At 70.7% G+C, this 56,965-nt stretch carries 52 protein-coding genes and 1 pseudogene (2 of these 53 cut by a window edge); 16 read left to right on the top strand and 37 right to left on the bottom strand.

The window, feature by feature from the left end; genetic code table 11:
• The 3 genes from nirB to ACFYSH_RS22725 all read left to right on the top strand — a co-directional run.
• A protein-coding gene (gene nirB / locus ACFYSH_RS22735; RefSeq protein WP_388754753.1) for a nitrite reductase large subunit NirB crosses the window boundary here: on the top strand, positions 1–601 show its end. 1,985 nt of this gene lie to the left of the window's left edge; 601 of the gene's 2,586 nt are visible here — the last part of the coding sequence; its start codon lies off the left edge, out of view; it ends in the stop codon at positions 599–601.
• Entirely contained in the window at positions 601–960 is a 360-nt protein-coding gene (gene nirD / locus ACFYSH_RS22730; RefSeq protein ID WP_359472521.1) for a nitrite reductase small subunit NirD, read from the top strand. Before nirB ends, nirD begins: the two co-directional genes overlap by 1 nt.
• A gap of 116 nt (positions 961–1,076) precedes the next feature.
• Positions 1,077–2,240, top strand: a complete 1,164-nt coding sequence (locus ACFYSH_RS22725; RefSeq protein ID WP_388754749.1) for an alkaline phosphatase PhoX — start codon at positions 1,077–1,079, stop codon at positions 2,238–2,240.
• Positions 2,241–2,288: 48 nt separating this feature from the next.
• On the opposite strand, the gene ACFYSH_RS22720 is transcribed toward ACFYSH_RS22725, so the two are convergent.
• From ACFYSH_RS22720 to ACFYSH_RS22690, 7 genes are all read right to left on the bottom strand, one after another.
• Positions 2,289–2,705 carry a VOC family protein gene (locus tag ACFYSH_RS22720; protein WP_359472517.1) on the bottom strand — a complete coding sequence of 139 codons (417 nt, stop codon included), beginning with the start codon at positions 2,703–2,705 and terminating at the stop codon, positions 2,289–2,291.
• A 116-nt stretch (positions 2,706–2,821) separates the two neighbouring features.
• Positions 2,822–3,835: an ArsR/SmtB family transcription factor gene (locus ACFYSH_RS22715; protein ID WP_388754746.1), complete on the bottom strand. Its 1,014-nt coding sequence runs from the start codon at positions 3,833–3,835 to the stop codon at positions 2,822–2,824.
• Positions 3,836–4,398: 563 nt separating this feature from the next.
• On the bottom strand, positions 4,399–7,110 hold the full coding sequence (gene ppdK / locus ACFYSH_RS22710) for a pyruvate, phosphate dikinase (protein ID WP_359472513.1): 2,712 nt from the start codon (positions 7,108–7,110) through the stop codon (positions 4,399–4,401).
• A 573-nt stretch (positions 7,111–7,683) separates the two neighbouring features.
• Positions 7,684–8,832, bottom strand: coding sequence for a tRNA dihydrouridine synthase DusB (gene dusB / locus ACFYSH_RS22705; RefSeq protein ID WP_359472511.1), 1,149 nt, complete (start codon positions 8,830–8,832; stop codon positions 7,684–7,686).
• A 204-nt stretch (positions 8,833–9,036) separates the two neighbouring features.
• Complete coding sequence (locus ACFYSH_RS22700) at positions 9,037–9,240, bottom strand: DUF6243 family protein (protein WP_388754743.1); 204 nt, start codon at positions 9,238–9,240, stop codon at positions 9,037–9,039.
• A 184-nt stretch (positions 9,241–9,424) separates the two neighbouring features.
• On the bottom strand, positions 9,425–9,628 hold the full coding sequence (locus tag ACFYSH_RS22695; RefSeq protein ID WP_359472507.1) for a hypothetical protein: 204 nt from the start codon (positions 9,626–9,628) through the stop codon (positions 9,425–9,427).
• A gap of 92 nt (positions 9,629–9,720) precedes the next feature.
• Complete coding sequence (locus ACFYSH_RS22690; RefSeq protein ID WP_359472505.1) at positions 9,721–11,103, bottom strand: glycine--tRNA ligase; 1,383 nt, start codon at positions 11,101–11,103, stop codon at positions 9,721–9,723.
• A 220-nt stretch (positions 11,104–11,323) separates the two neighbouring features.
• On the opposite strand from ACFYSH_RS22690, the gene ACFYSH_RS22685 reads away from it, so the two are divergent.
• From ACFYSH_RS22685 to ACFYSH_RS22670, 4 genes are all read left to right on the top strand, one after another.
• Positions 11,324–12,310, top strand: coding sequence for a metal ABC transporter substrate-binding protein (locus ACFYSH_RS22685; RefSeq protein WP_359472503.1), 987 nt, complete (start codon positions 11,324–11,326; stop codon positions 12,308–12,310).
• 42 nt (positions 12,311–12,352) lie between these two features.
• The gene (locus ACFYSH_RS22680; protein WP_359472501.1) at positions 12,353–13,129 is read left to right on the top strand and encodes a metal ABC transporter ATP-binding protein; all 777 of its coding nucleotides are present in this window, start codon (positions 12,353–12,355) and stop codon (positions 13,127–13,129) included.
• Positions 13,129–14,028, top strand: coding sequence for a metal ABC transporter permease (locus ACFYSH_RS22675; RefSeq protein WP_359472598.1), 900 nt, complete (start codon positions 13,129–13,131; stop codon positions 14,026–14,028). Before ACFYSH_RS22680 ends, ACFYSH_RS22675 begins: the two co-directional genes overlap by 1 nt.
• A gap of 65 nt (positions 14,029–14,093) precedes the next feature.
• Positions 14,094–14,528, top strand: coding sequence for a transcriptional repressor (locus tag ACFYSH_RS22670; protein WP_359472499.1), 435 nt, complete (start codon positions 14,094–14,096; stop codon positions 14,526–14,528).
• 63 nt (positions 14,529–14,591) lie between these two features.
• Here the strand turns inward: ACFYSH_RS22670 and ACFYSH_RS22665 are convergent, their stop codons facing one another.
• The 4 genes from ACFYSH_RS22665 to leuA all read right to left on the bottom strand — a co-directional run bounded on the left by ACFYSH_RS22665 (position 14,592) and on the right by leuA (position 18,967).
• Positions 14,592–15,440, bottom strand: coding sequence for an isoprenyl transferase (locus ACFYSH_RS22665; protein WP_359472497.1), 849 nt, complete (start codon positions 15,438–15,440; stop codon positions 14,592–14,594).
• Between the two features lie 22 nt (positions 15,441–15,462).
• Positions 15,463–16,209 carry a DNA repair protein RecO gene (gene recO / locus ACFYSH_RS22660; RefSeq protein WP_014156371.1) on the bottom strand — a complete coding sequence of 249 codons (747 nt, stop codon included), beginning with the start codon at positions 16,207–16,209 and terminating at the stop codon, positions 15,463–15,465.
• A gap of 44 nt (positions 16,210–16,253) precedes the next feature.
• Positions 16,254–16,964 (bottom strand): TerB family tellurite resistance protein, encoded by a 711-nt coding sequence (locus ACFYSH_RS22655; RefSeq protein WP_359472494.1) that lies wholly within the window; start codon positions 16,962–16,964, stop codon positions 16,254–16,256.
• 218 nt (positions 16,965–17,182) lie between these two features.
• Entirely contained in the window at positions 17,183–18,967 is a 1,785-nt protein-coding gene (leuA, locus tag ACFYSH_RS22650) for a 2-isopropylmalate synthase (RefSeq protein WP_359472492.1), read from the bottom strand.
• A 292-nt stretch (positions 18,968–19,259) separates the two neighbouring features.
• Between leuA and ACFYSH_RS22645 the strand changes: the two genes are divergently transcribed.
• Together ACFYSH_RS22645 and ACFYSH_RS22640 are read left to right on the top strand one after the other, a co-directional pair.
• Positions 19,260–20,336, top strand: coding sequence for a M4 family metallopeptidase (locus ACFYSH_RS22645; protein WP_359472490.1), 1,077 nt, complete (start codon positions 19,260–19,262; stop codon positions 20,334–20,336).
• A gap of 54 nt (positions 20,337–20,390) precedes the next feature.
• Positions 20,391–20,657 carry a protealysin inhibitor emfourin gene (locus ACFYSH_RS22640; RefSeq protein WP_388754735.1) on the top strand — a complete coding sequence of 89 codons (267 nt, stop codon included), beginning with the start codon at positions 20,391–20,393 and terminating at the stop codon, positions 20,655–20,657.
• 61 nt (positions 20,658–20,718) lie between these two features.
• Here ACFYSH_RS22640 and era read toward each other — a convergent pair whose 3' ends face one another.
• From era to ACFYSH_RS22605, 7 genes are all read right to left on the bottom strand, one after another.
• Positions 20,719–21,693, bottom strand: coding sequence for a GTPase Era (gene era, locus ACFYSH_RS22635; protein WP_359472486.1), 975 nt, complete (start codon positions 21,691–21,693; stop codon positions 20,719–20,721).
• Between the two features lie 51 nt (positions 21,694–21,744).
• Positions 21,745–22,098, bottom strand: a complete 354-nt coding sequence (locus tag ACFYSH_RS22630) for a cytidine deaminase (RefSeq protein WP_359472484.1) — start codon at positions 22,096–22,098, stop codon at positions 21,745–21,747.
• Between the two features lie 79 nt (positions 22,099–22,177).
• On the bottom strand, positions 22,178–22,531 hold the full coding sequence (locus ACFYSH_RS22625) for an MmcQ/YjbR family DNA-binding protein (RefSeq protein ID WP_359472482.1): 354 nt from the start codon (positions 22,529–22,531) through the stop codon (positions 22,178–22,180).
• Complete coding sequence (locus ACFYSH_RS22620; protein WP_359472480.1) at positions 22,528–23,811, bottom strand: hemolysin family protein; 1,284 nt, start codon at positions 23,809–23,811, stop codon at positions 22,528–22,530. The genes ACFYSH_RS22625 and ACFYSH_RS22620 overlap by 4 nt, the downstream gene beginning before the upstream one ends.
• Positions 23,808–24,305 (bottom strand): rRNA maturation RNase YbeY, encoded by a 498-nt coding sequence (gene ybeY / locus ACFYSH_RS22615; RefSeq protein ID WP_277334053.1) that lies wholly within the window; start codon positions 24,303–24,305, stop codon positions 23,808–23,810. Before ybeY ends, ACFYSH_RS22620 begins: the two co-directional genes overlap by 4 nt.
• 12 nt (positions 24,306–24,317) lie before the next feature.
• Positions 24,318–25,340 carry a PhoH family protein gene (locus tag ACFYSH_RS22610; protein WP_359472477.1) on the bottom strand — a complete coding sequence of 341 codons (1,023 nt, stop codon included), beginning with the start codon at positions 25,338–25,340 and terminating at the stop codon, positions 24,318–24,320.
• A 127-nt stretch (positions 25,341–25,467) separates the two neighbouring features.
• Positions 25,468–26,574: a carbohydrate kinase family protein gene (locus ACFYSH_RS22605; RefSeq protein WP_388754729.1), complete on the bottom strand. Its 1,107-nt coding sequence runs from the start codon at positions 26,572–26,574 to the stop codon at positions 25,468–25,470.
• A gap of 345 nt (positions 26,575–26,919) precedes the next feature.
• On the opposite strand from ACFYSH_RS22605, the gene ACFYSH_RS22600 reads away from it, so the two are divergent.
• Positions 26,920–28,257 (top strand): MFS transporter, encoded by a 1,338-nt coding sequence (locus ACFYSH_RS22600; RefSeq protein ID WP_388754726.1) that lies wholly within the window; start codon positions 26,920–26,922, stop codon positions 28,255–28,257.
• Here the strand turns inward: ACFYSH_RS22600 and ACFYSH_RS22595 are convergent.
• The 7 genes from ACFYSH_RS22595 to hrcA all read right to left on the bottom strand — a co-directional run bounded on the left by ACFYSH_RS22595 (position 28,242) and on the right by hrcA (position 34,757).
• Complete coding sequence (locus tag ACFYSH_RS22595; RefSeq protein WP_388754723.1) at positions 28,242–29,234, bottom strand: adenosine deaminase; 993 nt, start codon at positions 29,232–29,234, stop codon at positions 28,242–28,244. The genes ACFYSH_RS22600 and ACFYSH_RS22595 overlap by 16 nt on opposite strands.
• A gap of 10 nt (positions 29,235–29,244) precedes the next feature.
• Positions 29,245–30,153, bottom strand: coding sequence for a ribonuclease Z (locus ACFYSH_RS22590; protein WP_359472469.1), 909 nt, complete (start codon positions 30,151–30,153; stop codon positions 29,245–29,247).
• 4 nt (positions 30,154–30,157) lie between these two features.
• Positions 30,158–30,517: a histidine triad nucleotide-binding protein gene (locus ACFYSH_RS22585; RefSeq protein WP_359472467.1), complete on the bottom strand. Its 360-nt coding sequence runs from the start codon at positions 30,515–30,517 to the stop codon at positions 30,158–30,160.
• A gap of 145 nt (positions 30,518–30,662) precedes the next feature.
• A complete protein-coding gene (locus tag ACFYSH_RS22580) occupies positions 30,663–31,409 on the bottom strand; it encodes a 16S rRNA (uracil(1498)-N(3))-methyltransferase (protein ID WP_359472465.1) in 747 nt (248 codons plus the stop codon).
• Complete coding sequence (locus tag ACFYSH_RS22575) at positions 31,406–32,479, bottom strand: nitronate monooxygenase (protein WP_388754718.1); 1,074 nt, start codon at positions 32,477–32,479, stop codon at positions 31,406–31,408. Before ACFYSH_RS22575 ends, ACFYSH_RS22580 begins: the two co-directional genes overlap by 4 nt.
• Before the next feature lie 121 nt (positions 32,480–32,600).
• Positions 32,601–33,740, bottom strand: a complete 1,140-nt coding sequence (dnaJ, locus tag ACFYSH_RS22570; RefSeq protein ID WP_359472461.1) for a molecular chaperone DnaJ — start codon at positions 33,738–33,740, stop codon at positions 32,601–32,603.
• A complete protein-coding gene (gene hrcA / locus ACFYSH_RS22565; RefSeq protein ID WP_359472459.1) occupies positions 33,741–34,757 on the bottom strand; it encodes a heat-inducible transcriptional repressor HrcA in 1,017 nt (338 codons plus the stop codon). It lies immediately after the preceding gene.
• Between the two features lie 164 nt (positions 34,758–34,921).
• Between hrcA and ACFYSH_RS22560 the strand changes: the two genes are divergently transcribed.
• From ACFYSH_RS22560 to ACFYSH_RS22550, 3 genes are all read left to right on the top strand, one after another.
• Positions 34,922–35,644, top strand: coding sequence for an MBL fold metallo-hydrolase (locus ACFYSH_RS22560; protein ID WP_388754714.1), 723 nt, complete (start codon positions 34,922–34,924; stop codon positions 35,642–35,644).
• A 25-nt stretch (positions 35,645–35,669) separates the two neighbouring features.
• Positions 35,670–36,488, top strand: coding sequence for a DUF3097 domain-containing protein (locus ACFYSH_RS22555; protein ID WP_388754711.1), 819 nt, complete (start codon positions 35,670–35,672; stop codon positions 36,486–36,488).
• Positions 36,489–36,606: 118 nt separating this feature from the next.
• Entirely contained in the window at positions 36,607–39,492 is a 2,886-nt protein-coding gene (locus tag ACFYSH_RS22550) for a hypothetical protein (protein WP_388754708.1), read from the top strand.
• Between the two features lie 110 nt (positions 39,493–39,602).
• Here the strand turns inward: ACFYSH_RS22550 and hemW are convergent, their stop codons facing one another.
• From hemW to lepA, 4 genes are all read right to left on the bottom strand, one after another.
• Positions 39,603–40,835, bottom strand: a complete 1,233-nt coding sequence (gene hemW / locus ACFYSH_RS22545; RefSeq protein WP_388754705.1) for a radical SAM family heme chaperone HemW — start codon at positions 40,833–40,835, stop codon at positions 39,603–39,605.
• A gap of 51 nt (positions 40,836–40,886) precedes the next feature.
• Positions 40,887–42,806: an ATP-binding SpoIIE family protein phosphatase gene (locus ACFYSH_RS22540; RefSeq protein WP_359472448.1), complete on the bottom strand. Its 1,920-nt coding sequence runs from the start codon at positions 42,804–42,806 to the stop codon at positions 40,887–40,889.
• A gap of 173 nt (positions 42,807–42,979) precedes the next feature.
• Positions 42,980–44,869, bottom strand: coding sequence for a long-chain fatty acid--CoA ligase (locus ACFYSH_RS22535; RefSeq protein WP_359472446.1), 1,890 nt, complete (start codon positions 44,867–44,869; stop codon positions 42,980–42,982).
• Positions 44,870–45,139: 270 nt separating this feature from the next.
• On the bottom strand, positions 45,140–47,014 hold the full coding sequence (gene lepA / locus ACFYSH_RS22530; RefSeq protein WP_359472443.1) for a translation elongation factor 4: 1,875 nt from the start codon (positions 47,012–47,014) through the stop codon (positions 45,140–45,142).
• Positions 47,015–47,229: 215 nt separating this feature from the next.
• On the opposite strand from lepA, the gene rpsT reads away from it, so the two are divergent.
• Positions 47,230–47,496 (top strand): 30S ribosomal protein S20, encoded by a 267-nt coding sequence (gene rpsT, locus ACFYSH_RS22525; protein WP_014156344.1) that lies wholly within the window; start codon positions 47,230–47,232, stop codon positions 47,494–47,496.
• A gap of 203 nt (positions 47,497–47,699) precedes the next feature.
• On the opposite strand, the gene holA is transcribed toward rpsT, so the two are convergent.
• The gene (holA, locus tag ACFYSH_RS22520) at positions 47,700–48,689 is read right to left on the bottom strand and encodes a DNA polymerase III subunit delta (RefSeq protein WP_359472595.1); all 990 of its coding nucleotides are present in this window, start codon (positions 48,687–48,689) and stop codon (positions 47,700–47,702) included.
• A 122-nt stretch (positions 48,690–48,811) separates the two neighbouring features.
• Here holA and ACFYSH_RS22515 point away from each other — a divergent pair, with 122 nt between their 5' ends.
• Positions 48,812–49,057: a hypothetical protein gene (locus ACFYSH_RS22515; protein WP_359472593.1), complete on the top strand. Its 246-nt coding sequence runs from the start codon at positions 48,812–48,814 to the stop codon at positions 49,055–49,057.
• Positions 49,058–49,119: 62 nt separating this feature from the next.
• On the opposite strand, the pseudogene ACFYSH_RS22510 reads toward ACFYSH_RS22515, so the two are convergent.
• Positions 49,120–49,266 (bottom strand): annotated as a pseudogene (locus tag ACFYSH_RS22510) (YceI family protein); the annotation flags it as partial.
• 142 nt (positions 49,267–49,408) lie between these two features.
• On the bottom strand, positions 49,409–50,233 hold the full coding sequence (locus ACFYSH_RS22505) for an arylamine N-acetyltransferase (RefSeq protein WP_359472441.1): 825 nt from the start codon (positions 50,231–50,233) through the stop codon (positions 49,409–49,411).
• 155 nt (positions 50,234–50,388) lie between these two features.
• Here ACFYSH_RS22505 and ACFYSH_RS22500 point away from each other — a divergent pair, with 155 nt between their 5' ends.
• On the top strand, positions 50,389–50,844 hold the full coding sequence (locus ACFYSH_RS22500) for a pyridoxamine 5'-phosphate oxidase family protein (RefSeq protein ID WP_388754700.1): 456 nt from the start codon (positions 50,389–50,391) through the stop codon (positions 50,842–50,844).
• Positions 50,845–50,909: 65 nt separating this feature from the next.
• On the opposite strand, the gene ACFYSH_RS22495 is transcribed toward ACFYSH_RS22500, so the two are convergent.
• The 5 genes from ACFYSH_RS22495 to leuS form a co-directional block, all read right to left on the bottom strand.
• A complete protein-coding gene (locus ACFYSH_RS22495) occupies positions 50,910–53,546 on the bottom strand; it encodes a ComEC/Rec2 family competence protein (RefSeq protein WP_388754698.1) in 2,637 nt (878 codons plus the stop codon).
• Positions 53,543–54,379, bottom strand: coding sequence for a helix-hairpin-helix domain-containing protein (locus ACFYSH_RS22490; RefSeq protein ID WP_388754695.1), 837 nt, complete (start codon positions 54,377–54,379; stop codon positions 53,543–53,545). The genes ACFYSH_RS22495 and ACFYSH_RS22490 overlap by 4 nt, the downstream gene beginning before the upstream one ends.
• Positions 54,380–54,944: 565 nt before the next feature.
• Positions 54,945–55,790, bottom strand: a complete 846-nt coding sequence (locus ACFYSH_RS22485; protein WP_388754692.1) for a DegV family protein — start codon at positions 55,788–55,790, stop codon at positions 54,945–54,947.
• 190 nt (positions 55,791–55,980) lie between these two features.
• Complete coding sequence (locus tag ACFYSH_RS22480; protein ID WP_359472225.1) at positions 55,981–56,673, bottom strand: hypothetical protein; 693 nt, start codon at positions 56,671–56,673, stop codon at positions 55,981–55,983.
• Between the two features lie 134 nt (positions 56,674–56,807).
• Positions 56,808–56,965 carry the 3' end of a leucine--tRNA ligase gene (gene leuS, locus ACFYSH_RS22475; RefSeq protein WP_359472222.1) on the bottom strand. It continues 2,716 nt past the right edge of the window, so 158 of the gene's 2,874 nt are visible here — the last part of the coding sequence; its start codon lies off the right edge, out of view; it ends in the stop codon at positions 56,808–56,810.

Below are 56,965 nucleotides of genomic sequence, written 5' to 3'. Positions count from 1 at the left end.
CTCGGTCAAGATGGCCATCGACCTGGAGCTGCGCTACCGGGGCCTGCGCTCCCCTCACAAGCTCAAGTCGGCGGTCTCGGGCTGCGCCCGCGAGTGCGCGGAGGCCCGCGGCAAGGACTTCGGAATCATCGCCACGGCGCAGGGCTGGAATCTCTACGTCGGCGGCAACGGCGGCGCCACCCCGCGTCACGCGGACCTGCTGGCCCAGGACCTGTCCGACGCCGAACTGGTCCGGCTGATCGACCGGTTCCTGATGTTCTACATCCGCACGGCGGACCGTCTGGAGCGCACCTCCACCTGGCTGGACCGGATCGAGGGCGGCCTGGACCACGTCCGGGACGTCGTCGTCCACGACTCGCTGGGCCTCTGCGACGAACTGGAGCGGCTGATGGCCGACCACGTCGCCGGCTACCGCGACGAGTGGGCCGAGACCATCAACGACCCGGAGCGGCTGCGGCGCTTCGTCACCTTCGTGAACGCCCCCGACGCACCCGACCCCTCGGTCAAGTTCGTCCCGGAGCGCGACCAGGTCAAGCCGGACCTGGACATCCTCGCGGGCCCGGTGCTCGCCATCCGTACTCTTGAAGGGACTTCCTCCTGATGACGACCCAGACGATGGAAACGGCGCAGGACATCCGGACGATCCAGCTCGCGGACGGGGACGGCTGGCTCACGGTCTGCGACCGCGAGCTGCTGACCCCGGGACGCGGTGTGGCGGCGCTCCTCCCGGACGGCCGGCAGGTCGCGCTGTTCGTGGACCGGTCGGGGCGCGCGTACGCGATCGACAACCGTGACCCGTTCACCGGTGCGTACGTCCTCTCCCGTGGCCTGGTGGGCTCCGCGGAAGGGCGGCCGTTCGTCGCGTCGCCGCTGCTCAAGCAGCGCTTCGACCTGGAGACGGGCGCCTGCCTTGACGACGACGACGTCACCGTTCCGGTCTTCGCGGTCCGCGCGGACTGACTCCGTACCGTTCACCGGGCGTTGACGCTCCGTCAACTACGCGCCTCTACTGTCCTGACGTTCGACCCGACGGACCGGCCGGTCCGGCGGGCCAGCACGTCACCCGTGGAGTGATCGTGGAACGTCGGACCTTCTTGCGCACAGCGGTGATCGGCAGCTCGGCGGCGGCTTTCGGCGGCACCCTGTGGCGGGGTGCCGCCTACGCGGACCCGGCCCAGCCCGCCGCCGGCCCCTACGGTGCGCTGCAGGCGGCCAACGGCAACGGCATCCTGCTGCCGAGCGGCTTCACGAGCAGGATCATCGCCCGCTCGGGGCAGACCGTCCCCGGCACCTCGTACACCTGGCACAGGGCGCCGGACGGCGGTGCCACGTTCACCGACGGCAGCGGCTGGATCTACGTCTCCAACGCGGAGGTGTCCGCGAGCAGCGGCGGCGGGGCGAGCGCGGTGCGTTTCGACTCCTCGGGAACCGTCACCTCCGCCTACCGGATCCTGTCCGGGACGAACACCAACTGCGCGGGCGGCCGCACCCCGTGGAACACCTGGCTCTCCTGCGAGGAGGTCACCCGCGGTTTCGTGTACGAGACGGACCCGTGGGGCGTGGACGCCGCCGTGCAGCGGCCGGCGATGGGCCGGTTCAAGCACGAGGCGGCGGCCGCGGACCCCGACCACGGCTACGTCTATCTGACCGAGGACGAGACGGACGGCCGCTTCTACCGCTTCCGCCCCACCGTCTGGGGCAATCTGTCGTCCGGCACGCTCCAGGTGCTGGTGGCGGGCACCGGCACCTCGGGCCCGGTGACCTGGACGACGGTCCCCGACCCGGACGGATCACCCGCCCAGACCCGCTACCAGGTCTCCGGCGCCAAGGTGTTCAACGGCGGCGAGGGCTGCTTCTACGCGGCGGGCACCTGCTGGTTCACCACCAAGGGCGACAACCGGGTGTGGGCGTACGACGCGAACGCCTCCTCCCTCTCGCTCGTCTACGACGACTCACTCGTCACGGGCGGCGCACCGCTGACCGGCGTCGACAACGTCACCCGCGCCGCCTCAGGTGACCTGTACGTCGCGGAGGACGGCGGCAACATGGAGATCTGCCTGATCACTCCGGACGACACCGTCGCGCCGTTCCTGCGGATCAACGGCCAGTCGGGGTCGGAGATCACCGGCCCGGCCTTCTCACCGGACGGCAGGCGGCTCTACTTCTCCTCGCAGCGCGGGACCAGCGGGAGCTCGTCCGGCGGTATCACCTACGAGGTCACGGGGCCGTTCCGCGGCTGACCCCGCCTCGCGGGGCAGCGGCGCCGACGCCGCTGCCCCGTACGGCCCTCAGGCCTGGCCACCGTTGTCCACGGCCTCGGGGGACATCCACACGACCTCCCAGATGTGGCCGTCCGGGTCCTGGAACGAACGGCCGTACATGAAGCCCTCGTCCATCGGGTCGTTGGCGGGCGACCCGCCGTTGGCGAGCGCCGCGTCGGCCATCTCGTCGACCTTCTCGCGGCTGTCCGCGCTGAGGGCGAGGAGGACCTCGGTCGTCCTCGACGCGTCGGCGATCTCCTTCTTGGTGAACTCCTTGAAACGCGGCTCGCTGATGAGCATCGAGAAGATGGTGTCGCTGATGACCAGACACGCCGTCGTCTCGTCGCTGAACTGCGGGTTGAAGCCGAAGCCGAGCTTCGAGAAGAAGTTCTTGGACGTCTCGAGGTCCTTGACCGGCAGGTTGACGAAGATCATCTGAGGCATGGTTCCCACTCTTCCGTCCAGCACCCCGGGGGTGCTCCGCGCGCTCCGTCCGAGCGCTTACGTGCGGTAGACGACGGCGGCACCCGAAACTCATCGCTCCTGCCGCGAGCAGTTCCTCAGGGCACGGCGATCGGGGCTCCGCCCCTGATCAGGGCGGCCCCCAGCGGGGTGAGGGTGTGCAGGACCGAGCTGCCGTGGCGAAGGGTACGGACCAGGCCGGCCTCGCGCAGCACACAGGCGTGCTGGCTCGCCGAGGCCAGGGAGACCCCGGTCCTGCGGGCCAGCTCGCTCGTCGTACAGCCGTTGCCTATGGCCCGCAGGACCGCGGAGCGGGTGTGCCCCACGAGCCGGCCGAGCCAGGGACCGGGCTCGGCGACGGCCGGGGCTTCGGGGTGGGTGACCGGGTAGACGAGGACCGGCGGGAGGCCCGGGTCGCGGTAGACCACGGGGGTCCCCCGGCAGAAGTACGACGGTTGCAGGAGCAGCCCGCGCCCGCCGAGGCGCAGGTCCCGGTCGACGGGGTAGTCCACCTCCAGCACCGGGGCGCGCCAGCGGATCATCGGTGGCAGGGTGGCCAGGAGCTCGTCCGTGCCGCCGTCCAGCAGGGCGCGGCCCCGGACGGCCCGGTCCGCCTCGACGCTCGCCCGGATGTGCGGCCAGTACGGCTCGACCGCGGCGCGGTGGTAGGCGCGCAGGGAGGAGATGAGCCGCCCCAGCGGCTCCGTACGCCCTTCGGCCAGCGCCTCCGACAGGGCATCGGGCGAGTGCCCGCCGGACGGCCCTCGCGTGAGGGCGGCGCTTCCCGCCAGCAGCCCGAGCTCCTCGCGGATACGGTCCACGGGTGTGTCCCGCAGCACCTCCATTCCGGCATCGAGCCCGAAGGGCTCGGCACCTCCCCCGGAAGGCGTCAGGAAGTCGGGGAAATAGCCGCGGGGCGGAACGACCGCGGACAGCAGACGTGTTTCACCATTCAACCGGGTGCGGGATTCCTTCCGCCATTTTCCGAACACCGTGGAACCCCTCCGGTCTCTCAACCGGTGAAAACTGAGAATGGTCTCCCACATCGCGTCCGGCCTCGTGGCCATCCGCACGCGCGAAAAGTCCACTCCGGACACCTGGATACGCAGCACCGATCCCCCACCTGTTGCACCCGCAATTGCCCCCGCAGAAGCGTATGCACAGCGTCACAGGAGGTCACCACGGGGTTTCGGCCACAGTTGAAATGTCTCGCCCGAATCCCCGCCAGCCGAAAGGCTGTACGACGTCGGGTGCGCATCCGGCGTCACCGAATGAGCGGGTGAGGGCCGTGGGGGGCTTTACCCGTTCGGCGGCGGTGAACGGCGGTGCGGCTCCGCACCCGGCAGGGGTAAGCGGGTGTGGCCCGGGGGTGGGGATCCCCGGGCCGCACCCGGACCGTACGGCCGTACTTTGCGCGGCGAACGGTGGAAAGGCGGACTACGCCGACTCCTTGGAAAGGCCTTTCCATTGACGAAGCGGCGGCACCCCCGCACAGGGTGCCGCCGCTTCCGGGAAATACGGCGCCGCCGTCGGACCGGTGAGGGTCCCTGTGATCCGTCGGCGGTAGCCGGAGTCGTGCCGGGTGCTCGGCCACCCGGGACCTCTCGTGCGGATCAGGCCGGGCTCGCGTGCCCCGGTGCCACGCCGACCTGGTCCGGACGAAAGGCCCCAGGACTCAGCGGCTGTCGCTGCTCCGCGGCCCGGCGGCGGCCCGGCCCGCTTCCAGCCGGGCCACCGGGATGCGGAACGGCGAGCAGGAGACGTAGTCCAGGCCCACCTCGTGGAAGAAGTGCACCGACTCGGGGTCCCCGCCGTGCTCTCCGCAGATACCGAGCTTGAGGTCCGGGCGGGTGGCCCGGCCCGCTTCGACGGCGCTGCGTACGAGTGCGCCGACGCCGTCCTTGTCGATCGTCTCGAACGGCGACACCCCGAAGATTCCCTTCTCCAGGTACGCGGTGAAGAACGAGGCCTCCACGTCGTCGCGGGAGAAGCCCCACACCGTCTGGGTGAGGTCGTTCGTGCCGAAGGAGAAGAACTGCGCGGCCTCGGCGATCTGACCAGCGGTCAGCGCGGCACGGGGCAGCTCGATCATCGTGCCGATGCTCAGCCTCAGCTGCGTACCGGTGGCCGCCTCGACCTCAGCGATGACGCCGTCGGCCTCCTCGCGGACGATCTCCAGCTCCTGGACCGTGCCGACGAGCGGGATCATGATCTCGGCGCGCGGGTCGCCCTTGGCGTTCTTGCGCTCCGCCGCCGCCTCCGCGATCGCGCGCACCTGCATCGCGAACAGCCCGGGGATGACCAGGCCGAGACGGACGCCTCGCAGACCCAGCATCGGGTTCTGCTCGTGCAGCTTGTGCACGGCCTGCAGGAGGCGCAGATCGTTCTCGTTCGCGTCCTTGCGGGACTCGGCGAGCGCGACCCGTACGGAGAGCTCGGTGATGTCGGGCAGGAACTCGTGCAGTGGCGGGTCGAGCAGCCGTACGGTGACCGGCAGCCCGTCCATCGACTCGAACAGCTCGGTGAAGTCGGCCTTCTGCAGCGGCAGGAGGGCGGCCAGCGCGGCTTCGCGCTCGTCGTCGGTGTCCGCGAGGATCAGCTTCTCGACCATCTCGCGGCGCTCACCGAGGAACATGTGCTCGGTGCGGCACAGGCCGATGCCCTGGGCGCCGAAGCGGCGGGCCCGCGAGGCGTCCTCGGCGTTGTCCGCGTTCGCCCGTACCCGGAGCCTGCGTACCCGGTCGGCGTACGCCATGATCCGGTGGACGGCGGCGACGAGTTCGTCGGCGTCGTCGGCGCCCGCGTGCATGCGGCCCTCGAAGTACTCGACGACCGGGGACGGCACGACGGGTACCTCGCCGAGGTACACCTTGCCCGTGGAGCCGTCGACGGAGACGAGGTCCCCCTCCTCCACGACGGTGCCGCCGACCGTGAGCCGGCGGCGCTTGGTGTCGACCTCGATCTCCTCCGCGCCGCAGACACAGGTCTTGCCCATGCCGCGGGCGACGACGGCGGCGTGTGAGGTCTTGCCGCCGCGCGAGGTCAGAATGCCTTCGGCGGCGATCATGCCGTCGAGGTCGTCGGGGTTGGTCTCCCGGCGGATGAGAATGACCTTCTCGCCGGACCGCGACCACTTGACGGCGGTGTACGAGTCGAAGACGGCCTTGCCGACGGCCGCGCCCGGCGAGGCGGCGATTCCACGGCCCAGCAGGACGGCGCTGGCCGCGTCGTCGAAGCGCGGGAACATCAGCTGCGCGAGCTGGGCGCCGTTGACCCGCTGGAGGGCCTCGGCCTCGTCGATGAGGCCCTGGTCGACGAGCTGGGTGGCGATCCGGAACGCGGCACCGGCGGTGCGCTTGCCGACCCGGGTCTGGAGCATCCAGAGCTGGCCGCGCTCGATGGTGAACTCGATGTCGCAGAGATCCTTGTAGTGGGTCTCCAGCGTCTCCATGATCTTCATCAGCTGGTCGTACGACGCCTTGTCGATCGACTCGAGCTCGGCGAGCGGCACCGTGTTGCGGATGCCCGCGACGACGTCCTCGCCCTGCGCGTTCTGGAGGTAGTCGCCGTAGACGCCCTGGTGACCACTGGCCGGGTCACGGGTGAAAGCGACGCCCGTACCCGAGTCGGGGCCGAGGTTGCCGAAGACCATCGAGCAGATGTTGACGGCCGTGCCGAGGTCGCCGGGGATGCGCTCCTGACGGCGGTAGAGCTTGGCCCGGTCGGTGTTCCACGAGTCGAAGACCGCCTTTATGGCCAGGTCCATCTGCTCGCGCGGGTCCTGCGGGAAGTCCCGCCCGGCGTCCCGGGTGACGATCGTCTTGAACTGCTCGACCAGTTTCTTCAGGTCGGCCGCGTCGAGGTCCACGTCGACCGTGACGCCCTTGGCCTCCTTGGCGGCCTCCAGCGCCTCTTCGAAGAGGTCGCCGTCGACCCCGAGCACGGTCTTGCCGAACATCTGGATGAGGCGGCGGTACGAGTCCCAGGCGAAGCGCTCGTCGCCCGCCTGGGTCGCGAGGCCCACGACCGAGGCGTCGGAGAGGCCGATGTTGAGGACCGTGTCCATCATCCCGGGCATGGAGAACTTCGCGCCGGACCGGACGGAGACCAGCAGCGGGTCGTCCGCCTGGCCGAGGTCCTTGCCCATCCGCTTCTCGAGCGCCTCGAGGTGCGCACCGACCTCGTCGCGCAGTTCGGCCGGCTCGTCACCGCTGTCGAGGTAGACCTTGCAGGCCTCGGTCGTGATGGTGAAGCCCGGAGGGACGGGCAGCCCGAGTTTGGTCATCTCGGCGAGGTTGGCGCCCTTGCCGCCCAGAAGATCCTTCAGATCCTTGTTGCCCTCGGTGAAGTCGTAGACGAACTTCTGGGGGTCTTTGTTTTCCGACACGGGTCTCGACTCCTCGAGGACGCGGTGGCTGCCCTGACGGCGAGGAACATACCCAGATCGAAGGTGTCTGGGTACGGCCACCTGCGCGTCATGAGGCCTCAACCACCCGTCCGCCAGCAGATCGAAAGTAACGCGCGGGTACGTCACAGGGCGGGAGATGATTCACCTCTTGAAGCCATCCTTACGGAAAGTATGCACACTCTGCCGTTTCGCGCACTCAGAGCTACGGATGCTTTGATCGATCAAAGTAAAGCCGCCTGGCACCCAGTGCCGCCATTTGGGAAGTGCATCATCCGAAGGGGCGCTCATGTGAGCCGAGTGCCCCTCAGAGGTGGCGAGAATCACGCCCCAACCCGCGCTCAGATGTCACCATTCGGACGTCCACCGGTCAACGATCAGTCACCTGACAGCTACGGAACACTGACAGTACGTGACGGTGAGCCCCCAGAAAGAGAGCGGGCACACACGGCGGTCGGCGAAACGACGGGGAACGCGCCGGATCCCACAGGATAAGCCCGCTCGTTTGAGCGGGCAGTTCGTGGGGCACTCGGTGCCTCCCAGCATGAGTCGCGCTCAGCCGCCCGAGGTGTCCAGCTCCGCGTCCGCACTCACACCCGCGCAGTCGTACGGGTCCTTGAGCCAGCCGTCCGGCAACGCCACCCGGTTGTTGCCGGACGTGCGCCCACGAGGGCCGTCCGCGCCGTCAGGCCAGGGCTGGTCGAGATCGAGCTCCTGGAGCTGTCCGCCCAGCTCCTCCAGCGACGAGGTGACCGCGAGCTTCCTGCGCATGTCCGAGCCGACGGCGAAGCCCTTGAGGTACCAGGCGACGTGCTTGCGGAAGTCGATCACACCGCGGCTCTCGTCCCCGATCCACTCCCCCAGCAGCGTGGCGTGGCGCAGCATGACGTCCGCGACCTGGCGCAGGGCGGGCGCCTGCCGCGTCCCCGTGCCTTCGAAGGCGCTGACGAGGTCGCCGAAGAGCCAGGGGCGCCCGAGGCAGCCGCGGCCCACGACGACTCCGTCACAGCCCGTCTCGCGCATCATCCTCAAAGCGTCGTCGGCACTCCAGATGTCGCCGTTGCCGAGGACGGGGATCTCCGGGACGTGCTCCTTGAGCCGTGCGATGGCGTCCCAGTCCGCCGTGCCGCCGTAGTGCTGGGCTGTGGTCCTGCCGTGCAGGGCGACGGCCGTGACGCCCTCCTCGACGGCGATGCGCCCGGCGTCGAGGTAGGTGGTGTGGTCGTCGTCGATGCCCTTGCGCATCTTGATGGTGACCGGCAGCTCGCCCGCCTGTGCCACGGCCTCCCGGAGGATCGCGCGGAGCAGGGGCCGCTTGTACGGGAGTGCGGAGCCGCCGCCCTTGCGGGTGACCTTGGGGACCGGGCAGCCGAAGTTCAGGTCGATGTGGTCGGCGAGGCCCTCGTCGACGATCATGCGGACCGCCTTGCCGACGGTGACCGGGTCCACCCCGTACAGCTGGATGGAGCGCGGGGTCTCGCTCGCGTCGAAGTGGATGAGCTGCATGGTCTTCTCGTTGCGCTCGACCAGCGCCCGTGTGGTGATCATCTCGCTGACGAACAGCCCCTTGCCACCGGAGAACTCACGGCACAGGGTGCGGAAGGGCGCGTTGGTGATGCCGGCCATGGGGGCGAGCACGACCGGCGGCTGCACGGTGTGCGGGCCGATCCGGAGCAATGGGAGGGCAGGGGCGAGCGTGGTCATTCCCCCATTGTCCCGCACCTGGGCGGCGGCACGGATGCGGCCCGGGCGCCACCCGTTCACGCCTCGGTGAGGGCCGGCTCCGGCAGCGGTTCCCGCCGTACCGGCCGAGCGTGCCGGGGCGGGCGGCTGCCCTGCACGGTGCGGTGACGGGCCCGGACCGCCGAGGTGGTCCGAGCCCGTGGTCGTACGGGTGGTGCGAGGAGATCAGCTCTCGGCAGGTGCGTCCTGCGCCGGTGCGGCTCCGGCGGCGGCGGCGCGCTCACGCATCTTGCGCACCAGCTCCTGCTTCTTCTCCTCGGCGGCCTTCCGGTCGTCGTTGCGTGCGGGGTTCGCACCCTGCTGTTCGGCGCGGGACAGCTTCTTGCGCTGTCCGCCCACGCCGAGAAGGCCGTTACGGCTCTTGGCCACGGGGTTCTCCCATTCGTAGTGAGGAAGTGAGGATGACGTGTGGTGTATCGATCCGATGGGCGACGGGCGGTCGGGCCCGTCGCGCGCTCACTCGTAGATCTGGAAGAACGAAGACATGGCAAAAAGGTACCCCGGCCGGAGGGGCACCTCATCCGATTTTTTCCCGGCCACTGCCGATGCCGGGTCAGGCAGTCGGGTCGACCGTGGCCTGGTGGGCCTCGGTCAGGTGTTCCTCGGCCTTCAGCCAGGGCAGGAACTGCGCCGGCTTGCGCCACCCGCAGGTGTCGCAGGTCAGCTGCCGCTGCATCCCCGACTTCTTCACGTGCACGACGTGTTCACGGCCGTGCCGGTCCCGTCTGCTGACCTTGCTCGTGGTCATGGACGCCATCCGAGCCTCCTGTGAGAGTGTGCCCAGCAGTGTGCGCGAAGCCCCCGGCTCCCTGCGCGGGAACCGGGGGCTTCGTGATGGAACAGATGCCGTCAGCAGCCCAGGAGTCGGGAGCCGAGGTAGCTCTGGATCTGGTCCAGGGAGACGCGCTCCTGCTTCATCGTGTCGCGCTCGCGCACGGTCACCGCGTTGTCGTCGAGGGTGTCGAAGTCGACGGTGACGCAGAACGGCGTGCCGATCTCGTCCTGGCGGCGGTAGCGGCGGCCGATGGCACCCGCGTCGTCGAACTCGATGTTCCAGTTCTGGCGCAGGTCGGCGGCGAGGCCCTTGGCCTTCGGTGACAGCTGGGCGTTGCGGGACAGCGGGAGCACGGCGACCTTGACCGGCGCGAGGCGCGGGTCGAGACGCATGACGGCGCGCTTCTCCATGACGCCCTTGGCGTTGGGGGCCTCGTCCTCGCTGTAGGCGTCGAGGAGGAAGGCGAGCATCGAGCGGCCGACACCGGCCGCGGGCTCGATGACGTACGGCGTGTAGCGCTCGCCCTTCTCCTGGTCGTAGTAGAAGAGGTCCGTGCCGGAGGCCTCGGAGTGCGCCTTGAGGTCGTAGTCGGTCCGGTTCGCGACGCCCTCGAGCTCGCCCCACTCGCTGCCGCCGAAGCGGAAGCGGTACTCGATGTCAGCGGTGCGCTTGGAGTAGTGGGAAAGCTTCTCCTTCGGGTGCTCGAACCACCGCATGTTCTCCTCGCGCAGGCCGAGACCGGTGTACCAGTTCCAGCGCTGCTCCATCCAGTACTCCTGCCACTGCTCGTCCTCGCCCGGCTTGACGAAGAACTCCATCTCCATCTGCTCGAACTCGCGCGTGCGGAAGATGAAGTTGCCCGGAGTGATCTCGTTCCGGAAGGACTTGCCCATCTGCGCGATGCCGAACGGCGGCTTCTTGCGCGAGGTCTGCTGCACCTGGCCGAAGTTGGTGAAGATGCCCTGCGCGGTCTCGGGGCGCAGGTACGCGACCGAGCCGGTGTCCTGGGTGGGGCCGAGGTGGGTGGAGAGGAGCCCCGAGAACGCCTTGGGCTCGGTGAAGGTGCCCTTGTTGCCGCAGTTGGGGCAGTTGAGGTCGGCCAGGCCGTTGACGGGCGGCTTGCCGTGCTTCTCCTCGTACGCCTCCTCCAGGTGGTCGGCGCGGTAGCGCTTGTGACAGGAGGTGCACTCGGTGAGCGGGTCGGAGAAGGTGGCGACGTGGCCGGAGGCGACCCAGACCTCGGGGGCCAGGATGACCGACGAGTCGATGCCGACCACGTCCTCGCGCGCGGTGACCATGTAGCGCCACCACTGGCGCTTGAGGTTCTCCTTCAGCTCGACGCCCAGCGGCCCGTAGTCCCAGGCGGCCCGCTGGCCGCCGTAGATCTCACTGCAGGGGTAGACGAAGCCACGGCGCTTGCTCAGGCTGACGATGGTGTCGATCTTGTCGGCGGCCACGGTGCTCTCTTCATTACGACGACGAAATGGGACAGGGGGCGGCGCGAAGCGCCTCGGTGGGGGGTGCTGCTCAGGAGACGGGCGGGCGAATGCACCAGATTACCGGCGGGCGCACCCCCCGTATCAAATCGGTGGGGCGCATCGCGGTCATGAGGCTCGGTTCCGGGCATCTCATCAGTCTTGTTGACAATCGTTTCCACATTTGTTGAAAATGACTGTCATGAACGTACGTCGCCTCATACCCACCGCCGCCGTCGCGGGAGCAGTCGCCCTCGGCCTCACCGCGCTCTCCGCCTGCTCCTCCTCCGACGCGGCCGAAGGAGGAAGTGACGGCAAGCTGGACGTGGTGGCGTCCTTCTACCCGATGCAGTTCCTGGCCGAGAGGATCGGCGGGTCCCACGTCTCCGTCACCTCGCTGACGAAGCCGGGTGTGGAACCGCACGACCTGGAGCTCTCCCCGCAGCAGATCGGCGGTCTGAGCGACGCCGACTACATCCTCTTCCTCAAGAACGTGCAGCCCGCCGTCGACGACGCCGTCGTGCAGGCCGGTGTCAAGAACACCGTGGACGCCGCCACCCTCACCGAGCTCGAGAGCCACGGCTCCGAGGTGGACGGCCACGACCACGGCGCCGAGGAGGGTGCCGGGCACGAGGAGCACGAGGGCGAGGAGCACACCGAGGAGGCTGCCCTCGACCCGCACATCTGGCTGGACCCGGTGAAGTACGCCGAGGTCGCCGAGGGCGTCGGGAAGTCGCTGGAGAAGGCCGACCCCGACAACGCCGCGGACTACCGCAAGAACACCGAGACCCTGGTCGCCGAGCTGAACAAGCTGGACCAGTCCTTCGAGACCGGGCTGAAGAACACCGCGACGAAGACGTTCATCACCACCCACTCCGCCTTCGGGTACCTCGCCGAGCGCTACGGCCTCACCCAGGAGGGCATCGCCGGCCTCGACCCCGAGACCGAGCCCAGCCCGGCCCGGATCGACGAGATCCACCACGTCGCCGAGGAGAACAAGGCAACCACCGTATTCTTCGAGACGCTCGCCAGCGACAAGACCGCCAGGACCCTGGCGAAGGACCTCGGCCTGAAGACCGGTGTCCTGGACCCGCTGGAGGGAATTACCGACAAGTCCGCGGGCGCTGACTACATCGAGGTCATGGAGTCCAACCTGGCCGCGCTGCAGAAGGCCCTCGGCGCGAAGTGACCCGAGCAGCACCCCGAACCAGCCGCAGCACCGGAGGCGATCATGCCTGAGCCCAGTACGCCAGAACCCGTGATCAGCATGCGCGGAGCCACGGCCACGCTCGGCGCGCGCCCGGTGCTGCGCGGGGTCGACCTCACCGTTCACCGCGGTGAGGTCGTGGCCCTGCTCGGGGCGAACGGCTCAGGCAAGTCCACCGCCGTGCGCTCCGCCATCGGTCAGGTGCCGCTCACCGGCGGGACCGTCGAGCTCTTCGGCACGCCGTTGCGCCGCTTCCGGCAGTGGGCCCGCGTCGGGTACGTACCGCAGCGCACCACGGCCGCCGGCGGTGTCCCCGCCACGATCCGCGAGGTCGTGTCCTCCGGGCGGCTGTCGCGCACGAGGTTCGGGCTGCTCGGCAAGGCCGACCGGGCGGCGGTGGACAGGGCCGTCGAGCTCGTCGGCCTCACCGACCGCGCCAAGGACTCCGTGAACGCCCTCTCCGGCGGCCAGCACCAGCGGGTGCTGATCGCCCGCGCGCTCGCCGCCGAGCCCGAGGTGCTGATCATGGACGAGCCGATGGCCGGCGTCGACCTGGCAAGCCAGGAGATCCTCGCCGCGACGCTGCGCGAGCAGGTCGCCGGCGGTGCGTCGGTGCTGCTCGTCCTGCACGAGCTCGGCGCCCTGGAGCCGCTGATCGACCGGGCGATCGTCCTGCGCGACGGCTGCGTCCTGCACGACGGACCACCCCCCGAGGCCGTGGGCCAGCACGCCCTGCCCGGTCACGACCACGTACACCCCCACGCGGCCTCCGAGCCCGTCCGGACGGGACTGCTGAGCTGATCATGCTGGAATTCCTGAACCCCCCCTTCATGCAGCGGGCCCTGATAGCCGCCGTCCTCGTCGGGATCACCGCCCCCGCCATCGGCATCTACCTGGTCCAGCGCCGTCAGGCCCTGATGGGCGACGGCATCGGCCACGTCGCGATGACGGGTGTCGGCCTCGGCTTCCTGCTCTCCACCAACCCGGTCTGGATGGCGACGCTCGTCGCCGTGGCCGGTTCGGTCGTGATGGAGCTGATCCGCTGGTACGGGCGCACCCGCGGTGACATCGCCCTGGCCATGCTGTTCTACGGCGGCATGGCGGGCGGCGTGATGCTGATCAACCTCTCGGACACCGGCTCCAACGCCAATCTGACCTCGTACCTCTTCGGCTCCCTGTCGACGGTCTCCGAGGAGGACGTCACCGCGATCGTGGTGCTGGCCGCCTTCGTGGTCCTGGTCACGGTGGGGCTGCGGCGGCAGCTGTTCGCGGTCAGCCAGGACGAGGAGTTCGCCCGGGTCACCGGACTGCCGGTGCGTGTACTGAACCTGCTGGTCGCCGTGACCGCCGCGGTCACCGTCACCGTGGCGATGCGGGTCGTGGGTCTGCTGCTCGTCAGCGCGCTGATGGTGGTGCCGGTCGCCGCCGCCCAGCAGATCTCGAAGTCCTTCAAGGTGACGTTCGTCCTGGCCGTCGTCATCGGCACGGCCGTCACCCTGGCCGGCACCGTGACCTCGTACTACCAGGACGTACCGCCCGGGGCGACGATCGTGCTGCTCGCCATCGCCGCGTTCGTCGTGCTGACCGCGCTCGCCACGCCGCTGGCGCGCAGGCGCGCCAAGGACCACGAAAGCGAGGCGGACCGGTGCACCCTTGAGGTACCGGGGGCCCGCCCCGCCTCGGACGACGTACGGGTGTGACCGTGCCACCGGGGCGGGCTGGCACAATGGCCCGACACACGTACGGGCGACACGAGGAGGCAGCTGTGGCAACGGCGCCGATCAGTGGCACGAACGCGGCTCCGGTGCGCGGCCGGTCCACCCGGCAGCGGGCGGCGGTCGCGGCGGCGCTCGACGAGGTCGACGAGTTCCGCAGCGCCCAGGATCTGCACGACGTGCTCAAACACCGGGGCGACTCGGTCGGGCTGACCACGGTCTACCGCACGCTCCAGTCGCTCGCCGACGCCGGCGAGGTCGACGTCCTGCGCACGACGGACGGCGAGGCCGTCTACCGGCGCTGCTCGACGGGCGACCACCATCACCATCTGGTCTGCCGCGTCTGCGGCAAGGCCGTCGAGGTCGAGGGTCCGGCCGTGGAGCAGTGGGCCGAGACCATCGCGGCGCAGCACGGCTATGTGAACGTGGCCCACACCGTGGAGATCTTCGGGACCTGCGCGGACTGTGCGGGCGCCAAGAGCTGATCACGCGAGCAGGACGACCGTCCCCGGAGGGGGCCCCGGCACCGGGGCCCCCTCCGCGCGGTGTCAGCCCTCGGTGCCCCCCTCGTCCTCACTGATGTGCTCGTCCTTGGTGATGTCCTCGGCGCCGCCGAAGCGCCGGTCACGCCGGGCGAACTCCAGGCAGGCGTTCCACAGGTCCCGGCGGTCGAAGTCCGGCCACAGGACGTCCTGGAAGACCATCTCGGCATACGCGCTCTGCCAGATCAGGTAGTTGGACGTGCGCTGCTCCCCGCTGGGGCGCACGAAAAGGTCCACGTCCGGCATGTCCGGGTAGTAGATGTACTTCGCGAACGTCTTCTCGTTGACCTTCGAGGGGTCGAGCCTTCCCGCCGCGACGTCCTGCGCGATGCGCTGCGCGGCGTCGGCGATCTCGGCCCGGCCGCCGTAGTTGACGCAGAAGTACAGCGTCATCCTGTCGTTGTCCTTGGTCTGCTCCTGGGCGACCTGGAGCTCCTGGACGACGGACTTCCACAGCTTCGGCATGCGCCCGACCCAGCGGATGCGGATGCCGAGCTCGTCCATCTCGTCGCGGCGGCGGCGGATGACGTCCCGGTTGAAGTTCATGAGGAACTTCACCTCGTCCGGCGAACGCTTCCAGTTCTCCGTGGAGAACGCGTACAGCGAGAGGTTCTTGACGCCCATCTCGATACAGCCCTTGAGGACGTCCATGACGACGCCCTCACCGACCTTGTGGCCCTCGGTGCGCGGAAGCCCCCGCTCCTTGGCCCAGCGGCCGTTGCCGTCCATCACGACGGCGACGTGCTTGGGTACGAGCTCGCCGGGGATCTTCGGCGGGGTGGCGCCGGAGGGGTGCGGCTCGGGGGTCTTGTACTCACGCCGGTTACGGCCGCCGAGCATCCCGCGTACTGCCATGGGCTTCTCTCGTCTCCCTGTGTCACTTCTCTACGTACCGCAGCGAGCGCAGACCGCGCTCCAGATGCCAGTGCAGATAGGCGGACACGAGTCCGCTCCCCTCCCTGACATGACGCGCCTCGGACGCGTCCGCCGTCTCCCAGTCACCGGTGAGCAACGCGCTCAGCAGTTCGACGGCCTCCGCCGAGGGTACGACGCTGCCGGGCACCCGGCAGTCGCCGCATATGACACCGCCCGCCGCGACGGAGAAGAAACGGTTCGGTCCGGGCATTCCGCACTTGGCGCAGTCGACAAAGCTCGGTGCGTAGCCGTTGACGGCGAGGGAACGCAGCAGGAACGCGTCGAGGATGAGGTTCGGCGCGTGCTCGGCGCGCGCCAGGGTGCGCAGCCCGCCGACGAGCAGCAGGTACTGCTGGACCGCCGGCTCGCCCTCGTGGTCGGTGAACCGCTCGGCGGTCTCCAGCATCGCGGTTCCCGCGGTGTAGCGGGCGTAGTCGGAGACGATGCCGCCGCCGTACGGAGCGATCGTCTCGCTCTGGGTGCACAGCGGTAGACCGCGGCCGATCAGCTCGCTGCCGCGCGCGAAGAACTGCACGTCCACATGGGAGAACGGTTCGAGCCGGGCCCCGAACTTGGACTTGGTGCGGCGCACCCCGCGGGCCACGGCGCGCACCCGCCCGTGGCCGCGGGTCAGGATCGTGATGATCCGGTCGGCCTCGCCCAGCTTCTGCGTGCGCAGCACGACGCCGTCGTCCCGGAACAAGCTCATGCGCCCATTGTCGCCCACCGGGGCACCTGGAGGCCCGCGAGGGCCTACGAGGGCGTACGCGCCGCCTCGAGCAGTTTCGCGGTGTCGGCGGAGCAGAGCTGGAGCGCGCCGCCCACCGTGGTCAGCACCTGGCGCTCGGCCTGGGTGTACGGGCCGTCGGCGAGCGCGATCCTGGCGCCCCGCAGCAGGACCGTCTCGCGGCCCGCCACGGCGAGGTGCGGCGCGAGCGGCTCCAGGACCTCGTGCAGCTCGATGGCGAGGGCCGCTCCGCAGGCCTCGGCCGCGGGGTCGGCCCCGGCCCCGGTCTCGGCGGCGAGCACCTCGACGACGGTGAAGAGCTGCTCCTGGGAGCAGTCGTCGAGCCCCGCGTCCCGGACGGTGGCCGCGGCGGTCTCCAGGACCGCGCGGGAGGTGGTGCCGCCCGCGGCGAGCACGGCCAGCGTGACGGTGTGCACGGCCTCCCGCAGCATCGCGGAGAAGCGGGTGGTGGTGGGACGGTCGAGCGTGTCGGTCGCGAAGTGCGTCCCGCAGGCGGCGCATTCGACGACGGGCCCCGCGCTGCCCCGGGCCATCAGCGGCACTCCGAGGACGGTGAGGCGGTGACGGCCTGTGAGGCGGCGGTAGTTGCGGTCTCCCCCGCAGCACGGGCAGAAGAACTCACCGTCGCCCACGGTGTCCCAGACGGTGCGGATGCCGTAGATGCGCAGTCTGATGGCGCGTTGTCCTGTGGCTGTCCGCACGTCGCACACCTCCATAACTCCCCCGGGGCCCTGAGGGCGCGGGAGGTACCCCCAGGCGACATTGCCGGGTTGGACGTGATGTTAGCCACATGCGTGATGTGGCGTCAGCATCTCTGACGTCACAACACCGGGATATGGCCGAACCCCGCCCACCCGGGAGGGGCGAACGGGGCTCTCGGGCCGCGCGGTTCAGCGACGTATCGGAAATATGTCCGGAATGCCGCCTGGTGGCGTCAGCGGGTAGCGCGGTTGACCGCGGAGACGACCGCCTTGAGTGAGGCGCGCGTGGTGTTGGCGTCGATACCGATGCCCCACAGCACCTTGCCGTCGATCGCGCACTCGATGTAGGAGGCGGCCTGCGCGCTCGCGCCCTCACTCATCGTGTGCTCGGTGTAGTCCAGCAGGCGGGCGTCGATGCCGATGGCCTGCAGCGCTTCGAAGAACGCGGAGATCGGGCCGTTGCCCGTGCCGGTCAGCACCGTGTCCGTGCCGTCCACGGTGGCCTCGACGGTGATCGTGTCCTGGCCGTCGGAACCGGTCGTCGTCTGACCGGAGCGGATCTGCACACGCCCCCAGGCGTTTTCCGGGCTCGGCAGGTACTCGTCCCGGAAGGTCGACCAGATCTGGTTCGGTGTGACCTCGCCGCCCTCGGCGTCGGTCTTGGCCTGAATGATCCGGGAGAATTCGATCTGCATCCGGCGCGGCAGGTCCAGCTTGTGGTCGTTCTTGAGGACATAGGCGATTCCGCCCTTGCCCGACTGCGAGTTGACCCGGATGACGGCCTCGTAGGAGCGGCCGACGTCCTTCGGGTCGATCGGCAGGTACGGCACCGCCCACTCGATGTCGTCGACGGTCTTCCCCTGGGAGGCCGCGTCGGCCTCCATGGCGTCGAAGCCCTTCTTGATGGCGTCCTGGTGGGAGCCGGAGAAGGCGGTGTAGACCAGGTCGCCCGCGTAGGGGTGGCGCGGGTGGACCTCCATCTGGTTGCAGTACTCGCTGGTGCGGCGGATCTCGTCGATCTGCGAGAAGTCGATCTGCGGGTCGACGCCCTGCGAGAACAGGTTCATGCCCAGGGTGACCAGGTCGACGTTGCCGGTGCGCTCGCCCTGGCCGAACAGGCAGCCCTCGATGCGGTCGGCGCCGGCCATGATCGCCAGCTCGGCTGCGGCGACGGCCGTACCGCGGTCGTTGTGCGGATGGACCGACAGGCAGACGTACGCACGGCGGGACAGGTTGCGGGACATCCACTCGAAGCGGTCCGCGTGGGTGGACGGCGTCGAGCGCTCCACGGTGGCGGGCAGGTTGAGGATGATCTCGCGGCCCGCCTCCGGCTGCCAGACGTCGCAGACGGCCTCGCAGACCTCCAGGGCGAAGTCCAGCTCGGTGTCCGTGAAGATCTCCGGGCTGTACTGGTAACCGAAGATCGTCTCGTCGCCCAGGATCTTGTCCGCGTACTCCATGACCAGGCGGGTGCCGTCCACGGCGATCTGCTTGACCTCTTCCTTCGATCCGCGGAAGACCACGCGGCGGAAGGTGGGCGCGGTGGCGTTGTACAGGTGGACGGTGGCGCGCCGCGCACCGACCAGCGACTCGACGGTGCGCTCGATCAGTTCCTCGCGGGCCTGCGTCAGGACGGAGATCGTCACGTCCTCGGGGATCGCGCCCTCTTCGATGATGGAGCGGACGAACGCGAAGTCGGTCTCGCCGGAGGACGGGAAGCCGACCTCGATCTCCTTGTAGCCCATGCGTACGAGCAGGTCGAACATCTCGCGCTTGCGGGCCGGCGACATGGGGTCGATCAGTGCCTGGTTGCCGTCGCGCAGATCCGTGGACAGCCAGCGGGGCGCCCGGGTGATGCGGTTGTCAGGCCAGGTCCGGTCGGAGATGTCCACGGCCTCGTAACCGCGGTACTTGTGGACCGGCATGCCGGAAGGCTTCTGCAGCTGCGTCGCGTTGGTGACCGGGGTGGGCCCGCCCACGGGGGCAGGGGTGTTCTCGGCGGCATTTACGGCAGTCATGGCGTACGGCTCCTCTGAGGTCCAGCAGGGGCGGCCGACTGTGTCGCTGCAACAGCGAACTCCGCGGGGAGGGAGCCGGCCTACGACTACAGGCCCTCGCCGCGGCAGCTAAGAAGGAGCAGCCCGAAACGCATGATGCGGCAACCCTAGCCGAGGGACACCTGGTGCGTCGGCCCGTATCAGTATGCGGGATCGGCGGCTCATGCAGGCAGAACGGTGATACATCACTCCATTTCGTCAATCACGATCGCCACCAGTGACAGCGCGGTGACGGAGTGCCACAGTCGCTGGCATGCAGCCTCGACCGAACAACGGGTTCCAGCCCGTCTTCTGCACCATCGTGCCGCCCCATGTCCTCGACAAGCTGTCCCAGGCCGACGACCCCCGCCTGGCCGATCCCGCCCGGCGCACCCTGGAGTCCGACGGTGCCCGGCGCCGGCACCGGCGGGTGACCGCGCTGGCCCGGACCCCGACGACCGCCCGCACCTCCGCCCCGGTCCCCACCAAGCCCCACCGCACCCTGTACGACTGCCGGCACGGCACGGATCTGCCGGGCGTCAAGGCCCGCGACGAGGGCGACGAAGCCACCCAGGACGCCAGCGTCAACCGCGCGTACGCGGGACTCGGCGCCACCTTCGATCTGCTGCTCACGGAGTACGGCCGGAGCTCGATCGACGGCAAGGGCCTGCCGCTCATCGGCTCCGTGCACTACGACGAGAAGTACAACAACGCGTTCTTCGACGGCGAGCAGATGGTCTTCGGGGACGGTGACGGCGAGATCTTCCTCGACTTCACCGTCGCCATCGACGTGATCGCCCACGAGCTGGCGCACGGCCTCACCCAGTACACGGCCAACCTGGCCTACGAGGGCCAGTCGGGCGCGCTCAACGAGTCCGTGTCCGACGTCTTCGGGTCCCTGGTCAAGCAGTACTCACTCGGCCAGAGCGCCGACCAGGGAGACTGGCTGATCGGCGCGGGGCTGCTCGCGCCCCGGGTCAGCGGCGTGGCACTGCGCTCGATGAAGGCTCCGGGCACGGCGTACGACGACGATGTGCTCGGCAAGGACCCGCAGCCGGGATCGATGGACGACTACGTCGAGACGGACGAGGACGACGGCGGGGTCCACATCAACTCCGGTATCCCCAACCGCGCCTTCCACCTGCTGGCGACGGCACTCGGCGGCAACGCCTGGGAGCGGGCCGGCCGGATCTGGTTCGACGTGCTGACCGGCCAAGAGCTGGCCCAGGACGCGTCCTTCAGGGACTTCGCCAAGCTCACCGTCGCGGCGGCGCAGCACAGGTTCGGAGAGGGCGACGAGGCCGAGGCGGTGCTCAAGGCATGGTCGGAAGTGGGCGTGCCGACCCGCTGACCGGGTAGATGTACGCGGTGCCGTCCAGGTGAGGTCAGGCAGGAGCCAGTACGCATGCGCATTCAGGTGAGCCGGACCGGCGGGTTCGCCGGCATCGCACGGCACGGCGAGGTCGAGACCTCGGGGCGGCCCGACGCCGCGGAGTGGGAGGCCCTGGCCGAGGCGGCGCTCACCGTCGGCCGCGGCAGCTCGCACCAGGGGGTGCCGGACGGCTTCCGCTACCGGATCACGGTGGGCGACCGGACGGCCGACTGCGCGGACCCACGCCTGACCGAGGACCAGCGGACGCTGATCTCCCGGGTCCTGAAGGAGGGCGCGTAGGTCCCCCTTCGCGGGCCCAGGAGACCTCCGCGGGGTTCCGGCCGCGGGTCCGGGGACCGGCTCAGAACCCCAGCTTGCGCAGTTGCTTGGGGTCGCGCTGCCAGTCCTTGGCGACCTTGACATGCAGGTCCAGGAAGACCGGTGTGCCCAGCAGTGCCTCGATGTGCTTGCGTGACTTCGTGCCGACGTCCTTGAGCCGCTTCCCCTTCGGACCGATGATGATGCCCTTCTGGCTGGGCCGCTCGATGTAGACGTTCGCGTGGATGTCCAGCAGCGGCTTGTCCGCCGGACGGTCCTCGCGCGGCAGCATCTCCTCGACGACGACCGCGATGGAATGCGGCAGCTCGTCGCGTACGCCCTCCAGCGCCGCCTCGCGGATCAGCTCCGCGACCATGACCATCTCGGGCTCGTCGGTGAGGTCGCCCTCCGGGTAGAGCGGGGGGCTCTCGGGCAGCAGGGGGGCGATCAGGTCGGCGAGCAGATCGACCTGCTGGTCCTTCACCGCCGAGACGGGGATGATCTCCGCCCACTCGAAGCCGAGTTCCTCGGCCAGCGCGGAGACGGCGATGAGCTGCTCGGCGAGTGCCTTGGACTCCACCAGGTCGGTCTTGGTGATGATCGCGATCTTCGGGGTCTTCCTGATCCCGGCGAGTTCCTTGATGATGAACTTGTCGCCCGGGCCGAGCTTCTGGTCGGCGGGCAGGCAGAAGCCGATGACGTCGACCTCGGCCCAGGTGGTCCGCACGACGTCGTTCAGCCGTTCCCCGAGCAGCGTGCGCGGCTTGTGGAGGCCGGGCGTGTCCACCAGGATCAGCTGGGCGTCGTCGCGGTGCACGATGCCCCGCACGGTGTGCCTGGTGGTCTGGGGGCGGTTGGAGGTGATCGCCACCTTCTGACCGACCAGAGCGTTCGTGAGGGTGGACTTGCCCGCGTTGGGGCGGCCCACGAAGCAGGCGAAGCCGGCCCGGTGGGGGGCGGTGTTCTCAGCCTGCTGCGCAGCAGCTTCTGTGTTCGGTCGAGCGCTCATGGCGCCCATTCTCCCCGATCCGGGCGGCGGCGTTGCACAGCAGGGCGCCACCGCACCGAATCAGCCCGCGGTCACCGCGGACCGGAGCGTTCCGTCGGGCCCCGCCAGCAGCACGGGCGTATCGGGCCCGCCCAGGTCACGGACGGCGGCGCGGTCGGCGTCCGAGGCGGTCGCGGCCTCGGAGACGACGGCCGCCGCCTCCAGGGATGTGGCGCCGCTGGCCACCGCCATCGCGACGGCGGTCTGGAGCGCGCTGAGCTTCAGCGACTCCAGGGCCACGGTGCCGGCGGCGTACGTGCGTCCGGTCTCGTCCCGTACCGCCGCGCCTTCCGGCACGCCGTTGCGGGCGCGGACGCTGCGCGCCAGCGTGACGATCTTGCGGTCCTCGGTACCGAGGTCGGTGCTGTCGGTCATGTGCCGAGCATACGAAGGGGACCGGCACCGCGGGGGCGCGGGGGCCGTGCCCGGCCCCCGCGATGCCGGACGTGCGGGCCTACGGCCGGTCCAGGCGCAGCCGTTCCGCCTTGGGGAGTCCGGCCACCACCAGGTCGTAGCTGTCCTCCACGAGCTCCCGGACCATCCGGTCCGGGAGTTCGGAGACCGTCACCGTGTTCCAGTGGCGCTTGTTCAGGTGCCAACCGGGGACGATCGCGGCGTGCTCCTTGCGGAGCCGCAGCGCCTCGTCCGGGTCGCACTTGAGGCTGACCTGCAGGGGCCGAGCGTCGAGCACCACGAGGGCGAACATCTTTCCCAACACCTTGAAGACCGAGGCCTCGGGCCCGAAGGGGTACTCCTCCGTGCTCGCGTTGAACTCCAGGCAGAACGTGCGCAGCTCCTGAGGAGTCATGCCGTTTCCGTTCCCTCCGGTTCCACCAGCACCGTGACGATCTTGTTCCTGCGGCCCGCCGGAGACTCCGCGGTGAGGCGGAGCTTGCGCCCGTCGGGGAGGTCGACCATCGAGGAGGCGCCGGAGATCGGGACCCGCCCGAGCGCCTTCGCCAGCAGACCGCCGACCGTCTCCACGTCCTCGTCGTCGTACGCGTCGAGGCCGAACAGCTCACCGAGGTCGCCGATGTCGAGCCTGGCGGTCACCCGGAAGCAGCCGTTCTCCAGCTCCTGGACCGGCGGGAGCTCGCGGTCGTACTCGTCGGTGATCTCTCCGACGATCTCCTCGAGGATGTCCTCGATGGTGACGATGCCTGCCGTACCGCCGTACTCGTCGATGACGACGGCGACGTGGCTGCGCTCCTGCTGCATCTCACGCAGCAGGTCACCGGCGTTCTTCGTGTCGGGGACGAACGCGGCGGGGCGCATCGCCGTGGAGACCAGGTCCGCCTCCGCGTCCCGGTTGATGTGCGTCTTGCGGACCAGGTCCTTGAGGTAGACGATGCCGACGATGTCGTCCTCGTTCTCCCCGGTGACCGGGATCCGCGAGAAGCCGGAGCGCAGCGCGAGGGTCAGGGCCTGACGGACCGTCTTGTACCGCTCTATGCAGACCAGATCGGTGCGGGGCACCATCACCTCACGCACGAGGGTGTCGCCGAGCTCGAAGACCGAGTGCACCATGCGGCGCTCCTCGTCCTCGATGAGGGATTCCTGCTCGGCGAGGTCGACCATCGCGCGCAGTTCGGCCTCGCTGGCGAAGGGGCCCTTGCGGAAGCCCTTGCCCGGGGTCAGCGCGTTCCCCAGGAGGATCAGCAGCTGCGGGACCGGCCCCATGATCCTGGCCAGCGGCAGCAGGACGTACGCGGCGGCCGTGGCGGTGTTCAGCGGGTGCTGGCGGCCGATGGTGCGCGGCGAGACCCCGATCGCGACGTAGCTGACGAGGACCATCACCCCCATGGCGACGGCCAGCGCTTCCCAGGTCTCGGGGAACTCCTTGAGGCAGGCGTACGTGACGAGCACACCGGCCGACATCTCGCAGGCCACCCGGACGAGCAGCGCCACGTTGAGGTAGCGGGTGGGGTCGGCGGCGACCTGTTCCAGCTTGGCGCTGCCTCGGCGTCCTGCCCGCACGGCCTCGGCCGCGCGGAAGCTCGACGTACGCGCGATCCCGGCCTCGGCGCAGGCCGCGAGCCAGCCGACGACGACCAGCAGGACCGCGCCGGAGATGAGGGGGACGCTCACGAGACGGTGGGGGCGGGGGACGGACCGGTCAGCCCGCGCTCACCGCGCCAGCCGTCGACGATGGCCGCCTGGAGGCCGAACATCTCGGCCTTCTCGTCCGGCTCCTCGTGGTCGTACCCGAGGAGGTGCAGCACCCCGTGGACGGTGAGGAGCTGGAGCTCCTCGTCCATGGAGTGCTGCGTCTCGGCGTCCTCGCCCTGCTTCTTCGCGACCTCCGGGCAGAGCACGATGTCACCGAGGAGCCCCTGCGGGGGTTCCTCGTCGTCCTTGGCCGGGGGACGGAGCTCGTCCATCGGGAAGGACATGACATCGGTCGGGCCCGGGAGGTCCATCCACTGGATGTGGAGCTGCTCCATGGCGGCGGTGTCCACCACGATCACCGAGAGTTCGGACAGCGGGTGAATCCGCATCCGGGCGAGCGCGTAGCGGGCGATGTCGAGGATCGCCTGCTCGTCGACCTCGGTTCCGGACTCGTTGTTGACGTCGATCGACATGGTGCGCTGCGACTACTTCCCGTTGCGGCCGGTGCGGCCCTCTGCGTTGTCGTACTTCTCGTACGCGTCGACGATACGGCCGACGAGCTTGTGCCGGACGACATCCTGGGAGGTGAGCCGCGAGAAGTGCACGTCCTCGACGTCGTCGAGGATGTCCTGGACCTGCCGCAGGCCGCTCTTGGTGCCGCCTGGTAGGTCCACCTGGGTGACGTCACCGGTGACGACGATCTTCGAGTCGAAGCCGAGGCGGGTGAGGAACATCTTCATCTGCTCGGCGCTGGTGTTCTGCGCCTCGTCAAGGATGATGAAAGCATCATTCAGGGTGCGACCACGCATGTACGCCAGCGGCGCGACCTCGATCGTGCCCGCGGCCATCAGCCGGGGGATCGAGTCCGGGTCGAGCATGTCGTGCAGGGCGTCGTAGAGCGGGCGCAGATACGGGTCGATCTTGTCGAAGAGCGTGCCGGGCAGGAAGCCGAGCCGCTCCCCCGCCTCGACGGCGGGCCTGGTGAGGATGATGCGGCTGACCTGCTTGGACTGCAGGGCCTGGACCGCCTTGGCCATGGCGAGGTAGGTCTTGCCGGTGCCCGCGGGGCCGATACCGAAGACGATGGTGTGCTTGTCGATCGCGTCGACGTACCGCTTCTGGTTGAGCGTCTTGGGGCGGATGGTGCGGCCACGGCTGGAGAGGATGTTCTGGGTGAGCACCTCCGCGGGGGTCTCGGCGCCGTCCCCGGTGCCGTTCCCGCTCGCCCTGAGCATGGCGATCGAGCGTTCCACAGCGTCCTCCGTCATCGGCAGACCGGTGCGGAGCACCAGCACCATCTCGTCGAAAAGGCGCTGGATCAGGGCGACGTCGGCCGCGCTTCCAGTCGCGCTTATCTCGTTGCCCCGGACATGGATGTCGACGGCCGGGAACGCCGTTTCGATCACGCGCAGCAGCGAATCGCCCGACCCCAGGAGCATCACCATGGGGTGTGCGGCCGGAATGCTGATGTGGGCGCGCGCCTGCGGCTGTGTAGGTGACTGAGTCATGGGCCGGCCCTCGGGCCTGCGCATACCTCCCGTTGCAGGGCCGTCGCTGCTCGACCGCCTCTGGAGTACCAGCGTACGACTCCTGACCGACAACGCCGAGAGGTTTTACCCGGTGATCATCAGGGGTTCACTGCCGGAAGCCGATGGTCGGGACGGCGCGGCGCAGGGGCCATCCCCTGCTGGTGGCGGGCAGCAGCTTCTCCAGGAAGGCGTAGCGGTCCAGCGCCGCCGGGTCCTGGTCCGCGCAGGACCGTACCTGCTGCCACCAGCCGGCGATCTCCGCCCATCCGGGGGCGGAGAGTGAGCCTCCGAACTCCTGCACCGACAGGGCCGCCGTCAGCCCGGCGAAGGCGAGGCGGTCGGCGAGCGGCCAGCCGGCCAGCGTCCCGGTGACGAACCCCGCGACGAAGACGTCGCCCGCGCCGGTGGGGTCCAGGGCCTCCACCCCGATGGCGGGCACCTCGGCCGCCGTCCCGGTCTCCCGGTCCACCGCGTAGGCGCCCTCCGCCCCCAGCGTGACCACGGCGAGTGGCACCCGCTCGGTCAGGGCATGGGCGGCGGCGCGCGGGCAGTCGGTGCGGGTGTAGCGCATGGCCTCCTCGGCGTTGGGCAGGAAGGCCAGGCAGTGCCCGAGGTCGGGCAGTGCGTCGAGGTCCCAGCGGCCGGTGTCGTCCCACCCGACGTCGGCGAAGACCATCGCGCCGTCCCGGGCGGCCCCGGCCACCCAGGGCTCCCTGCGGCCGGGGGTCAGCGAGGCGACGGCGGCGCGGGCCCGCGGCGGGCAGCTGGGGAGCGTGCGGCAGCCGGGTGGGGCGGAAGCGGTGGGCGCCGGGGCCTCGTGACCGTGCGAGACCATGGTGCGTTCACCCTCGTACGCCATGGAGACGGTGACGGGCGAGTGCCAGCCGGGGACCGTGCGCGACATCGACAGGTCGATGCCCTCGCCCTGCTCGAGGGCGTCCCAGCAGTACTCGCCGTAATGGTCGTCTCCGAAGGTGGCGGCCAGCGACGTGCGCAGGCCGAGCCGGGCGAGGGCGGTGGCCATGTTGGCCACGCCGCCGGGGCTGGAACCCATGCCCCGGGCCCAGGACTCCGTCCCGCGCACCGGTGCGCTGTCCAGGCCGGTGAAGATGATGTCCAGGAAGACCGTGCCGGTCAGGAAGACGTCACAAGCCGGGTCCTGCGGGGCGCGCAGCCCGAGCAGCGGGTCGATGACTGGATCGGGTGTACTCACCGTGCGCTCCTCGGCTGTGGCAGATCTGGACGGTGCGAGATTCGGCCAGTGTGCCGGATTCGCCGCCGTGTCCGCGGGGCACGCGCCGTGCGCACACACTCACCCTCACCTGCATAAACATGCGCGGTTACCCGGCTTCACGAGGCATAAACATAGATGTGACCTAGATCACATCGAGCCGACTTTCCGTCGCCTGGGCACGCTTGATACAAATTGCCCCGCGAGCACCGTTCGGGACAGTTGACGACGGGTGCCGCTTCTCCCGCATTTCCCTCGCTCCACCCTCCTCCGCCTTACCCTCCCCTGCCTTCTCCTGCCTCCTCCGGCATGTCTTCAGGAACGCCCATGTCCTCGCGCCCTCGCGCCGCGTGGCCCCTGGTCGCCGTGTTCACCGCCGGTTACCTCGCCGCCTATCTCCTCCCCACCATGGTCGGACGTCTCAGCGCCTATCTGGGGCTGAGCTCGGCCCAGTCCGGTCTGGTCGGCAGCGCCCTCCTGCTCAGCTCGGCCTCGGCCGGCTTCGCACTGGCGGGGCGCGTCGAGCGGTACGGATCGCGCGGACCGGCACGCGTGGGCCTGTTGCTCGCCGTACTCGGTTACGGCTGCGCGGCGCTGACCACCTCGATGCCGCTGGTGGTCGCCGGGGTCGTGGTCGGCGGCCTGGGCTCCGGGACGGCGACCGCCGTCGCGGCGTCCGGCATCGCGGCGCAGCGCGATCCGCACCGGACCTCGTCGCTCGGGCTGCTCAGCGTCTCGGCGACGGCGGGAGCCCTCTATCTGACGGTCCCCCACCTGGGCGGCGGCCATCGGCTGCCGTTCGCGTCCATCGCCCTGGTCGCCCTTCTCGTCTGGCCCGCCACCTCTCGGCTGGGCGGCTCCTCGCCCGTCGGCGGGACCTCGTCGGCGCAGGGACCGCTGCCGCACCGCCGGTCCGGTCTGGTGCTGGCGGGCGGGATGCTCGTCTGGTCCATGGCACAGAACGCCCTGTGGGGTGTGAGCAGCCGCATCGGCGCCGTCCAGGTGGGCCTCTCCGAGGTGACCATCGGCGCCGTGTTCGCCGCCGCACTGGGCGCTGGACTGCTCGGCGTCATGGGCGCGGGCATGCTCGGGGCCCGGCTCGGGCGGGCGGTGCCTATCGGCCTCGGGACGATGATCATCGCGGGGAGCATCGTGCTCAGCTCCTCGGCCGAGGACCTGGGGTCCTTCGCGACCGGTGAGATCGTGTGGAACACCTTCTACCCGGTGGTCCTGTCGTATCTGATCGGCCTGGCGGCCTCACTGGACGTACGCGGACGCTGGGCGGTCCTGGCCGGTTCGGCGTCCTCCGTCGGGACCGCCTGCGGCCCCCTGCTCGGCAGTGTGCTCTCCGAGCAGGCGGGCTACGCGGTGATGGGGCTGATCCTGGGAGCGGCGACGCTCCTGGTCGCGGCCCCTGTGACCGCCGTGGCACTGCACACCGGCGGGCGGCCGCTGGTGCCCGGTTCCGTCCGGCGCAGGGGCGGCGCCCCGGCCGCGCTCCTCGCCGCCACGACCAACAGCCTGTCCGGCGCGGTGCCCAAGCTGGGCGCGCCCGAACAGGAGGTCACGGAGATCAGGGTGCCCGCGCTGCGGCGCAGGCGGCTGGTGCGCAGCGCGCTCCGGACGGCGGGGCCGGACGCGGGTTCCGGTCAGTCGAACACGTAGGTCTCGACCTCGGAGAGGTAGCGCGCCCTGCGCTCCTCGTCATGGTCGAGGAAGGCCGCCTCGAAGGAGTTACGGGCCAGGGTGCGCAGCTGCTCGCGGTCCAGGCCGAGCGCCTCGTGCACGGCCTGGAAGGTGTCTCCGACGTATCCGCCGAAGTAGGCGGGGTCGTCGGAGTTCACCGTGCAGAGCAGTCCGGCGTCCATCATGGACCGCAGCGGGTGCTGCTCCAGGACGTCGACGGCGCGCAGCCGTACGTTGGAGAGCGGGCAGAGCGTCAGCGGGATCCGCTCGGAGACCAGCCGGTCCACCAGCTCCGGGTCCTCCATGCAGCGCAGGCCGTGGTCGATCCGTTCGACGCCGAGGACGTCCAGGGCCTCCCGGATGTATTCCGGCGGGCCCTCCTCGCCGGCGTGGGCGACCTTGCGCAGACCGAGGGCCGTCGCCGCCGCGTACACCTCGCGGAACTTCGCGGGCGGGTGGCCGACCTCCGCGGAGTCGAGCCCGACGGCGCTGACGCGGTGCAGGTACGGCTTCGCGGCTTCCAGGGTCTCCAGCGCCGACTCGGCGGACTTGTCACGCAGGAAGCACATGATCAGCTGCGTGGAGATGCCGTGCGTCTCCACGCTGCGGTCCAGCGCCCTGCCCAGCCCCTCGATCACGGTGCCGATCGGGACGCCACGGTCGGTGTGGGCCTGCGGGTCGAAGAAGATCTCCGCGTGCCGGACGCCCTGGGCGGCGGCGCGGGCGAGGTAGGCGTCGGCCAGCTCGGCGAAGTCCTCCTCGGTGCGCAGCACCGCCATGAGGGCGTAGTAGAGGTCGAGGAAGCTCTGCAGGTCGTCGAAGAGGTAGGCGGTGCGCAGCTCTGCGGTGTCCGCGTAGGGCAGGTCCACGCCGTTGCGCGCGGCGAGTGCGAAGGCCAGCTCGGGTTCGAGGGTCCCTTCGATGTGGAGGTGGAGTTCGGCTTTGGGGAGGTGCACGGGGTTCTCGTTACGTGTGGCGGGTGGGGACCGGGACCCTGATCAGGTCCTGGGCGATGGTCAGTTCGCCGTCGAAGCCGGCTGCCCTGGCCTGGCGCTCGAAGGCGTCGGGGTCGGTGTAGCGCTGGGAGAAGTGCGTCAGCACGAGGTGCCGTACGCCCGACTCCTTCGCCACCCGGGCCGCCTGTCCGGCGGTGAGGTGGCCGTGGTCGGCGGCGAGCCGGCCGTCCTCGTCGAGGAACGTCGACTCGATGACCAGCATGTCGCATCCCTCGGCGAGGGCGAACGCGCCGTCGCAGAGCCTGGTGTCCATGACGAAGGCGAAGCGCTGTCCACGGCGGGTCTCGGAGACCTCGTGCAGCGGGACGCCGCGCAGGCCCCCCTCCCGTTGGATCCGCCCGACGTCGGGCCCGCCGATGCCGTGCTCGGCGAGCTTCGAGGGCAGCATGCGCAGCCGGTCGGGCTCGGTGAGCCGGTAACCGTAGGACTCGACGGGATGCGAGAGCCGGTGGCTGTCGAGGGTGTACGCGTCGGTGGCGGCGAGGGCGCCGTCGGCGGCGACCGGGGCCTCGGTCAGCTGGACCGACTCGCGGTAGGCGGTCGCGTACCGCAGCCGGTCGAAGAAGCGCTGTCCGCTCGCCGGGAAGTGGGCGGTGACGGGGTGCGGGACCTGGTCGAGGTTGATCCGCTGGATCACTCCGGCCAGGCCGAGGGAGTGGTCGCCGTGGAAGTGCGTGACACAGATCCGGTTGATGTCGTGGGCGGCGACCCCCGCCCGCAGCATCTGGCGCTGGGTTCCCTCGCCCGGGTCGAAGAGGATGCCCTCACCGTCCCAGCGCAGCAGATAGCCGTTGTGGTTGCGGTGGCGGGTCGGCACCTGGCTGGCGGTGCCGAGGACCACGAGTTCTCGTACGGACACGACGTCAGCCGGGAGGCCACTGCATCCCGCGGCCGCCCAGGACGTGGGCGTGCGCGTGGAAGACGGTCTGGCCGGCGCCGGCGCCGGTGTTGAGGACGATGCGGTAGCCGCTCTCGGTGATCTTCTCGTCGGCGGCGACCAGGCCGGCCTCGCGCAGCACCGCGGCGGCGGTCTGCGGTTCGGCTGCGGCGAGGGAGGCGGCGTCCGGGTAGTGCGCCTTGGGGATGACCAGGACGTGGGTCGGGGCCTGGGGGTTTATGTCACGGAAGGCGACGGTCGTGTCGCTCTCGCGGACGATCGTCGCCGGGATGTCGCCCGTGACGATCTTGCAGAACAGGCAGTCGGTCTGCGGTTCTCCCGCCATGGCCCGGGCCTCCTCGGTCGTTCGGTGAGCGTGATCGGTACACCGGCATGCTATCCGGCGAGGCCACGGTCTATCGTCCGGTTCGGACCGGATCGGATCGGTGGGCCCGCACGGTCCGGACCGGAGGCCCTGGGCGTGTGGCTCCTCAGCTCCAGCGGCCGGTGCGTCCCATCAGCAGGGCCGCCGCGGCCGTCCCGGCGGTCGAGGTGCGCAGCACACTGGGGCCGAGCCGGTAGGCGGGCGCTCCCGCCTCGGCGAAGGCGGCCAGCTCCTGGGGGGACACCCCGCCCTCCGGGCCCACGACCAGCACGATCGTGCCCCGGTCCGGGAGTTCGGCGGTGGCGAGCGGCTCGCTGCCGCTGTCCCGGTCCTCGTGCAGGACGCCCGCGAAGTCCGCCCCGGCCAGGAGGGCGGCGACCTGCCTGGTCGTCATGGCCTCAGCCACGTCGGGGAACCGGACCCGGCGCGACTGTTTCCCCGCCTCACGCGCGGTGCTGCGCCACTTGGCCAGGGACTTGAGGCCGCGGTCCCCTTTCCACTGCGTGATGCAGCGCGCGGCCTGCCAGGGCACGATCGCGTCGACGCCCGTCTCGGTCATCGTCTCCACGGCGAGCTCACCGCGGTCGCCCTTGGGCAGCGCCTGGACGACGGTGATCGAGGGAGTGGGCGCGGGCTCCTCGTGGACCGGCTCCAGTGCGCCGACGACGAGCCGGTCCTTACCCTCGGCCGCCCGCACGACGCCTTCCGCCCAGCGGCCGCGCCCGTCGGTCAGGACGACGTCCTCCCCCGGGTTCAGGCGCTTCACGGAGACGGCGTGCCGCCCCTCGGGGCCGTCCAGGACGTACTCCGGCCCACCGGGCAGCTGCTCGACGACGAAGACCGGTGCCGTCACTGGGCACTCCTCACACTCACTGCCGCACGCGCGGCTTCCGTTTCGGCGGCGAGCAGGCCCACGAGCTCCCCGGCGGGCAGCTCGCGTGCCAGCCGGTGCCCCTGGCCCGCCCACAGGGCCATGCCCTGGGCGTCCTCGGCCTTGGCGGCGGCCCTGCGCAGCCCGCTGGTCAGCTGGTGCACCTGCGGGTAAGCGGCGGGGGCGTACGGGCCGTGCTCCCGCACGAACCGGTTGACCAGCCCTCGCGCCGGGCGTCCGGAGAACGCCCGGGTCAGGGTCGTGGTCACGAACAGCGGGTTGGTCAGCGCCTGCTTGTGCAGCGGGTGCGCTCCGGACTCGGGGCAGGCCAGAAATGCCGTGCCGAGCTGTGCCGCGTCGGCCCCGGCGGCGAGGACGGCGGTGATCTGGGAGCCGCGCATCAGCCCGCCGGCCGCGATCACCGGAATGCGCACCGATGCGCGGACCTCGGTGATCAGGGCGAGCAGGCCGGTGCCGTCGAGACCGGCCTGCGGGTCGTCGCGGTGCGTGGACTGGTGGCCGCCGGCCTCGGTGCCCTGGACGCAGAGGGCGTCGGCGCCCGCCCACTGGGCGTTCCGCGCCTCCTGGGCCGAGGTCACCGTGACGACGGTGTACGTCCCGGCGGCGGCGAACGCCGCGAGGACTTCGCGGGTGGGGCACCCGAAGGTGAAGGAGACCACGGGTACGGGGTCCTCCAGCAGGATCGCGACCTTGGCCTCGTAGCCGTCGTCGCCACAGGAGTCCGGGTCGCCGAGCGGGGTCTCGTACCAGGCGGCCTCGCCGGCGAGCTGGTGGCGGTAGACCTCGACGGCAGAGGGGTCGGCGACCAGCGGCTGCGGCATGAAGAGGTTGACGCCGAAGGGCCGGCCGGTCATCCTCCGCAGCTGCTTGACCTCGTTGTACATCCCGTCCGCGGTCTTGTAGCCGGCCGCGAGGAACCCGATCCCCCCGGCTTCGGCGACGGCCGCGGCCAGCTCCGGGCGGGAAACGCCACCCGCCATCGGGGCCTGCACGATCGGGTACCGGCAGAGATCGGTCAGCGCCAAGGACATGACCGCATCGTGCCACGTCCGGCGGATCGTGCCGAATCAGCCCTTCCGCTCGGCGGTCCGGCCGCCGCACGCACCGCACCGCCCGCCGGTACAGGACCGGCGGGCGGTGCGGTGACAAGGCTCAGCGGCCGTTGAAGGCGTCCTTCAGACGGGAGAACAATCCCTGTTGTCCGGGCTGGAACTGCCCGGTGGGCCGCTCCTCGCCACGCAGCTGGGCCAGCTCCCGCAGGAGGCGCTCCTGCTCGGGGTCCATCTTCGTCGGGGTCATGACCTCGACGTGCACGATCAGGTCACCGCGCCCGCCGCCGCGCAGGTGCGTGATGCCGCGCCCGTGCAGCGGGACCGACTGCCCGGACTGCGTTCCCGGCCTGATGTCGATCTCCTCGAGGCCGTCGAGCGTCTCGAGCGGCACCTGGGTACCGAGCGCCGCGGCCGTCATGGGGATGGTGACCGTGCAGTGCAGATCGTCACCGCGCCGCTGGAACACGGCGTGGGAGAGTTCGTGGATCTCGACGTACAGGTCACCGGCGGGGCCGCCGCCGGGGCCGACCTCGCCCTCGCCCGCGAGCTGGATCCGGGTGCCGTTGTCGACACCGGCGGGGATCTTCACGGTCAGGGTGCGCCGCGAGCGGATGCGGCCGTCACCGGCGCACTCGGGACACGGCGTCGGGACGACCGTGCCGAAGCCCTGGCACTGCGGGCAGGGCCGCGAGGTCATGACCTGGCCGAGGAAGGACCTGGTGACCTGGGAGACCTCCCCACGGCCGCGGCACATGTCACAGGTCTGCGCGGAGGTGCCGGGTGCGGCACCCTCGCCACTGCAGGTCGTACAGACGACCGCCGTGTCGACCTGGATGTCCTTGGTCGTGCCGAAGGCCGCCTCGTTGAGGTCGATCTCCAGCCGGATCATCGCGTCCTGGCCGCGCCGGGTCCGCGAACGGGGCCCGCGCTGCGCGGCGTTACCGAAGAACGCGTCCATGATGTCGCTGAAGTTGCCGAAGCCGCCGGCTCCGAACCCTCCCGCGCCACCGCCGCCGCCCGAGGCGGACAGCGGGTCGCCACCGAGGTCGTAGACCTGCTTCTTCTGCGGGTCCGACAACACCTCGTAAGCGGCGTTGATCTCCTTGAACCGCTCCTGGGTCTTCGGATCCGGGTTGACATCCGGGTGCAGCTCGCGTGCGAGCCGACGGAATGCCTTCTTGATCTCGTCCTGAGATGCGTCGCGGCGCACGCCGAGTACGGCGTAGTAGTCCGTGGCCACTTACGAATCCGCCAGGATCTGTCCGACGTAACGTGCCACTGCGCGTACCGCTCCCATCGTTCCGGGGTAGTCCATGCGGGTCGGTCCGACCACGCCGAGTTTGGCGACTGCCTCGTCGCCCGAACCGTAGCCGACCGCGACGACGGACGTGGAGTTGAGGCCCTCGTGGGCGTTCTCGTGCCCGATCCGTACGGTCATGCCTGAGTCCGTCGCCTCACCGAGCAGCTTCAGCAGCACGACCTGCTCCTCCAATGCCTCCAGCACCGGCCGGATCATCACAGGGAAGTCGTGCCCGAAGCGGGTGAGGTTGGAGGTGCCGCCGATGATCAGCCGCTCCTCCGTCTCTTCGACCAGAGTCTCGAGAAGAACGGAGAGCACCGTCGATACGGTTCCCCGGTCCTCGCTCTCGAAGGACTCCGGCAGTTCCTGCACCAGCCGGGGGACGTCCGCGAAGCGTCGTCCCACGACCCGGCTGTTGAGCCGGGCCCGCAGATCGGCCAGTGACGTGTCACCGAACGGTGCAGGACAGTCGATCATACGCTGTTCGACCCGGCCCGTGTCCGTGATCAGTACGAGCATCAGCCGGGCCGGAGCCAGCGACAGCAGCTCCACGTGCCGGACCGTCGACCGGGTCAGCGAGGGGTACTGCACGACGGCGACCTGCCTGGTCAGCTGCGCGAGCAGCCGGACCGTGCGGCCGACGACGTCGTCGAGGTCGACCGCGCCGTCGAGGAAATTCTGAATGGCCCGGCGCTCCGGCGACGAGAGGGGCTTGACGCCCGCGAGCTTGTCGACGAAGAGACGGTAGCCCTTGTCCGTCGGAATACGTCCCGCACTCGTGTGCGGCTGGGCGATGAAGCCCTCGTCCTCCAGCACCGCCATGTCGTTGCGGACAGTCGCCGGGGAGACCCCGAGGCTGTGCCGCTCCGTGAGCGCCTTGGAACCGACGGGCTCCTCGGTGCCGACGTAGTCCTGGACGATGGCGCGCAGCACTTCGAGTCTGCGTTCGCTGAGCACCGCGCACACCTCCAGCTGTCGTTCTTCGGTGTCTGCCTGGCACTCTGTGCGTTCGAGTGCCAGCAATCCCCTGGTCAGTGTACGGGGGCGGGGTGGGCCCGGGGCAAGGGCGACCGGCCACGTCCTCACGGGACCGCGCAGGTCGTTGCCGATAGCGTCGCCGTATGGACGTCTCTTGGGAAGAGTTCGGCTGGGAGCGGCTGGGCAACGGTACGGGACGGCGGCGCCTTCCCGTCTGGGATGCGACCGCCGCGCTGGTGGCGGGGGCGGACGGCGTGCTGCTCTATGACACCGGTTCGACGCTCCGGGAGGGCGTCGAGCTGCGGACCCAGGCGGAGGTGATGCTGGGCCGCAGGGTGACGCATATCGCACTGAGCCATCCGCATTTCGACCACGTACTGGGCACCGCCGCCTTCTCCGGGGCGGAGGTCTACGGGGCGGTCGGCACGGCGGACCTGCTCCGGCAGGGCGCCGAGGAGCTGCGCGCGGACGCGCTGCGGCACGGGATGAGTGAGGCGGACGCCACAGCGGCCACGGACGCCCTGGTCGCCCCGCGGCACCAGGTCAGCGGTGAGTGGACGCTCGATCTCGGCGGCGGGCTCCAGGTGCTGCTGGCCAATGTGGGCCCCGGTCACAGCGGCCACGACCTCGCGGTGCTGGTGCCGGGCTCCCCCGTCGTGGTGCTCTGCGGCGATCTGGTCGAGGAGTCCGGCGAACCGCAGGCGGGCCGCGACGCGGTCGGCTCGCACTGGCCGGCCGCGCTGGACCGGCTGCTCGAACTGGGCGGCGAGGACGCGCTGTACGTACCGGGCCACGGCGCGGTGGTGGACGCGGCGTTCGTACGGGCCCAGCGCGATCAACTGGCCGCCCGCTTCGGCGTGTCGTGAAAGGACGGCCGATTATCGTCGTGCCATGCGCAGCTACCAGCCCGATCTGACTCCGCCGTGGAAGAAGTCCACCCCCGCCCCCGAGGTCCCCGCCGAGCCCGATCTGGTCGTCGAGGAGGCCGTCACCGGCTTCTGCGGGGCGGTGATCCGGTGCGAGAAGACGGCCCAGGGGCCGACGGTGACGCTGGAGGACCGCTTCGGCCGACACCGGGTCTTCCCCATGGAGCCGCGCGGCTTCCTGCTGGAGGGCGAGGTGGTCACCCTCGTGCGCCCGTCGGCGGGCGGCCCCGCCCGCCCCTCCCGTACGGCCTCCGGTTCGGTTGCGGTACCCGGGGCGCGGGCACGGGTGGCGCGGGCGGGCCGGATCTACGTGGAGGGACGGCACGACGCCGAGCTCGTCGAGCGGGTGTGGGGCGACGACCTGCGCATCGAGGGTGTGGTGGTGGAGTACCTGGAGGGTGTCGACGACCTGCCGGCGATCGTGCGGGAGTTCGCACCCGGTCCGGACGCCCGGCTCGGTGTCCTGGTCGACCATCTGGTGCCCGGGTCCAAGGAGTCCCGGATCGCCGCCCAGGTCACCGACGCGCACGTGCTGGTGGTGGGGCATCCGTACATCGACGTCTGGGAGGCCGTGAAGCCCTCGTCCGTGGGCATCGCGGGGTGGCCGGTGGTGCCGCGCGGCCAGGACTGGAAGACGGGTGTGTGCCGTGCGCTGGGCTGGCCGGAGAACACCGGTGCGGCCTGGCAGCACATTCTCTCCAGGGTCGGCTCGTACAAGGATCTCGAGCCTCAACTGCTGGGCCGAGTGGAAGAACTGATCGACTTCGTCACCCTTCCTTCCTGAAGTCCCGCGGCCGTTGACGAGGATCCGGTACCGATCCCCCCGAACACCTGCGCAGCACACGCCCCATCCGTTATTGAGGGGGTGACGGCACGGCCGGCGCAGGGGAGGGGACGGGCGGATGACGCGTGAAGTGTGGCGGGACAGTGCGGACAACGAGGCGGCGTCCGCTGTCTTCCACCTCATGCAGGAGCTGATCGACCAGTACCGGGTCAACCGTCCCGTGATGCCATTGGTCGTGGCTCAGGCGGAGGACGCCGCCGCCGGTCCGGAGATCGACCTCAGGGTCGAGCGCATCGTCCACCAGGTACACCGGGCGAACCAACTGCGCCGGGTCCCGGTGAAGCTGCTCGACGGTTACGGCGCCACCCCGTACGAAGCGGCGCTCTCCATGGTCCGCACCCTCACCGAGCGGGCCTGGGAGACCCGGGGGACCTCGCAGTACAAGCCCTTCACGTTTCCCCGCTCCCGGCTGCTGGCCGCCATCGAGCAGGCCACGGCCACGGTCGTGACCCAGCCGGAACGGGGGTCCCCCCGTGAACGCGACGAACGGATCCTGGAACAGCTGGGCAGCCTGCGCTGGCGGGCAAGCCGGCCGGGGGGCAACAACTGGTGGGATTCGCTACGCGCCTCGATCCGTCCGGAGACCTTCGTCGGGGCCGTCTTCATCGCCGTGCTCAGCGTGCTGCTGGGCGAGATCGGCTGGGTGGTGACCGCCCTGGTCGCCGCCGCGGCCCTGCTCGGCCTCGCGGTCGTACGACTGGTGACCACGGCGGCGCCGCCGCTGCTGTGGCTGCGCCGGGCCAGCAGGTGGCTCGCGACCACGTCCTCCCTGGCCGCGTCGAGCACCGCGTATCCGTCCGACGGCTGGTCGTGGTTCTCCCCCAGCGGCTCGTGGCGGGTGATCCGGGCTCGGGCGGCCGCCGTCGCGGAGCGGGTGGCCGACGCGGGGGCGGGCGACGAACACGCGCGCCAGTTCCATCTGGAGCTGCGGGTCCAGGCGCTGCTGGAGGACCTGCTGCACAACTACCGGCCGCACGCCCTGGACTGGCGGCGCGGCAAGCGCACGGTCCCGCCGGTGGTCTTCCTGCCGACGGCCACCCAGGACAACGGCGGCATCCTGCTGATCAATGCCGTCAACAATGTGCGCTCGCGGCGCAGCGAGGTGGATCCGCTGCTGCTCCTGGCCTCCCTCCCGGCCGACCGGATCATGCGGCACACCCCGCCGCTGCCTCCGGAACCGCCCGTGAACGCCGGCGCCAGGTCGGGAGCGCGCGCCCGCTACGAGAGGTGGGTCGACGACCTGAGCGTCGGCCAGGCCCCGGCGGCGGCCGTGACGCTGGCGTGGGTGCTGCGCCTGCCGCTCTCGACCGGTCAGCTGACCCACGAGCACGCCCACGCCCAGCTCGTCACCCATCGCGTCCGCCGGACCTGGGCCTGGTGGGTGATGTCGCGGACGACCGTCGCCCTCGCACTGGTCGGTGCGCTGCTGGGGACCTTCCTGTGGAGCGAGCACCTGAAGGAGAAGTACTGCTACGGCCCGCTCGTCGGCGTCAGCACCGACGCGGTCAGACTGACCGGCCCCGGAGGCGTCAGGGAATGCGTCGGGGTGGCGACGGTCCCCGGAGTGCGCTTCGCCGAGGGCAACACACTCCAGCTGAACGGGGTGGGCACAGGCGTCACCTTCGAGCGGATCGAGCAGGCGATCAGGGAACAGAACGCCACCATCGGTCCGGGCGAACCGCATGTCACCGTCGTCTACGCGGGTCCGCTCACCGGGACCGACACCGATCGGGAGGACACCCGCAAGGGCCTGGAGGAGCTGACCGGCGTCTATCTCCACCAGCGGTTCGTCAACGACACGGCGAATCGTTCTGTCAAGCTCCGGGTCCTGACGGCCAACGGCGGACAGGACATGCTGCGGCAGACCACGGCGGTCAGGAGGATCATCGACGTGGCCCGGCGGGACTCCTCCGTCGTCGGTGTGGTGGGCCTCGGCCGCAACACCACGGAGAGCGCCGAGGCCACCGGACTCCTCCAGCGCGCGGGACTTCCCGTGGTGGACACCACGAACTCCGGCAGCGACCTGGCCCGTGCGTACCCGAACTACTTCGGCATGGCCGCGACCGACGAGGAGCAGGCGGACGCCCTCGGACTGATCGCGGGCCGGCTGGCGGACGGGCTGGACGATCCGCAGGCCGTCGTCCTGTCCAGGAAGGTGGGCAACGAGGACAAGGACCGCTACACCACCGAGCAGCGCAGGGTCGGTCTGGAGATGCTCGAGGAATCCGGCTTCGCCCTGGCCGCCGACACCCGGTACTCCCTGTCCAAGGACGGCGGCTCCGCGAACCTCGACGCGCCGCTGCACTCGATCTGCGGCGCGGAGCGCGTGCCCGACGCCCTGTACTTCGCGGGCCGGGTCGAGGACGTCAACACGCTGATGTCCGGTCTCGGTCAGACGGCCGGCTGCTCGGACAAGAAGATCACGGTCTTCACCGGCGACGACCTCGCCAAGGCCCGCTTCGACGACTCGACGAAGCTCGCGGACAAGGTGACGCTCTACTACGGCGCGCTCGCCCCCCTGAGCCAGGGCGGCGGCAGGGCGTTCTACGAGGACTCACGCAAGACCCTGGAAGCGCTGCTCCCCGCCGGGGAGCAGCTGCCGGCCCTGCCGAAGGAGCGCCCGTACGAGGACAGGCTGTTCGCCAGCGGGCAGACCGTCATCTCCTACCAGGCGACGGCAGCCCTCTATGCCGCCGCGACCCGCAGCGACGTCCCGCAGAGCGCGGCGGAGACCTGGGCGACGCTCTACTCGGTGGCCCTGCACGACATGCCGACGGGGACCATCACCTTCCGGGGCACGATTCCGTACGCCGATCAGAAGGTGCACGGCCTGAACATCGTCGAGGTCACCCGACCGGGGCCGGACGCGCAGAGCCGCGTCGTGTGCGGCCGGGCCGCGGGTGACCGGACACCGCTCACCCGCGCGGACTGTCCGGTGGGCTGAGGGCGGTCCCGTGGTTTCTGGTTTATCGGCGCACGGAGTCGGACGTGGTGCGTCGCACGGCGGGAGGACACCCGCCTACCGGAGGTGACGGGACAGCCCTTGTGCGGGCCTCAGTCGACCAGGTCACGCACCACGGCGTCGGCCAGCAGCCGGCCCCGCAGCGTGAGGACCGCGCGGCCCTCGCCGTACGGTCCGGGCTCCAGCAGCCCGTCCTTCACCGCGCGGCCCGCAGCCGCGAGACCGGCGGGGGCGAGCAGGGACAGCGGGCAGCCCTCGACGAGCCGCAGTTCCAGCAGGATGCGCTCGACCCGACGGTCCTCGTCGGCGAGGATCTCGCGGCCCGCACCGGGCGAGCGGCCCTCGGCCAGGGCCTGTGCGTAGGCTCCGGGGTGCTTGACGTTCCACCAGCGCACCCCGCCGACGTGGCTGTGCGCCCCCGGTCCGGCGCCCCACCAGTCGGCTCCGCGCCAGTACAGCTCGTTGTGCAGACAGCGGCCCTCGGGCGTACGGGACCAGTTCGACACCTCGTACCAGGAGAAGCCGGCCGCGGCCATCGCCTCGTCCGCGATCAGATAGCGGTCGGCGTGCACGTCGTCGTCCGTCATGGGAACCTCACCGCGGCGGATACGGCGGGCGAGCTGGGTCCCTTCCTCGACGATCAGCGCGTACGCCGACACGTGGTCGGGTCCGGCGCCGATCGCCGCGTCGAGGGAGGCCCGCCAGTCGTCGTCGGACTCGCCGGGGGTCCCGTAGATCAGGTCGAGGTTGACGTGCTCGAAGCCGGCCGCCCTGGCCTCGGCGACACAGGCCTCGGGCCTGCCGGGCGTGTGGGTGCGGTCCAGGACCTTGAGGACGTGCTGCCGGGCGCTCTGCATGCCGAAGGAGACCCGGTTGAAACCGCCTTCCCGCAGCGCCGCCAGGTACGCCGGATCGACGGACTCCGGATTGGCCTCCGTGGTGATCTCGGCGTCCTCCGCCAGCCCGAACTCCTCACGGATCGCCGCGAGCATCCGGACGAGGTCGGCGGCGGGCAGCAGCGTCGGCGTGCCACCGCCGACGAAGACGGTGCGGACCGGTCGGGGGTCGTCGCCGAGCACCTTGCGTGCCTGGCGGACCTCCTCGACCAGGTGCGCCGCGTAGTTGTCCCGGGATGCCAGGGCGCCACCGGAGCCGCGCAGCTCGGTCGCGGTGTAGGTGTTGAAGTCGCAGTAGCCGCAGCGGGTGGCGCAGTAGGGCACGTGCAGGTAGAAGCCGAGGGGCCGGTCCGCCCCGCCTTCCAGGGCGTGGCGGGGCAGGGCCCCGTCGTCGGGCACGGGCTCACCATCGGGCAGTACGGAAGGCATACCGTCCATTGTCACTCGCCGGCGGAGCCGCCCCGCACAGAGCGGCCGGTCTCAGTCGACCTGGATCACGAGGAGGGCCAGGTCGTCGTCGGGCGGACGCTCGGCGAAGGCGTGGACGGCCTGCTTGATCCGGTCGGCCGTCGCGGCGGCCGGAAGCCCGGCGCAGCCGGCCAGGACCCGTGCGAGGCCGTCGTCGTCGTCGAACATCAGCCGCCCCGAGCGCCGCTCGGTCACCCCGTCGGTGACACACAGGAGACTGTCACCGGGCGCCAGGTCGAAGCTCTGGCTCTCGTACGCCACATCCTCGACGACCCCGAGCAGCACCTGCGGCTCGGCGGCCGGGCGTACGGAGCCGTCGGGGCGCAGCAGCAGCGGGAGCGGATGACCGGCGCTCGTCACGGTGCAGCGCACACCGCCGTTGGGGAGCGGGACGAGGTCGCCGTACAGCAGGGAGAGGAAGCGGGACTGGGAGCCGTCCTGCATGTGATCGCCGCCCTGGAGCTGCTGGCCGCCGGCCGCCGCGACCATGAGGGCGGCGGCCTCGGCGGCCTCCATGGCGTCGTCGAGGAGGAGCCGGTTGAGCCGGTCGAGGACCTCGCCGACGCTGTATCCCTCCCGGGACAGCAGGCGCAGCCAGGGCCGGGCGAGGCCGGTCACGACGGCGGCTTCGGGGCCGCTGCCCTGGACGTCCCCGAGCACGAAGCACCAGCGGCCGCCGGGGCAGGGGAAGAGGTCGTAGAAGTCGCCGCCGACCACGCCGTCGTCCCCCGGTTCGTACACCAGGGCGCTGGTGACGCCGGGGATCTCGGCGACCTTGCTGGGCAGCAGACCGCGCTGGAGGATGCGGCTGATGGTGGCCTGGCGGGTGTAGGCACGGGCGGCGCCCACGGCGAGGCCGACCCGGCGTACGAAGTCCGCGAGCAGCGCGGCGACCTCGTCGGGGATGTGGTCGGCGCCCTCGCGGCCCACGAGAACGGCGCCGAGCGTGCGTCCGCCCGAGACGATGCGATGGGCGAGCGCGGCGCCTGTGCCGGCCTCGCCCTCCGCGGCGGCGCCGCCCGGCCACGGCAGGGGCACGGGGCCGGTGCCGACGCTTCCGGGCAGGCGGAGCGGCTCCTTCTCCAGTGCGGGCCGCAGCAGCTCGCCCCGCGCCTCGTCGCTGTGCCACACCCCTGCGAGCCGGGGAGCCGCCGCCGGGCCGGCGCCCTCGCCCTCCAGCCATATCGCACACCAGTCGGCGAGGCGGGGTACCAGGAGCCGGCCCGCTATCGATGCCACCAGGTCCTCGTCGAGCTGGCCCGCGAGGAGACCGGAGGCCTCGGCGAGGAAGGAGAGCCCGCCGCGGCCGGACCAGCCGCCGTCGTCACGCGCGATGTGCCCGGCCGAGGGGACGAGGATCGCTCCGGCGTGCGGGCCGCGTCCACGGGTGCCGTCGCCGACGGCCGGGGCGTCGGGCATTCCGTAGCGGTCGTCACCGGGGAGGCGGGCCCAGACGGTCTTGAGGCCGGTGCGGTAGGTGATGCCCCAGGATTCGGCGAGGGTGGCGACGAGCTGGAGGCCCCGGCCGTACTCGGCGGGGTCGGGCCGCTCGGCGTGGTCGTCGCGCACCGAGCGCGCGGGATGGTGGTCGGTGATCTCCAGCACCAGCGCGGCCGGTTCGGGCCCGGCCGAGTCCTCCAGCCTGAGGAGCAGCTCGACGGTCGTACCGGCGTGCACGACCGCGTTGGTGACCAGTTCGCTGGCCACGGTCAGCGCGTCGTCGGTGAGCCGTTCGCCGAACTCACCGGTGGTGGGCAGACCGCCCCCGGTCCAGTCGGCGAGCGCCGCCCGGACGAATCTGCGGGCCGCCGCCGAGGCCTGCGGGATACCGGGCAGGCTGGTGCGGGCAACCGGAAACAGCCGGCCGCCCTGACCGGCGACGGCGGTGCCGGGAAGCTGAACGATGTCCCGCTGCAAGGGAATGGGCCCCACGGTGCGGCTCCTGACGGTCTCGCGAAACGCCGCTGACGTATCCCGACAGAGTGACAGACCGGGCGCGCCCATAAGCGCCGAGTGACGGAAGTGGCCGGAGTCGGCCGGGAGACGCGGCGGGGCCGGTGGGGCTTCCGCCCCCACCGGCCCCGCTCCGACGTGCTCTGCGGCTGTTACGCCTCGCGGGATCCCGCGTACATGTCGTCGATGAGGTACTGGTACTCGCGCTCGACGACCGGCCGCTTCAGCTTGAGGCTGGGGGTCAGCTCCCCGTGCTCGATGTCGAGGTCGCGCGGCAGGAGCCGGAACCTCTTGATGGTCTGCCAGCGCTGCAGGCCTTCGTTGAGTGTCCGCACGTAGCCCTCGATGAGCTCCACGGCCTTCGGGGACGCCACCACGTCGGCGTACGGCTTGCCGCCCAGTCCGTTCTCCTGTGCCCAGCCGAGGATGGTCGGCTCGTCGAGCGCGATGAGGGCGGTGCAGAAGTTGCGGTCCGCGCCGTGCACCAGGATGTTCGAGACGAACGGGCAGACCGCCTTGAACTGGCCCTCGACCTCCGCCGGGGCGATGTACTTGCCGCCGGAGGTCTTGATCAGGTCCTTCTTGCGGTCGGTGATCCGCAGATAGCCGTCCTCGGACAGCTCGCCGATGTCCCCGGTGTGGAACCAGCCGTCGGACTCCAGCACCTCGGCGGTCTTCTCGGGCAGCCGGTGGTAGCCCTCCATCAGACCGGGACCGCGCAGCAGGATCTCGCCGTCGTCGGCGATCCGGACCTCGGTACCGGGGAGCGGCTTGCCGACGGTTCCGGTGCGGTAGGCCTCGCCGGGGTTGACGAAGGAGGCGGCGCTGGATTCGGTGAGCCCGTATCCCTCCAGGATGTGGATGCCGGCACCGGAGAAGAAGAGGCCGATGTCGGGGGCGAGGGCGGCCGAGCCGGAGACACAGGCGCGGAGCCGTCCGCCGAAGGCTTCACGGATCTTCGCGAAGACGAGGGTGTCGGCGACCTTGTGCTTGGCGCCGAGGGCGAACGGCACGGAGGCATTGCCGGTGCGCCGGAAGTTGTCCTGCGACACCGTGGCGTACTCGCGGGCGACACCGGCCGCCCACTGGAAGATCTTGTACTTGGCACCGCCCCCGGCCCGCGCCTTGGCCGCGACCCCGTTGTAGACCTTCTCGAAGATGCGGGGAACGGCCGCCATGTAGGTCGGCTGTACCACCGGCAGGTTCTCGATGATCTTGTCGACGCGTCCGTCGACGGCCGTGACGTGACCGACCTCGATCTGGCCGGACGTGAGCACCTTGCCGAAGACGTGTGCGAGCGGCAGCCAGAGGTACTGGACGTCGCCCGCGGTGATCAGGCCGGTCGCCACGGTCGCCTTGGCCATGTACGACCAGTTGTCGTGCGGCAGCCGTACGCCCTTGGGGCGGCCGGTGGTGCCCGAGGTGTAGATCAGGGTCGCCAGCTGGTCCGCGGTGATGGCGGCGACCCGGTCGGTGACCGCGTCCGGGTTCTTCACCAGGTGTTCGGCGCCCCGGGCCTCGAGGTCGGCCAGGGTGAGGACCCAGCCTTCGGGGTCGCCCTCCACGGGGTCGGCGCCGGCCGGGTCGATGACGACGACGTGCACCAGTTCGGGCAGCTCGGCGCGGTGCTCCCGGGCCTTCGCCAGCTGGGCGGCGTCCTCGGCGATCAGCACGCGGCTGTCGGAGTCGCCCAGGATGAAGGCGGACTCCTCGGTGTTCGTGGAGGGATAGATCGTCGTGGTCGCGGCGCCCGCGCACATCACGCCGAGGTCGGCGAGGATCCATTCGACGCGGGTGGAGGAGGCGAGCGCGACACGCTCCTCCGGACGGACGCCCAGAGCGATCAGACCGGCCGCGATGGCGTGGACCCGTTCGGCGGCCTGCGCCCAGGTGAGCGACTTCCACGCGTCCGGGCCCTGCCCCGAGGCTGCCGGCACCGGGTAGCGGTAGGCCTCCCCGTCCGGGGTGGCCGCCACGCGGTCGATGAAGAGAGTCGCCACGGAGGGCGGTCGGCTATCGATCAGGGTCTGTGTGTCGCTCACGACGTCCTCCGGGCCTGCGGCATTGCTACGACCGGTTCATGGGGGCTGCTGCTGGTGTGTCCTGCTTCTCGTTCCCGCTCGGCCTGCTTGTTTAACTGGCGAGTAACTAACGGGTGGTGATCAGAGTAGAGCGCGTGGGACCGTCGCGTAAGAGGCAACGGCCGCCGCTTTGATAACGAACCGGGCCCCTGTGCCGCGGGGGTCCGCGGCACAGGGGCCCGTCGGGCTACTTACGGGTACGCCCCGGGGCGTACTCCCATGAGGCCGGTGTTACTTCTTGGCCTTGCCCTCGCCGGCGGACTCGTCGGTCGACAGGACCGAGATGAACGCGTCCTGCGGCACCTCGACGTTGCCGACCATCTTCATCCGCTTCTTGCCTTCCTTCTGCTTCTCCAGCAGCTTCCGCTTACGGGAGATGTCACCGCCGTAGCACTTGGCGAGGACGTCCTTGCGGATGGCGCGGACCGTCTCGCGTGCGATGACCCGGGAGCCGATGGCGGCCTGGATCGGCACCTCGAAGTTCTGCCGGGGAATGAGCTTCTGCAGTTTGGCGACGAGCCGGACGCCGTACGCGTACGCCTTGTCCTTGTGCGTGACCGCCGAGAAGGCGTCCACCTTGTCGCCGTGCAGCAGGATGTCGACCTTGACGAGCTGGGCGGACTGCTCGCCCGTGGGCTCGTAGTCGAGCGAGGCGTAACCGCGGGTCTTGGACTTCAGCTGGTCGAAGAAGTCGAAGACGATCTCGGCGAGCGGCAGGGTGTAGCGGATCTCCACCCGGTCCTCGGAGAGGTAGTCCATGCCGAGCAGGGTGCCGCGCCTGTTCTGGCAGAGCTCCATGATCGCGCCGATGAACTCGCTGGGCGCCAGGACCGTGGCCCTCACGACCGGCTCGTGCACCTTGTCGATCTTGCCCTCGGGGAACTCGCTCGGGTTGGTGACGGTGTGCTCGCTGCCGTCCTCCATCTCGACGCGGTAGACCACGTTGGGTGCGGTGGCGATGAGCTCCAGGCCGAACTCGCGCTCGAGGCGCTCCCGGATCACGTCGAGGTGCAGCAGACCGAGGAAGCCCACGCGGAAACCGAAGCCGAGCGCGGCCGAGGTCTCCGGCTCGTACACCAGGGCGGCGTCGTTGAGCTGGAGCTTGTCCAGGGCCTCGCGCAGGTCCGGGTAGTCGGAGCCGTCCAGGGGGTAGAGCCCCGAGAACACCATCGGCTTCGGGTCCTTGTAACCGCCCAGCGCCTCGGTAGCGCCCTTGTTCAGGGAGGTGATGGTGTCACCGACCTTGGACTGCCGGACGTCCTTCACACCGGTGATGATGTAGCCGACCTCGCCCACGCCGATGCCGTCGGCCGGGGTCATCTCCGGGGAGGAGACACCGATCTCCAGCAGCTCGTGGGTGGCGCCCGTCGACATCATCCGGATGCGCTCACGCTTGTTGAGCTGCCCGTCGACGACCCTGACGTAGGTGACGACACCGCGGTAGGCGTCGTAGACCGAGTCGAAGATCATCGCGCGGGCCGGCGCGTCGGCCTGGCCGATCGGGGCCGGGACGTCCCGGACGACCCGGTCGAGCAGCGCGTCCACGCCGATACCGGTCTTGGCCGAGACCTTGAGCACGTCCTCGGGCTGACAGCCGATGAGGTTGGCCAGCTCCTCGGAGAACTTCTCGGGCTGCGCGGCGGGCAGGTCGATCTTGTTGAGCACCGGGACGATGGTGAGGTCGTTCTCCATCGCGAGGTAGAGGTTGGCCAGCGTCTGCGCCTCGATGCCCTGAGCCGCGTCGACCAGGAGGACGGTGCCCTCGCACGCGGCCAGGGAACGGGAGACCTCGTAGGTGAAGTCCACGTGGCCCGGGGTGTCGATCATGTTGAGGATGTGGGTCGTGCCCTTGTCCTCACCCTCGGTGGGCGCCCACGGCAGACGTACCGCCTGGGACTTGATGGTGATGCCGCGCTCGCGCTCGATGTCCATCCGGTCGAGATACTGGGCGCGCATCTGCCGCTGGTCGACCACTCCCGTCAGCTGGAGCATCCGGTCGGCAAGGGTCGACTTGCCGTGGTCGATGTGCGCGATGATGCAGAAGTTGCGGATCAGCGCCGGGTCGGTACGGCTCGGCTCGGGCACGTTGGTAGGAGTCGCGGGCACGCAGGGTCCTGATTCTTGAGACGCCGGACGCCGTGTCTCGGGTCGATGTCGGGTCGGACGGATCGATACGTAGCCTCCATGGTCCCACGCCTGCGGGGCCGGGACCGGTTTGGGCCGGTGCGAGAGTGACTGCTACCGTGGGCAGCTGTGCCTCGTGGCCCTCAGAAGCGGCGTGGCGCACATAGAAGATCCAACGAACCTGAAAAGGCTCTTTCGTGGCGAACATCAAGTCCCAGATCAAGCGGAACAAGACGAACGAGAAGGCGCGCCTGCGCAACAAGGCCGTCAAGTCCTCGCTCAAGACCTCGATCCGCAAGGCCCGTGAGGCTGCCGCTGCCGGTGACGTCGAGAAGGCCACTGTGGCCGTCCGCGACGCCTCCCGCCAGCTCGACAAGGCTGTCTCGAAGGGTGTCATCCACAAGAACGCCGCCGCCAACAAGAAGTCGGCGCTGGCTCTCAAGGTTGCCGCCCTCCAGGGCTGAGCTACTGATGTGATCGCCGGAACGGACTCAGCGGGCCCTCTCTCCCGCTCCTGACCGGCACCCCGCGCCGCACACCGAACCTGCGTTCGCCACGCGGGTGCGGCGCACCCCGCGTGAATCGAAGGCCCCGGCCATGTCCTCCCCAGGACTGCGGCCGGGGCCTTCGTGTGTGGTCCCCGAGCTGTCGGGGGCGTGGCGCGGGGTCAGCGGCCGCCGGAGCGTGCCGCGCGGGCGACGGCGACCACGGCCTTCTCCAGCGCGTACTCGGGATCATCTCCGCCGCCCTTGACACCGGCGTCCGCCGCCGCGACCGCGATCAGCGCCGTCGCCACTCCGTCCGGTGTCCATCCGCGCATCTGCTGGCGGACCCGGTCGATCTTCCACGGCGGCATGCCCAGCTCGCGGGCCAGGTCCGCCGGACGTCCGCCCCGGGCCGAGGAGAGCTTGCCGATCGCCCGGACGCCCTGTGCGAGGGCGCTGGTGATCAGGACGGGAGCGACGCCTGTGGACAGCGACCACCGCAGCGCCTCGAGCGCTTCCGCCGCCCGGCCCTCGACGGCACGGTCGGCGACGGTGAAGGAGGAGGCCTCGGCCCGCCCTGTGTAGTAACGGCCGACGACCGCTTCATCGATGGTGCCTTCGACGTCCGCGGCCAGCTGTGACACCGCGCTCGCCAGCTCCCGGAGGTCACTGCCGATCGAGTCCACCAGCGCCTGGCACGCCTCCGGGGTCGCGGAGCGGCCGAGCGCCCGGAATTCCGACCGTACGAAGGACAGCCGCTCGGCCGGTTTGGTGGTCTTGGGGCACGCCACCTCACGCGCCCCCGCCTTCCGCACCGCGTCCAGCAGTCCCTTGCCCTTGGCCCCGCCCGCGTGGAGGAGCACGAGGGTGATCTCCTCGGCGGGGGCGCCCAGGTACGCCTTGACGTCCTTGACGGTGTCGGCGGAGAGATCGTGTGCGTTGCGCACGATCACCACCTTGCGCTCGGCGAAGAGCGAGGGACTGGTGAGCTCCGCGAGCGTGCCGGGCTGCAGCTGGTCCGGGGTGAGGTCGCGGACGTCCGTGTCGGCGTCGGAGACACGGGCCGCGGCCACCACCTGCTGCACGGCACGGTCCAGGAGCAGGTCTTCCTGGCCCACGGCGAGCGTGACGGGGGCGAGCGGGTCGTCGGTGGAATTACGTCTGGTGGCCATCGCGGTCCAGCATCCCACGCCCCTGTGACAACCCTGCCGGGCAGCCGCTTGGGCGTACCGCCTGTCTCCGCGTATCGCCTGCCCCGTGTACCGCCTGCCTGCGCGTACCGGAGAATGACCGGGTGAGCGATGTGAGACATGTGCTGGTGCTGCCCGACCGCGACACGGCCGAGGAGGTCGCCGGGGAGCTGTCCGACCGGTTCGGCGTCTCGGAGGAGCCGCAGCTCGTCCGGGACGCCCTGGCCGGCGAGGACGACGCCGAGGACGCGCAGTGGCTGGTGGTGGTGGAGGATCCGGCCGCTCGGCTGGACTCCGCGACGCTCGACGCGTTCGCCGCGGAGTACGAGGGGTGGCTGGAGGCGCCGTAGAGGCGTTTACGCCCGGTCGGCGCCCAGTGGTGTCGGCCCCGGTCAGCCCTCGGGTGAAGTCCTCGCGGTGCAGCGCGGTGGTCGCCCTCCAGACCGTTGCACAGACCCAGGTACCGGGCGTCCAGCGTCACGATGCGGCTCACACCGTGCAGGGTGAGCGCACCGGTCACACCCCACCGGGTGCCGCCTCGGTGGACGAAGCGCTCGCTGAGGCAAACGCGGCAGCTCGGAGCAGGTTGCGCCGAGCTGTCCCGGCTGCACGCCGCTGTACGCAGGTGGTACGGAAGGTCCGTATTGATCCGGTGCCGTTGCCGGAGCTGGATGCCGGTGCCGGTGCGACGCCTGTGTCTGTCACCCGGCCGGGGTCGCGCGCACCGTGGGCGGGTGGGTGAGCACCAGACCGAAGTGGTCACGATAGGCGGCGAGCACCTCGGCGTCGTCGCCCAGCTCCGTCTCGTGCCGCTCGCCCCGCACGGTCGTGATCAGAGTGCTGCCGCGGAGCGTCACTCGGCCGTCCCCGGTGCGCCGGGAGCAGACGGGTGACCGTGAGAAGTGGGAATCCGGCGAGGTGCGGTGGTACCAGGCACCGGCCCGGAAGTCCGCCAGGACGCGTGGCCGCAGGTCCAGGCGGAACTGCCGCGAACCGTCGCGCAGCAGATCGAGGTCGCCCTGTGGTGCCTCCCGGAAGCGGAACCTGCCGCAGGGGTCGTCCTGTTCGACGAGGGCGTCCAGCTCGAGCGGGCGCACGGCGTGATCGCCGAACCCGACGTCGGCGAGCCACGGGCCCGTACCGTCGTCGGTCTCCACGCGCAGTGCGACGTGGTCGTACGGAATCCCGAGGCGTCCGCCGTCGCCGAAGACCCGTGCCTGGAGCAGGGTGACGCGGAAACCCAGTTCGCGCAGCAGCGCGGCGAAGGCGGGGTTGAGCTCGTAACAGAAGCCGCCGCGGCGGTCCGTCACGATCTTGTGCACGAGCTTCTCCTCCTCCAGGGCGATGTCCTGGCCGAGATGGATCGAGAGGTTCTCGAAGGGCACGGTCATCAGGTGAGACAGCTGCAATTCGCGCAGGGCCGCGGCGTCGGCACGGACCGGCCGGGCCGCACCGATGCGCTGCAGATAGGCATCCACCCAAGCGTCGGCGGGCGCCTGGGCCGGTCGCGGCGGTTCGTCGTTCATGCCACCAGTCTGTCGCGGTGCGCAGGACGGCGCCATGAGCCCGTGGGCGCAGGGCCTTTCGTTCGGATCAGGCCCCGTGAGCCCGGCCTGATCCGAACGGGGCCTACGACCGCCGACCGATGCGGTGGCTACGGCCGATGGCTAGCGTGAGGACCATGGCAGAGCGAGAGCCGGCACGCAGCCCGGAACAGCGCAAGCAGGACGCAATCGATCGTCTGGAGAAGGAAGACGACGCCTGGGTGGCGACGGCCTCTGCCGACGGCATGCCGTGCCTGGTGCCGCTGTCGTTCGTCTGGGACCGGGGCACATTGCTGATGGCCACCCGGCGCACCAATCCGACGGCGGTCAACGTGACTCCGTCGGGGCAGGCCAAAGTCACCCTCGGGCACACCCGCGATGTGGTGCTGATCGAAGGAACGGCCGAGATCGTGGAGGAGGCGGACCTTCCCGCCGAGTCGGGTGAGGCCTTCGCCGAGAAGCTTCACTGGGACCTGCGCGGACGCCCCACGTGGGTGTATCTGCGCATCACGCCGTACACCGTCAAGGCATGGCGCGAGGCGAACGAACTGGCAGGGCGCGACCTCATGGTCGACGGCACCTGGCTGGCCTGACATCGGGCGCGGGCCCGATAGCGGCCACCGGCTCCACAGGACCCGGCGCCGGGCGGACGTCACGTTCATGATCGGCCTGCCGCACGCAGGCCCGAGCCTGCGCCCGTCACCGCGATCGCACCGTGGAGGTCGGTGCGCAGAACCTCAGCTCCCGTCGCTTCGAGTGCTTCGACCGTACGGGCCGCAGGATGGCCGTAGGGATTGTCCTTGCCGCAGCTGATCAGCGCGAGCCTTGGGCGTGCGCTGCGCAGCAGGCCCGGGTCCTGGTGGGCGGAGCCGTGGTGCGCGACCTTGAGCACGTCCACCTGGGGCAGCGCCGGATGGCTGCGCAACATCCCCTGCTGGGCGGGGGGTTCCAGATCACCGAGGAGCAACAGGGTCAGTCCCCCGGACCGGACGAGCAGCGTGACGCTGGAATCGTTCGGTTCCTCGGTCGCATAGGCCGCTGCCGCCCCCCGCGGTTCCGCCGCGGGCCAGAGCACCTGCCAGTCGAGGGGCCCGGTCCGGCGCCGCTCCCCCGCAGCAGCCCGGACCGTCGGGACATGCGCCGCCGCGGCCGTGCGCTTCACGAAGCTCGCCTGCTCCGGCGGTTCTTCGAGGCTCGTCGTCTGGATCGCGCCGACCTCACGTCCTCTCAGCACCCCGGGCAGGCCGCGTACGTGGTCGGCGTGAAAGTGGGTCAGCAGGAGCAAGGGCACACGGGTGATGCCGAGGTCACGCAGACACCGGTCCACGAGGCGGGGTTCAGGGCCGGTATCCACGACCACCGCCGCACCATTCCCAGCGGCGAGCACCATGGCGTCTCCCTGCCCTACGTCGCAGAGCGCGAAGGCCCAGCCCGGCGGCGGCCATCCCGTGACGAGCCGGGTGAGGGGTACGGGTCTCAGCACCGCGAGCACCAGCAGGAGCGCGGCGGCGGCGCAGATCCAGGGGTGACGGGCCATGCGGCGTGCCGACAGCGCCAGCAGGGCCGTGAGCACGGCCAGCAGGACCGCACCGCGCCAGCCGCCCGGCCAGTCGGCCTCCGCCCCGGGTAGCGCGGCCCCGGTGCGGGCCACTGACGCAATCCATCCGACGGGCCAGCCGGCGATCCCGGCCAGCGCTTCCGCCACCGGCATGGACGCCGGAGCTACGGCGAGGGCCGCGAAACCCAGGACCGTCGCGGGCGCCACCGCGAATTCGGCCAGCAGGTTGCAGGGGATCGCGACCAGGCTGACGCGCGACGCGAGGACCACGACCACGGGTGCGCAGACAGCCTGGGCGGCGCCCGCGGCGGCCAGTATCTCGGCGAGCCGTCCTGGGACCCCGTGCCGCTGGAGGGAGTCGCTCCACTTCGGGGCGAGTGTGAGAAGCGCCCCGGTGGCGAGCACGGACAGCAGGAACCCGTAACTGCGGGCCAGCCACGGGTCGTACAGCACCAGGAGCAGAACGGCCGCGGCCAGGGCGGGCAGCAGCGATCTGCGCCGGCCGGTTCCGATGGCGAGCAGGGTGATCAGGCCGCAGGCAGCCGCGCGCAGAACGCTCGGCTCGGGGCGGCAGACGATCACGAAGGCGAGCGCGACCCCGCCGCCGGTCAGGGCGGTCATGCGCAGGGAAATACCCAGCCGGGGCGCCAGACCGCGGCGTTCACTGCGCAAGGCGCTGCCCGGTGGGCCGATGAGAAGGAAGAGCAGGATCGACAGGTTGGCGCCCGACACGGCCAGCAGGTGGGTGAGGTCGGTCGCTTTGAAGGCGTCGTGCAGATCGGGCGGAATTCGTGAGGTGTCACCGACGACCAGTCCTGGCAGGAGTGCCCTGGCATCGGCGTCCAGCCCGTCGGTGGCCTCCCGCAGCCCGGATCGCAGATCCCCTGCGGTGCGCTGAAGAAGGGTGGGCCCCCTGATGACCATCGGTGGGTCGTCCGCATCGGTGTTGAGTACGGCCGCGAAGCGTTCCCCCTCATGACGCGGTGGTGCGAGCCGCCCACTGATCCGGAGACCCGTCGAGGGCAGCAGCCGCTGCCACCGTGTGCTCGTGTCCCCCGGGGCGACCATGACGAGGACCGGGGTGCGGAGCCTGGTGACTGTGCCGTCCGGAGCGGTCAGCCGGTTGACCTCCGCGTCGATGAGCAGGGATACGGGTGTGCTGTGGTCGCCCCTTACGCGCGGTCGGGTCTGCCGGGGATCGGACGTCACGGTCGCCTCCGCCTCGACCCGCGCGTACGACTCCGCCAGGCCGGGGACGGGACCACTGCGGGCATCCGCGCCGTGGAGCCCGGCAGCCGCCGCCCCGGCAGCCGCGCAGAGCAGCACTCCGGCCACGGTCGTGGTGCGTGGTCCCGTGCGCCGGGGTGACCTCGCCGGCCCCGGCGTCCCGGCCGCCGGCCCAGCCCGCCTTGCCGGACCTGGCTGTCTCCCCGGAGCCGGCTGCCCTTCCGTACCTGTCCGTCCTCGGAGGCCCTCTGGACCCGGCACGTGTCCGGGCTCCACTCGCGCCCCGACGCGCGCCACGGCGACGAGACCCAGCCCGGCGCACCCGCAGAGAATCGCCCCGAGCGCCACCCACCGGCCCGGTGCTCCCAACGCCACGGCGGCTGCCGCCCAGGCGGCCAGTGCGGGGGGAACCAGCCGCAGGTCGGCCGGCGCCTCCTGGCGCGGGTCGGCAGCGCCCAGTCGCCGCCCCGAACCCGTGTGGACGTCGGATCCGTCCGCCGCCTCGCTCATGGCCTCACCAACGGCCGGAGGTCCGCGAATCGGCGCTCCCCGATGCCGTTGACCTCACGGAGCTCGTCGACGGAGCGGTAACCCCCGTGCTCGGTGCGGTAGTCGATGATGTGCTGGGCGAGCACCGGCCCGACACCGGGCAGGGTTTCGAGCTGGTCGACAGTTGCCGTGCCGAGACTCACCGGCGCCGCCGGGCCGGCTTGCCCCTCCGCCCCTGCCTCGCTCACGGGTGGCGGCGCGGCGGGCAGGCCCACCGCCACCTGCTCGCCGTCCGCCAGGACGCGTGCGCGATTGAGCGTGGTGACATCGGCACCCGCACGGACGCCTCCCGCGGCCCGCAAGGCGTCCGCGACGCGGGAGCCCGCCGGCAGATACTGGATCCCCGGTCGGCGCACCTTGCCGCTCACATCCACGACGATCTGCGCGCCGGGGCCGGCCCCCGTCTTCGGTCCCGCGTCCGGACCGGGTGCGAGGCCGGCGGGGAGGCCGGGCAGCTCGGCTCGCACGGCCCCCGGCCCGCCCGTCCGGACGGCGGCCTCCGTGACCCGGTCGGGCGCCCGAACCGGCTCGGGACGGGCCGACCAGAAGTGTGCCGCCGCGAATACCGCGGCCCCGACCAGGACGACGGCGAGCGCGGCCAGCGCGCGTGGCTCGAGGCCGCATCGCAGGTGTACCCACAGCGGTAACCGGTCCCGCAGAGCGGGCCCCGCTTCCCGCCACCACCGCGGCCGCGCCGCGGACCCGTCGGGCGTCCCGCGTCGCGTCGGGACAGACGGCTTGGTCTGTGGCGCCGCCACGGGACCGGCTTCGGGCGTGGGCAGCGGCGGGGCCACCGCCCATGAAGGTGCCGGACGGGCACGTCCGGGCGCGCCGCACAGGGCCGTAGCCGTGCCAGGGCCCGCCCCCACCCCCGTCGCATCAGCGGCCTCAGCAGTCCGCGGCGCGGCCCGGTCGGCGGCCATGAGGGCGTCCGCCCGGAGCCGGGATGCTGCCGCCGTCCCGGCATCCGATCCGCGCCCCCTGCGTCCGGGGCGTCCGTGCCGGGCGCTCGAGGTGGTGCCGGGCGAGGTACCGGCCGCTCCGCCGGGGCGGACACCGGGCCGGGACCCGGCATGCCCCGCCGGGCCGGACCCGCGGGACGGACGTGGTACGGCTCGGTGTGTGGCGCGATGGGTGGGCGGGCGCCTGGGCGGATCCGTGCCGGCGGGCGTGGACAGATCGACGAGCAGGTGGGCACCGGTCGGACTCTGCCTGTCCACGGAACGGACGACTGCGGAAAGTGGTCGGAAGGTCATGCATCAGGACGCTAGACACTTCCGTCGAAACCCGCCGAGCCCACCTGATCACAGTGGATTACTCATGAGTTGTGGACAACCGCGTCACCCGCCGGAGTGAGTCTCAGCGCGGCGCGACCACCGCTCCCAGCAGCCCCGGCCCGGTGTGCGCCCCGATCACCGCGCCCACCTCGCTCACATGCAGATCGGCAAGCCCTGGAATTCGTGCCCGCAGCCGCTCCGCCAGCCGCTCGGCTCCGTCCGGAGCAGCCAGGTGGTGGACGGCGATGTCCACAGCGCCCGTGCCGGCCCGAGCGGCCACGATCTCCTCGAGCCGCGCGATCGCCTTGGATGCCGTCCGTACCTTCTCCAGCATCTCGATCCGGCCGCCGTCGAGCTGGAGCAGCGGTTTGACGGCAAGAGCCGATCCCAGCAGTGCCTGGGCGGCACCGATGCGCCCGCCCCGGCGCAGATAGTCCAGCGTGTCGACGTAGAAGAACGCCGCCGTGCCCGCCGCCCTCTTCTCGGCCGCCGTGACCGCCTCGTCCAGGCCGCCGCCCGCCTCGGCGGCCTCGGCCGCGGCCAGCGCACAGAATCCCAGAGCCATGGCGACCATGCCGGTGTCGACCACGCGCACGGGCACGGGTGCGTCCTTGGCCGCAAGCTCGGCGGCGTCGTACGTACCGGAGAACTCGGCCGACAGATGGAGGGAGACGATGCCCGTGGCCCCGCCCTCTGCCACAGCGCGGTACGCGGCGGCGAAGACCTCCGGGCTGGGCCGTGACGTGGTCACGGAGCGGCGCTTCTGCAGGGCCGCCGCCAGCGACCGGGCCGAGATCTCCGTGCCTTCCTCCAGGGCCTGATCCCCCAGGACGACGGTCAGCGGCACTGCGGTGATGCCATGCCGTTCCATCGTCTGGGGCGGCAGATAGGCCGTTGAATCGGTGACGATCGCGACATGGCGGGACATGAGCCGGAGGTTACCTTCCGAGTCGGGGACGCGGCAGCCCGGGCCCGGCGTGCTGATCGTTCCGGGTCGGCCCGGTGTCGGTCCCCGGCACGTCTTCGGCCTGCCGGAAGCGCTGAGAACTCGTGCAGCACGCGCGGACACATCCCGCCGTGTTCCCGGCCGCGTCCTGCGTCTCCCTCGCCGTCACGCGTCAGTTCGTCGTCTCCGGCCTGGTGGACTTCTGCCACGGATAACTCGTGCGCGGTTCCGGGCCCGGCGGGGGGAGCGACGGCGTCGTCTCCGCGTCGGCCGGCCCGCTCCAGCTGCGCCCGGCTGTATCGCTCCGGGCCGACGGCTCCTCGGTCGTCCAGTGACGGAGGGCCCCTGCCTCCAGGTCGATCTGCGCGTTGAGCGCGGCTAGGTCGTCGTCGGCGAACTGCCTGGCACGGTCACGCGCCGCCCAGCGCAGCGATTCCGCCGCGTGTGTGATGCGCTCGGTGCGCTCCTTCAGCCCCGGCAGCAGCGTGGCCACCGTCGCCCGGTCCGGCTCGCGTTCCAGCCGCTTGAGGTCGTCGTCGAGCTCGCGTCCATGGGCGCTCAGTCGCTGGAAGAGCCCCAGCGACTCCGAGAGGGAGGCGTCCTCCGCAGCCCCGGCGTCGAGCGCTTCCTGCGTGGCCCGCATCGATGTGCGCAGAGTGAGCCTCAGCTGTGCCAGCTCGCCCGGAACACCGGGCTGGCCGTAACTCTTGGCCCGCAGGGTGGTGTCCTCCACGGAGCGGCGCGCCTGCGTGATCGTCCGGTCGACACCGCGCTTGGCCGCACGAACCGTCTTCACCCCGGCGTACACCCCGAGCGCCATGAAAGCCACGAACAGCAGCGTCAGGATCAGGATCACGGCTTCCATGAACGCCCCTAGGTCGTCGAATCGGCTGCCCGCGTACGGTCGCCCTTCCACCGTAAACGGAACGGGCAGGCCAAGGGTTCCGCAGGAACCCCCAACCTGCCCGTAGGGGGAGGCCCTGGCGCCCGGGCGCACCGTCAGGCAGGGACGATGTTGACCAGCTTCGGCGCCCGCACGATCACCTTGCGGATCCCGGCCCCGCCCAGTGCGGCGACCACATTCTCGTCGGCCAGGGCCAGCGCCTCCAGCTCCTCGTCCGAGATGGACGGGGAGATCTCCAGGCGGGCCTTGACCT

Origin of the sequence: Streptomyces sp. NPDC005791 (assembly GCF_042871485.1) — a bacterium.
Taxonomy (GTDB): Bacteria; Actinomycetota; Actinomycetes; order Streptomycetales; family Streptomycetaceae; genus Streptomyces.
The sequence above is the reverse complement of the archived record's forward strand: the minus strand, read 5'-3'. Positions and strand labels throughout refer to the sequence as shown.

What these genes read in the sequence shown, in the direction of transcription:
- ACFYSH_RS22640 (WP_388754735.1), top strand. Translation starts at nt 20,391, where the DNA reads ATGCGCATTCAGGTGAGCCGGACCGGCGGGTTCGCCGGCATCGCACGG.
- ACFYSH_RS22550 (WP_388754708.1), top strand. Translation starts at nt 36,607, where the DNA reads ATGACGCGTGAAGTGTGGCGGGACAGTGCGGACAACGAGGCGGCGTCC.
- era (WP_359472486.1), bottom strand. Translation starts at nt 21,693, where the DNA reads ATGGGCGCCATGAGCGCTCGACCGAACACAGAAGCTGCTGCGCAGCAG.
- holA (WP_359472595.1), bottom strand. Translation starts at nt 48,689, where the DNA reads ATGGCCACCAGACGTAATTCCACCGACGACCCGCTCGCCCCCGTCACG.
- nirD (WP_359472521.1), top strand. Translation starts at nt 601, where the DNA reads ATGACGACCCAGACGATGGAAACGGCGCAGGACATCCGGACGATCCAG.
- ACFYSH_RS22560 (WP_388754714.1), top strand. Translation starts at nt 34,922, where the DNA reads ATGGACGTCTCTTGGGAAGAGTTCGGCTGGGAGCGGCTGGGCAACGGT.
- ACFYSH_RS22655 (WP_359472494.1), bottom strand. Translation starts at nt 16,964, where the DNA reads ATGGAGGTGTGCGACGTGCGGACAGCCACAGGACAACGCGCCATCAGA.
- ACFYSH_RS22600 (WP_388754726.1), top strand. Translation starts at nt 26,920, where the DNA reads ATGTCCTCGCGCCCTCGCGCCGCGTGGCCCCTGGTCGCCGTGTTCACC.
- ACFYSH_RS22630 (WP_359472484.1), bottom strand. Translation starts at nt 22,098, where the DNA reads ATGACCGACAGCACCGACCTCGGTACCGAGGACCGCAAGATCGTCACG.
- ACFYSH_RS22495 (WP_388754698.1), bottom strand. Translation starts at nt 53,546, where the DNA reads ATGAGCGAGGCGGCGGACGGATCCGACGTCCACACGGGTTCGGGGCGG.
- ACFYSH_RS22625 (WP_359472482.1), bottom strand. Translation starts at nt 22,531, where the DNA reads ATGACTCCTCAGGAGCTGCGCACGTTCTGCCTGGAGTTCAACGCGAGC.
- ACFYSH_RS22575 (WP_388754718.1), bottom strand. Translation starts at nt 32,479, where the DNA reads ATGTCCTTGGCGCTGACCGATCTCTGCCGGTACCCGATCGTGCAGGCC.
- ACFYSH_RS22485 (WP_388754692.1), bottom strand. Translation starts at nt 55,790, where the DNA reads ATGTCCCGCCATGTCGCGATCGTCACCGATTCAACGGCCTATCTGCCG.
- ACFYSH_RS22500 (WP_388754700.1), top strand. Translation starts at nt 50,389, where the DNA reads ATGGCAGAGCGAGAGCCGGCACGCAGCCCGGAACAGCGCAAGCAGGAC.
- recO (WP_014156371.1), bottom strand. Translation starts at nt 16,209, where the DNA reads ATGAGCTTGTTCCGGGACGACGGCGTCGTGCTGCGCACGCAGAAGCTG.
- ACFYSH_RS22695 (WP_359472507.1), bottom strand. Translation starts at nt 9,628, where the DNA reads ATGGCGTCCATGACCACGAGCAAGGTCAGCAGACGGGACCGGCACGGC.
- ACFYSH_RS22680 (WP_359472501.1), top strand. Translation starts at nt 12,353, where the DNA reads ATGCCTGAGCCCAGTACGCCAGAACCCGTGATCAGCATGCGCGGAGCC.
- ACFYSH_RS22685 (WP_359472503.1), top strand. Translation starts at nt 11,324, where the DNA reads ATGAACGTACGTCGCCTCATACCCACCGCCGCCGTCGCGGGAGCAGTC.
- ACFYSH_RS22720 (WP_359472517.1), bottom strand. Translation starts at nt 2,705, where the DNA reads ATGCCTCAGATGATCTTCGTCAACCTGCCGGTCAAGGACCTCGAGACG.
- ybeY (WP_277334053.1), bottom strand. Translation starts at nt 24,305, where the DNA reads ATGTCGATCGACGTCAACAACGAGTCCGGAACCGAGGTCGACGAGCAG.
- ACFYSH_RS22585 (WP_359472467.1), bottom strand. Translation starts at nt 30,517, where the DNA reads ATGGCGGGAGAACCGCAGACCGACTGCCTGTTCTGCAAGATCGTCACG.
- ACFYSH_RS22480 (WP_359472225.1), bottom strand. Translation starts at nt 56,673, where the DNA reads ATGGAAGCCGTGATCCTGATCCTGACGCTGCTGTTCGTGGCTTTCATG.
- hemW (WP_388754705.1), bottom strand. Translation starts at nt 40,835, where the DNA reads ATGCCTTCCGTACTGCCCGATGGTGAGCCCGTGCCCGACGACGGGGCC.
- ACFYSH_RS22555 (WP_388754711.1), top strand. Translation starts at nt 35,670, where the DNA reads ATGCGCAGCTACCAGCCCGATCTGACTCCGCCGTGGAAGAAGTCCACC.
- ACFYSH_RS22665 (WP_359472497.1), bottom strand. Translation starts at nt 15,440, where the DNA reads ATGGCAGTACGCGGGATGCTCGGCGGCCGTAACCGGCGTGAGTACAAG.
- ACFYSH_RS22610 (WP_359472477.1), bottom strand. Translation starts at nt 25,340, where the DNA reads ATGACTCAGTCACCTACACAGCCGCAGGCGCGCGCCCACATCAGCATT.
- dusB (WP_359472511.1), bottom strand. Translation starts at nt 8,832, where the DNA reads ATGACCACGCTCGCCCCTGCCCTCCCATTGCTCCGGATCGGCCCGCAC.
- ACFYSH_RS22645 (WP_359472490.1), top strand. Translation starts at nt 19,260, where the DNA reads ATGCAGCCTCGACCGAACAACGGGTTCCAGCCCGTCTTCTGCACCATC.
- ACFYSH_RS22505 (WP_359472441.1), bottom strand. Translation starts at nt 50,233, where the DNA reads ATGAACGACGAACCGCCGCGACCGGCCCAGGCGCCCGCCGACGCTTGG.
- leuA (WP_359472492.1), bottom strand. Translation starts at nt 18,967, where the DNA reads ATGACTGCCGTAAATGCCGCCGAGAACACCCCTGCCCCCGTGGGCGGG.